General features: G+C 55.0%; 49 protein-coding genes, 1 tRNA gene and 1 other annotated feature (2 of these 51 only partly in view). Of the genes, 27 read left to right on the forward strand and 23 right to left on the reverse strand.

The features are described from left to right. A protein-coding gene (gene mscK, locus ABLV08_RS04660) for a mechanosensitive channel MscK (protein WP_020079450.1) crosses the window boundary here: on the forward strand, nucleotides 1-1,842 show its 3' portion. The gene continues 1,503 nt to the left of window position 1, outside the view; only the last 1,842 of its 3,345 coding nucleotides appear in the window; its start codon lies off the left edge, out of view; its stop codon occupies nucleotides 1,840-1,842. A 37-nt stretch (nucleotides 1,843-1,879) separates the two neighbouring features. On the opposite strand, the gene rsmS is transcribed toward mscK, so the two are convergent. Both rsmS and priC read right to left on the reverse strand, forming a co-directional pair. Further along, nucleotides 1,880-2,053 (reverse strand): pleiotropic regulatory protein RsmS, encoded by a 174-nt coding sequence (gene rsmS, locus ABLV08_RS04665; RefSeq protein ID WP_015704613.1) that lies wholly within the window; start codon nucleotides 2,051-2,053, stop codon nucleotides 1,880-1,882. A gap of 12 nt (nucleotides 2,054-2,065) precedes the next feature. After that, nucleotides 2,066-2,593, reverse strand: coding sequence for a primosomal replication protein N'' (priC, locus tag ABLV08_RS04670; protein ID WP_015367910.1), 528 nt, complete (start codon nucleotides 2,591-2,593; stop codon nucleotides 2,066-2,068). 69 nt (nucleotides 2,594-2,662) lie between these two features. Here priC and ABLV08_RS04675 point away from each other — a divergent pair, with 69 nt between their 5' ends. The 9 genes from ABLV08_RS04675 (at nucleotide 2,663) to ABLV08_RS04715 (ending at nucleotide 12,052) form a co-directional block, all read left to right on the forward strand. Continuing rightward, complete coding sequence (locus ABLV08_RS04675; protein WP_015704615.1) at nucleotides 2,663-3,040, forward strand: DUF454 family protein; 378 nt, start codon at nucleotides 2,663-2,665, stop codon at nucleotides 3,038-3,040. Between the two features lie 150 nt (nucleotides 3,041-3,190). Then, nucleotides 3,191-3,742 (forward strand): adenine phosphoribosyltransferase, encoded by a 552-nt coding sequence (apt, locus tag ABLV08_RS04680; protein WP_015367908.1) that lies wholly within the window; start codon nucleotides 3,191-3,193, stop codon nucleotides 3,740-3,742. Between the two features lie 92 nt (nucleotides 3,743-3,834). Further along, a complete protein-coding gene (gene dnaX / locus ABLV08_RS04685) occupies nucleotides 3,835-5,742 on the forward strand; it encodes a DNA polymerase III subunit gamma/tau (RefSeq protein WP_125991637.1) in 1,908 nt (635 codons plus the stop codon). Further along, nucleotides 5,075-5,139, forward strand: a sequence feature (DnaX frameshifting element). It overlaps the preceding gene by 65 nt. Nucleotides 5,743-5,798: 56 nt before the next feature. Next, a complete protein-coding gene (locus ABLV08_RS04690) occupies nucleotides 5,799-6,131 on the forward strand; it encodes a YbaB/EbfC family nucleoid-associated protein (RefSeq protein WP_008805448.1) in 333 nt (110 codons plus the stop codon). Further along, nucleotides 6,131-6,736 carry a recombination mediator RecR gene (gene recR / locus ABLV08_RS04695; protein WP_015367906.1) on the forward strand — a complete coding sequence of 202 codons (606 nt, stop codon included), beginning with the start codon at nucleotides 6,131-6,133 and terminating at the stop codon, nucleotides 6,734-6,736. Before ABLV08_RS04690 ends, recR begins: the two co-directional genes overlap by 1 nt. A 114-nt stretch (nucleotides 6,737-6,850) precedes the next feature. Then, on the forward strand, nucleotides 6,851-8,725 hold the full coding sequence (gene htpG / locus ABLV08_RS04700) for a molecular chaperone HtpG (protein ID WP_015367905.1): 1,875 nt from the start codon (nucleotides 6,851-6,853) through the stop codon (nucleotides 8,723-8,725). 223 nt (nucleotides 8,726-8,948) lie between these two features. Beyond that, nucleotides 8,949-9,593 carry an adenylate kinase gene (gene adk / locus ABLV08_RS04705; RefSeq protein ID WP_015367904.1) on the forward strand — a complete coding sequence of 215 codons (645 nt, stop codon included), beginning with the start codon at nucleotides 8,949-8,951 and terminating at the stop codon, nucleotides 9,591-9,593. 128 nt (nucleotides 9,594-9,721) lie between these two features. After that, the gene (hemH, locus tag ABLV08_RS04710; protein WP_015367903.1) at nucleotides 9,722-10,684 is read left to right on the forward strand and encodes a ferrochelatase; all 963 of its coding nucleotides are present in this window, start codon (nucleotides 9,722-9,724) and stop codon (nucleotides 10,682-10,684) included. Nucleotides 10,685-10,747: 63 nt separating this feature from the next. Continuing rightward, nucleotides 10,748-12,052 carry an inosine/guanosine kinase gene (locus ABLV08_RS04715; protein WP_015367902.1) on the forward strand — a complete coding sequence of 435 codons (1,305 nt, stop codon included), beginning with the start codon at nucleotides 10,748-10,750 and terminating at the stop codon, nucleotides 12,050-12,052. A gap of 40 nt (nucleotides 12,053-12,092) precedes the next feature. Here the strand turns inward: ABLV08_RS04715 and ybaL are convergent, their stop codons facing one another. Together ybaL and ABLV08_RS04725 are read right to left on the reverse strand one after the other, a co-directional pair. Then, on the reverse strand, nucleotides 12,093-13,769 hold the full coding sequence (ybaL, locus tag ABLV08_RS04720) for a YbaL family putative K(+) efflux transporter (RefSeq protein ID WP_015367901.1): 1,677 nt from the start codon (nucleotides 13,767-13,769) through the stop codon (nucleotides 12,093-12,095). Between the two features lie 235 nt (nucleotides 13,770-14,004). Continuing rightward, nucleotides 14,005-15,225 (reverse strand): MFS transporter, encoded by a 1,221-nt coding sequence (locus ABLV08_RS04725; RefSeq protein ID WP_015367899.1) that lies wholly within the window; start codon nucleotides 15,223-15,225, stop codon nucleotides 14,005-14,007. A 170-nt stretch (nucleotides 15,226-15,395) separates the two neighbouring features. Here ABLV08_RS04725 and ushA point away from each other — a divergent pair, with 170 nt between their 5' ends. After that, nucleotides 15,396-17,048 (forward strand): bifunctional UDP-sugar hydrolase/5'-nucleotidase UshA, encoded by a 1,653-nt coding sequence (gene ushA / locus ABLV08_RS04730; RefSeq protein WP_045388544.1) that lies wholly within the window; start codon nucleotides 15,396-15,398, stop codon nucleotides 17,046-17,048. Between the two features lie 58 nt (nucleotides 17,049-17,106). Here ushA and ybaK read toward each other — a convergent pair whose 3' ends face one another. From ybaK to copA, 3 genes are all read right to left on the reverse strand, one after another. Next, nucleotides 17,107-17,586 (reverse strand): Cys-tRNA(Pro)/Cys-tRNA(Cys) deacylase YbaK, encoded by a 480-nt coding sequence (gene ybaK / locus ABLV08_RS04735; protein ID WP_015367897.1) that lies wholly within the window; start codon nucleotides 17,584-17,586, stop codon nucleotides 17,107-17,109. A 201-nt stretch (nucleotides 17,587-17,787) separates the two neighbouring features. Further along, nucleotides 17,788-18,582: a TraB/GumN family protein gene (locus tag ABLV08_RS04740; RefSeq protein WP_015367896.1), complete on the reverse strand. Its 795-nt coding sequence runs from the start codon at nucleotides 18,580-18,582 to the stop codon at nucleotides 17,788-17,790. 129 nt (nucleotides 18,583-18,711) lie between these two features. Beyond that, entirely contained in the window at nucleotides 18,712-21,213 is a 2,502-nt protein-coding gene (gene copA, locus ABLV08_RS04745) for a copper-exporting P-type ATPase CopA (RefSeq protein WP_348855610.1), read from the reverse strand. A 105-nt stretch (nucleotides 21,214-21,318) separates the two neighbouring features. Between copA and cueR the strand changes: the two genes are divergently transcribed. After that, the gene (cueR, locus tag ABLV08_RS04750) at nucleotides 21,319-21,729 is read left to right on the forward strand and encodes a Cu(I)-responsive transcriptional regulator (protein ID WP_348855611.1); all 411 of its coding nucleotides are present in this window, start codon (nucleotides 21,319-21,321) and stop codon (nucleotides 21,727-21,729) included. Here cueR and ABLV08_RS04755 read toward each other — a convergent pair. Both ABLV08_RS04755 and ABLV08_RS04760 read right to left on the reverse strand, forming a co-directional pair. Continuing rightward, the gene (locus tag ABLV08_RS04755) at nucleotides 21,726-22,184 is read right to left on the reverse strand and encodes an NfeD family protein (protein ID WP_348855612.1); all 459 of its coding nucleotides are present in this window, start codon (nucleotides 22,182-22,184) and stop codon (nucleotides 21,726-21,728) included. The genes cueR and ABLV08_RS04755 overlap by 4 nt on opposite strands. Further along, nucleotides 22,181-23,098, reverse strand: coding sequence for an SPFH domain-containing protein (locus tag ABLV08_RS04760; protein ID WP_020079443.1), 918 nt, complete (start codon nucleotides 23,096-23,098; stop codon nucleotides 22,181-22,183). The genes ABLV08_RS04755 and ABLV08_RS04760 overlap by 4 nt, the downstream gene beginning before the upstream one ends. Nucleotides 23,099-23,237: 139 nt before the next feature. On the opposite strand from ABLV08_RS04760, the gene fetA reads away from it, so the two are divergent. Continuing rightward, nucleotides 23,238-23,915: an iron ABC transporter ATP-binding protein FetA gene (fetA, locus tag ABLV08_RS04765; RefSeq protein ID WP_348855613.1), complete on the forward strand. Its 678-nt coding sequence runs from the start codon at nucleotides 23,238-23,240 to the stop codon at nucleotides 23,913-23,915. Next, a complete protein-coding gene (fetB, locus tag ABLV08_RS04770) occupies nucleotides 23,902-24,684 on the forward strand; it encodes an iron export ABC transporter permease subunit FetB (RefSeq protein WP_015367890.1) in 783 nt (260 codons plus the stop codon). The genes fetA and fetB overlap by 14 nt, the downstream gene beginning before the upstream one ends. A 94-nt stretch (nucleotides 24,685-24,778) precedes the next feature. Here fetB and ABLV08_RS04775 read toward each other — a convergent pair whose 3' ends face one another. Genes ABLV08_RS04775 through tesA form a run of 3 tightly spaced genes read right to left on the reverse strand, consistent with a single transcriptional unit; the run spans nucleotide 24,779 to nucleotide 27,114 of the window. Beyond that, on the reverse strand, nucleotides 24,779-25,633 hold the full coding sequence (locus tag ABLV08_RS04775; protein WP_015367889.1) for a co-chaperone YbbN: 855 nt from the start codon (nucleotides 25,631-25,633) through the stop codon (nucleotides 24,779-24,781). Between the two features lie 58 nt (nucleotides 25,634-25,691). After that, a complete protein-coding gene (locus ABLV08_RS04780) occupies nucleotides 25,692-26,498 on the reverse strand; it encodes an SDR family oxidoreductase (protein ID WP_162182302.1) in 807 nt (268 codons plus the stop codon). After that, nucleotides 26,488-27,114, reverse strand: a complete 627-nt coding sequence (gene tesA / locus ABLV08_RS04785) for a multifunctional acyl-CoA thioesterase I/protease I/lysophospholipase L1 (protein ID WP_015704624.1) — start codon at nucleotides 27,112-27,114, stop codon at nucleotides 26,488-26,490. The genes ABLV08_RS04780 and tesA overlap by 11 nt, the downstream gene beginning before the upstream one ends. Here tesA and ybbA point away from each other — a divergent pair. From ybbA to ABLV08_RS04800, 3 genes are all read left to right on the forward strand, one after another. Continuing rightward, nucleotides 27,082-27,768 carry a putative ABC transporter ATP-binding protein YbbA gene (gene ybbA / locus ABLV08_RS04790; RefSeq protein WP_015367886.1) on the forward strand — a complete coding sequence of 229 codons (687 nt, stop codon included), beginning with the start codon at nucleotides 27,082-27,084 and terminating at the stop codon, nucleotides 27,766-27,768. The genes tesA and ybbA overlap by 33 nt on opposite strands. Then, nucleotides 27,765-30,179 carry a putative ABC transporter permease subunit YbbP gene (gene ybbP, locus ABLV08_RS04795; protein WP_348855614.1) on the forward strand — a complete coding sequence of 805 codons (2,415 nt, stop codon included), beginning with the start codon at nucleotides 27,765-27,767 and terminating at the stop codon, nucleotides 30,177-30,179. The genes ybbA and ybbP overlap by 4 nt, the downstream gene beginning before the upstream one ends. 181 nt (nucleotides 30,180-30,360) lie before the next feature. Then, entirely contained in the window at nucleotides 30,361-31,506 is a 1,146-nt protein-coding gene (locus ABLV08_RS04800; RefSeq protein WP_015367884.1) for a porin, read from the forward strand. A gap of 107 nt (nucleotides 31,507-31,613) precedes the next feature. Here the strand turns inward: ABLV08_RS04800 and mnmH are convergent, their stop codons facing one another. The 5 genes from mnmH to ppiB form a co-directional block, all read right to left on the reverse strand. Next, nucleotides 31,614-32,690 (reverse strand): tRNA 2-selenouridine(34) synthase MnmH, encoded by a 1,077-nt coding sequence (gene mnmH, locus ABLV08_RS04805; RefSeq protein WP_047054954.1) that lies wholly within the window; start codon nucleotides 32,688-32,690, stop codon nucleotides 31,614-31,616. A gap of 110 nt (nucleotides 32,691-32,800) precedes the next feature. Further along, the gene (purK, locus tag ABLV08_RS04810) at nucleotides 32,801-33,868 is read right to left on the reverse strand and encodes a 5-(carboxyamino)imidazole ribonucleotide synthase (protein WP_020079437.1); all 1,068 of its coding nucleotides are present in this window, start codon (nucleotides 33,866-33,868) and stop codon (nucleotides 32,801-32,803) included. After that, nucleotides 33,865-34,374 carry a 5-(carboxyamino)imidazole ribonucleotide mutase gene (gene purE / locus ABLV08_RS04815; RefSeq protein ID WP_015367880.1) on the reverse strand — a complete coding sequence of 170 codons (510 nt, stop codon included), beginning with the start codon at nucleotides 34,372-34,374 and terminating at the stop codon, nucleotides 33,865-33,867. The genes purK and purE overlap by 4 nt, the downstream gene beginning before the upstream one ends. Before the next feature lie 119 nt (nucleotides 34,375-34,493). Continuing rightward, nucleotides 34,494-35,216, reverse strand: coding sequence for a UDP-2,3-diacylglucosamine diphosphatase (gene lpxH, locus ABLV08_RS04820; RefSeq protein ID WP_015367879.1), 723 nt, complete (start codon nucleotides 35,214-35,216; stop codon nucleotides 34,494-34,496). A gap of 3 nt (nucleotides 35,217-35,219) precedes the next feature. Next, complete coding sequence (gene ppiB / locus ABLV08_RS04825; protein WP_348855615.1) at nucleotides 35,220-35,714, reverse strand: peptidylprolyl isomerase B; 495 nt, start codon at nucleotides 35,712-35,714, stop codon at nucleotides 35,220-35,222. Between the two features lie 173 nt (nucleotides 35,715-35,887). Between ppiB and cysS the strand changes: the two genes are divergently transcribed. Continuing rightward, complete coding sequence (gene cysS, locus ABLV08_RS04830; RefSeq protein ID WP_032707566.1) at nucleotides 35,888-37,273, forward strand: cysteine--tRNA ligase; 1,386 nt, start codon at nucleotides 35,888-35,890, stop codon at nucleotides 37,271-37,273. Nucleotides 37,274-37,309: 36 nt separating this feature from the next. Here the strand turns inward: cysS and ybcJ are convergent, their stop codons facing one another. Continuing rightward, nucleotides 37,310-37,522, reverse strand: a complete 213-nt coding sequence (ybcJ, locus tag ABLV08_RS04835) for a ribosome-associated protein YbcJ (RefSeq protein ID WP_015367876.1) — start codon at nucleotides 37,520-37,522, stop codon at nucleotides 37,310-37,312. Between the two features lies 1 nt (nucleotide 37,523). Continuing rightward, the gene (folD, locus tag ABLV08_RS04840; protein ID WP_348855616.1) at nucleotides 37,524-38,390 is read right to left on the reverse strand and encodes a bifunctional methylenetetrahydrofolate dehydrogenase/methenyltetrahydrofolate cyclohydrolase FolD; all 867 of its coding nucleotides are present in this window, start codon (nucleotides 38,388-38,390) and stop codon (nucleotides 37,524-37,526) included. Between the two features lie 319 nt (nucleotides 38,391-38,709). Between folD and ABLV08_RS04845 the strand changes: the two genes are divergently transcribed. From ABLV08_RS04845 to ABLV08_RS04865, 5 genes are all read left to right on the forward strand, one after another. Next, nucleotides 38,710-38,786: transfer RNA gene (locus tag ABLV08_RS04845), tRNA-Arg, on the forward strand. A gap of 445 nt (nucleotides 38,787-39,231) precedes the next feature. Beyond that, the gene (gene kdgT / locus ABLV08_RS04850; RefSeq protein WP_015704632.1) at nucleotides 39,232-40,230 is read left to right on the forward strand and encodes a 2-keto-3-deoxygluconate transporter; all 999 of its coding nucleotides are present in this window, start codon (nucleotides 39,232-39,234) and stop codon (nucleotides 40,228-40,230) included. 218 nt (nucleotides 40,231-40,448) lie between these two features. Beyond that, a complete protein-coding gene (kduI, locus tag ABLV08_RS04855; protein WP_015367870.1) occupies nucleotides 40,449-41,285 on the forward strand; it encodes a 5-dehydro-4-deoxy-D-glucuronate isomerase in 837 nt (278 codons plus the stop codon). Nucleotides 41,286-41,539: 254 nt separating this feature from the next. After that, nucleotides 41,540-42,847: an MFS transporter gene (locus ABLV08_RS04860; protein WP_348855617.1), complete on the forward strand. Its 1,308-nt coding sequence runs from the start codon at nucleotides 41,540-41,542 to the stop codon at nucleotides 42,845-42,847. A gap of 9 nt (nucleotides 42,848-42,856) precedes the next feature. Beyond that, the gene (locus ABLV08_RS04865) at nucleotides 42,857-43,657 is read left to right on the forward strand and encodes a substrate-binding domain-containing protein (protein WP_047053335.1); all 801 of its coding nucleotides are present in this window, start codon (nucleotides 42,857-42,859) and stop codon (nucleotides 43,655-43,657) included. Here ABLV08_RS04865 and ABLV08_RS04870 read toward each other — a convergent pair whose 3' ends face one another. Both ABLV08_RS04870 and ABLV08_RS04875 read right to left on the reverse strand, forming a co-directional pair. Continuing rightward, the gene (locus ABLV08_RS04870) at nucleotides 43,658-44,557 is read right to left on the reverse strand and encodes a LysR family transcriptional regulator (RefSeq protein WP_015704636.1); all 900 of its coding nucleotides are present in this window, start codon (nucleotides 44,555-44,557) and stop codon (nucleotides 43,658-43,660) included. 118 nt (nucleotides 44,558-44,675) lie between these two features. Continuing rightward, nucleotides 44,676-45,542: a GNAT family N-acetyltransferase gene (locus ABLV08_RS04875; RefSeq protein WP_020079430.1), complete on the reverse strand. Its 867-nt coding sequence runs from the start codon at nucleotides 45,540-45,542 to the stop codon at nucleotides 44,676-44,678. Between the two features lie 625 nt (nucleotides 45,543-46,167). Here ABLV08_RS04875 and ABLV08_RS04880 point away from each other — a divergent pair. Then, a complete protein-coding gene (locus ABLV08_RS04880; RefSeq protein WP_020079429.1) occupies nucleotides 46,168-47,004 on the forward strand; it encodes an alpha/beta fold hydrolase in 837 nt (278 codons plus the stop codon). Nucleotides 47,005-47,468: 464 nt separating this feature from the next. Here ABLV08_RS04880 and ABLV08_RS04885 read toward each other — a convergent pair whose 3' ends face one another. After that, nucleotides 47,469-48,350: a LysR family transcriptional regulator gene (locus ABLV08_RS04885; RefSeq protein ID WP_348855619.1), complete on the reverse strand. Its 882-nt coding sequence runs from the start codon at nucleotides 48,348-48,350 to the stop codon at nucleotides 47,469-47,471. Between the two features lie 404 nt (nucleotides 48,351-48,754). Further along, nucleotides 48,755-49,663 (reverse strand): LysR family transcriptional regulator, encoded by a 909-nt coding sequence (locus ABLV08_RS04890; RefSeq protein WP_015704641.1) that lies wholly within the window; start codon nucleotides 49,661-49,663, stop codon nucleotides 48,755-48,757. Between the two features lie 439 nt (nucleotides 49,664-50,102). On the opposite strand from ABLV08_RS04890, the gene ABLV08_RS04895 reads away from it, so the two are divergent. The 3 genes from ABLV08_RS04895 to ABLV08_RS04905 form a co-directional block, all read left to right on the forward strand. Next, nucleotides 50,103-56,873, forward strand: coding sequence for an autotransporter outer membrane beta-barrel domain-containing protein (locus tag ABLV08_RS04895; protein ID WP_348855620.1), 6,771 nt, complete (start codon nucleotides 50,103-50,105; stop codon nucleotides 56,871-56,873). A gap of 127 nt (nucleotides 56,874-57,000) precedes the next feature. Then, nucleotides 57,001-57,486 (forward strand): hypothetical protein, encoded by a 486-nt coding sequence (locus ABLV08_RS04900; RefSeq protein ID WP_047055696.1) that lies wholly within the window; start codon nucleotides 57,001-57,003, stop codon nucleotides 57,484-57,486. An 81-nt stretch (nucleotides 57,487-57,567) separates the two neighbouring features. Continuing rightward, nucleotides 57,568-57,671, forward strand: the 5' end (the start) of a protein-coding gene (locus ABLV08_RS04905; protein WP_032712782.1) for a hypothetical protein. It continues 340 nt past the right edge of the window; the window shows 104 of its 444 coding nt (coding positions 1-104); it begins with the start codon at nucleotides 57,568-57,570; its stop codon lies off the right edge, out of view.

Below are 57,671 nucleotides of genomic sequence, written 5' to 3' on the forward strand. Positions count from 1 at the left end.
CTCGCCGGGCTGCCGCTGCTATTGATTGCCGGGCTGATCCGCTGGCGCTTGCAGTGGCTGCGTGATTACCAGGCTAAGCTGGCCTCCCAGGTAGGCCAGTTACGCAATGATACTCAGCTAAACACACCAAAAGCGATCCTGATAGATTTAATCAGAGCGCTGCCGGTGGTGCTGCTCATCCTTGCTGCCGGGCTTATCCTGCTGACGATGCAGCTGAATGTCAGCAACCTGCTATGGGCCTACAGTAAAAAACTAGCGATGTTCTGGCTGGTGTTCGGCCTGTGCTGGAAGGTGCTGGAAAAAGACGGCGTGGCGGTGAAGCATTTCAATATGCCCGCGCAGCTCACCAGCCACTGGCGGCGGCAGATCGTCCGCGTCAGCCTGGCGCTGCTGCCGCTGAATTTCTGGTCGGTTGTTTCTGAGCTCTCTCCGCTTAATTTGATGGACGACGTGCTGGGGCAGTTTGTTATCTTCGTCAACCTGCTGCTCATTGCGGTGCTGGTGTGGCCGATGTGCCGCGAAAGCTGGCGTGACAAAGAGTCGCACAGCCTGCGCCTGCTGACGGTGACCGTGCTGTCGATTGTGCCCGTCGCGCTGATGGTCCTCACGGCGACCGGTTACTTCTACACGACGCTGCGTCTGGCTGGCCGCTGGATTGAGACCGTCTATCTGGTGATGATGTGGAACCTGCTATACCAGACCGTTCTCCGCGGCCTGAGTGTGGCGGCGCGACGTATTGCCTGGCGCCGGGCGCTGGCGCGTCGCCAGCATCTGGTGAAAGAAGGGGCGGAAGGCGCCGAACCGCAGGAAGAGCCGACGATCGCGCTCGAACAGGTTAACCAACAAACGCTGCGCATCACCATGCTGGTGATGGTGGCGTTGTTCGCGGTGCTGTTCTGGGCGATTTGGTCCGATCTGATAACCGTGTTCGCCTATCTCGACAGCATTACGCTCTGGCACTACAACGGCACCGAAGCCGGCGCCAGCGTGGTGAAAAGCGTGACGATGGGCAGCCTGCTGTTTGCGATTGTCGCCTCGATGGTCGCCTGGGCGCTGATCCGCAACTTGCCGGGCCTGCTGGAAGTGCTGGTGCTGTCGCGTCTTAATATGCGCCAGGGCGCCTCCTATGCCATCACGACGATCCTCAACTACGCGATTATCGCCATCGGCGCGATGACGGTCTTCGGCTCCTTAGGCGTGTCGTGGGATAAACTGCAGTGGCTGGCCGCGGCGCTGTCGGTTGGTTTAGGTTTCGGCTTACAGGAGATTTTCGGTAACTTCGTCTCCGGCCTGATCATTCTCTTCGAACGCCCGGTGCGTATCGGCGATACGGTCACTATCGGTACCTTCTCAGGCACCGTCAGTAAGATCCGTATCCGCGCGACGACCATTACCGATTTCGATCGCAAAGAGGTGATTATTCCAAACAAGGCCTTCGTGACTGAACGGCTGATCAACTGGTCGCTCTCCGATACCATCACCCGCGTGGTGATCCGCCTGGGCGTAGCTTACGGATCCGATCTCGATAAAGTGAAAGAGGTGCTGCTGCAGGCGGCGCATGAACATCCGAAAGTGATGCAGGAACCAGCGCCGTCGGTCTTCTTTACCACCTTCGGCGCCAGCACGCTGGATCATGAACTGCGCCTCTATGTGCGTGAACTGCGCGATCGCAGCTACGCGGTGGACGAACTTAACCGCTCGATCGATCGCCTGTGCCGCGAAAACAATATCGATATTGCCTTCAACCAGCTGGAAGTTCATCTGCGTAACGAGAAGGGAGATGAAGTGACGGAAGTGAAGCGCGATAATAAAGGGGATGATACGGTGCCAGGCGTCGCATAATCGCTAATCGGGGCGGCATATGCCGCCCCGAATCGTTTTATTCTTCTGACAGGGGCGCGTCAGGTTGGGCGTTTTTCAGTTTGTTTTCATAGTCACGCTTAATAATATCCAACGCTCCCAGCACCGTTTTTGCGCTGACCCGGTTTTCCTCCAGCAACATAATTAAATCGACGGCCAGTTTGACCTCGTCCGGTGCATTTTCCAGCGACATAGTCCTCTCCTGTTAGCGCGTTAAACGCGCCAGTACGTTTTCAATATTTTCCAGCGCATCGCGACAGCGGGCCAGGCGCCCGGCATAGGCCTCGACCTCTTTCGTTAGCCGTTGCTGTTCGGCAAGCGTCGTTGCCGACGCCAGCTGACGTTGGCGATCGTTGCGCATTGCCAGCAGGCGGCGCTCATACTCCTGGTGCTGCAGGCGGCGGCGTTGCCAGCGGTTTAGCGTCGGCGAGGCGCTGTCCCATTGGCGTAACGACCAGGTCGCCGTCTCACGACTAATGGCGGCAATCTGCGCCACCAGCCGCTCGGCGAGCCAGGCGACCTGGGGCAGATGCTGATGCTCAACGGCATGCTGGAGCTCGGCGAGATTATGCTGTGCTTCGTCGAGATACGCCTGCATCTGGGTGTCGCGGGTACGGAACAGCTGGCGGTCGAAACGCGGGCTCAACGTAGCGTGGCTGGACAGTGGCGCCACCTGAAGCGCCAGTTCAGCCAACTGATTTTTCAGCGTTTGTAAAAGCCGGGTTGTTTTCAAATAACTCCTCCATTCCCTACTCAGCAACTGTGCTACAGTAGCGACATCTGCTTGATAACGATTCGCATTATGCCACGTATTATTTTAATCATCATTGGCTGGCTGGCGGTAGTGCTGGGGACGCTGGGCGTCTTCTTACCGCTGTTACCGACAACGCCATTTATCCTGCTCGCCGCATGGTGTTTTGCCCGCTCGTCGCCGCGCTTTCACCACTGGCTGCTGTATCGCTCGTGGTTTGGCGGCTATCTTCGCCACTGGCAGCAGTACCGGGCGATGCCGCCGGGGGCCAAGCCGCGAGCCATTATCATGATTTTACTGACCTTTGCCATTTCTCTGTGGCTGGTTAAGCTTATGTGGGTGCGCATCCTGCTGCTGGCGATCCTCGCCTGCCTGCTGATATTTATGTGGCGCATTCCGGTGGTTGACGCAAAGCAACAAAAGCACTGATGCGCAATAATGCCTGTTGCAATTGTTGGCGACAGCCAGTAAATTCTGGCGTTTTCGAGCGCGGGTAAGCCTGGTCAAAGGTTAAACAAATGTTTCTTTGGCCCATTTTGCACGCCCGTGGGTAACACCGTTTCAATCAGGCATAAACTTATGACCGCAACTGCACAGCAGCTTGAATATCTGAAGAACAGCATCCAAAGCGTCCAGGATTATCCGAAACCGGGCATCCTTTTCCGCGATGTCACCAGCTTGCTGGAAGACCCTAAAGCCTATGCGCTTAGCATTGAACTGCTGACCGAGCGTTATAAAGACGCCGGCATCACCAAAGTGGTGGGGACCGAAGCGCGTGGTTTTCTGTTCGGCGCCCCGGTTGCGTTGGCGCTGGGCGTTGGCTTTGTTCCGGTTCGTAAGCCGCGCAAGTTGCCGCGCGAAACCATCGCCGAAAGCTATGAGCTTGAATATGGCACCGATCAGCTGGAAATCCACGTTGATGCCATTAAAGAAGGCGATAAGGTGCTGGTCGTTGATGACCTGCTGGCGACCGGCGGCACCATTGACGCCACCGTGAAGCTGATTCGTCGCCTGGGCGGCGAAGTTCACGATGCCGCTTTTATTATCAATCTGTTCGATCTGGGCGGTGAACAGCGCCTGGAAAAACTGGGCATCAATTGCTTTAGCCTGGTGCCTTTCCCGGGCCACTAAGCAAATCCCGACACATAGCCTCGCCGATCCGGCGGGGCTGTGATAGCATTACCCCCTCGTGAATTCACCTTCCAGCGTTTCAGAGCCAGCCCATGAGTTATCAGGTCTTAGCCCGTAAATGGCGCCCACAAACCTTTGCTGACGTCGTCGGCCAGGAACATGTGCTGACCGCACTGGCGAACGGCTTATCGTTAGGGCGCATCCATCACGCATATCTCTTTTCCGGTACCCGCGGAGTAGGGAAAACCTCCATCGCCCGTCTGTTGGCGAAGGGGTTAAACTGCGAAAGCGGTATTACCGCAACGCCGTGCGGCGTCTGCGATAACTGTCGCGAAATAGAACAAGGCCGCTTTGTCGATCTGATTGAGATCGATGCCGCCTCGCGCACCAAAGTGGAAGATACCCGCGATCTGCTGGACAACGTCCAGTACGCGCCGGCCCGCGGCCGCTTCAAGGTCTACCTGATCGATGAAGTGCATATGCTGTCGCGTCACAGCTTCAACGCGTTATTGAAAACGCTGGAGGAGCCGCCCGCGCACGTCAAATTCCTGCTGGCGACCACCGATCCGCAAAAGCTGCCGGTGACGATTTTGTCCCGCTGCCTGCAGTTCCACCTCAAGGCGCTGGATGTCGAACAGATCCGCCATCAGCTTGAACACATCCTTGGCGAAGAGCAGATCGCGTTTGAGCCGCGTGCGCTGCAGCTGCTGTCGCGCGCCGCGGATGGCAGCCTGCGCGATGCATTAAGCCTGACCGATCAGGCAATCGCCAGCGGCGATGGCCGCTTAACCGCGCAGTCCGTCAGCGAAATGCTCGGCACCCTCGACGACGATCAGGCGCTATCCTTGATAGAAGCGCTGGTGGCCGCCGACGGCGAGCGCGTGATGGCGGGCGTCAGCGACGCCGCCTCGCGCGGCGTTGAATGGGAAGCGCTGCTGGTGGAAATGCAAAGTCTGCTGCACCGTATCGCGATGGTTCAGCTCTCGCCATCGGCGCTGGGGGCGGATATGGCCGCCGTCGAGCTACGTATGCGCGAGCTGGCGCGTACCGTGCCGCCGGCCGACGTGCAGCTTTACTATCAGACGCTGCTGATTGGCCGCAAAGAGCTGCCTTATGCGCCAGACCGGCGTATGGGGGTTGAAATGACGCTGCTGCGCGCGCTGGCTTTCCATCCGCGCCAGCCGCTGCCGGAGCCGGAAGCGAAGCCCGTGCAGACCGCTGCGCCTGTGCCGCAGCAGCAAACAGCGCCGCCGGTCGCATCGGCTCCGCCGCCGCAGAATCTGCCGCAAAGCACCAGCCAGGTGCTGGCGGCGCGCAGTCGGCTGCAGCGAACCCCGGGAGCAACCACCCCAAAAAAGAGTGAACCGGCAGCCGCATCCCGCGCGCGGCCGGTGAATAACGCTGCGCTGGAACGACTGAGTTCGATTACCGAGCGCGTACAGGCTCGTCCGGCTGCGGCCGCGCTTGAGCAGGCCCCGGCGAAGAAAGAAGCCTATCGCTGGAAATCGACGGCCCCGATTGAAGAGACCCAGGTCGAGGTCGCCACGCCGAAAGCGCTGAAAAAAGCGCTGGAGCATGAAAAAACGCCGGAGCTGGCGGCGAAACTAGCCGTGGAAGCGGTTGAGCGCGATAGCTGGGCGGCGGAAGTGAGCCAGTTGGCGGTACCGAAACTGGTTGAACAGGTGGCGCTGAACGCGTGGAAAGAGCAGGACGGCAATCGCATATGTCTGCATTTACGCCCTAGTCAGCGGCATCTCAACTCCGCCGGCGCGCAGCAGAAACTTGCTGAAGCGCTGGGCGTGTTGTACGGTGCGCCGGTTGAATTGACCATCGTTGAAGATGATAATTCGGCGATGCGCACGCCGCTGGAGTGGCGACAGGCAATTTATGAAGAGAAGCTCGCGCAGGCGCGCGACGCGATTATTGCGGATAACAACATCCAGACCCTGCGACGATTCTTCGACGCCGATCTGGATGAAGAGAGTATCCGCCCCATTTGAACGCCAGTCTGACTGGCGTTCAGTACCTTAACGATGACTTACTGAGAGAGAAGCCTATGTTTGGTGGAAAAGGCGGTCTGGGTAACCTGATGAAACAGGCCCAGCAGATGCAAGACAAAATGCAGAAAATGCAGGAAGAGATCGCGCAGCTGGAAGTGACCGGTGAGTCCGGCGCGGGTCTGGTAAAAGTAACCATCAACGGCGCGCATAACTGCCGCCGTGTGGAAATCGACCCAAGCCTGCTGGAAGACGACAAAGAGATGCTGGAAGATCTGGTGGCTGCCGCATTCAATGACGCAGCGCGCCGTATTGAAGAGACCCAGAAAGAGAAAATGGCCTCTGTTTCTGCCGGCATGCAGCTGCCGCCAGGCTTCAAGATGCCGTTCTGATGCAAACCAGCCCGCTGTTAACTCAGCTTATGGAAGCGCTGCGCTGTCTGCCGGGCGTTGGCCCGAAGTCGGCGCAGCGCATGGCGTTTACGCTGCTGCAGCGCGATCGCAGCGGCGGTATGCGTCTGGCGCAGGCGCTAACGCGCGCGATGTCGGAAATCGGCCACTGCGCCGATTGCCGCACCTTCACCGAGCAGGAGGTGTGCAATATTTGCAGCAACCCGCGTCGCCAGGAAAACGGTCAGATCTGCGTGGTGGAGAGTCCAGCGGACATCTACGCCATTGAGCAGACCGGGCAGTATTCCGGCCGCTACTTCGTGCTGATGGGCCACCTGTCGCCGCTTGACGGTATCGGGCCGGATGACATCGGGCTTGACCGCCTCGAACAGCGCCTCGAAGCCGAGTCAATCAGCGAGTTGATCCTCGCCACCAACCCAACGGTTGAAGGCGAGGCGACGGCCAACTACATCGCTGAACTCTGCGCGCAGTATGGCGTTGATGCCAGCCGCATCGCCCACGGCGTACCGGTTGGCGGCGAGCTGGAAATGGTCGACGGCACCACGCTGTCGCACTCACTGGCCGGGCGCCACAAGATTATTTTCTGAACAAATGGAGGCGGCGTTCGCTGCCTCCGCTTGAAATTTCCCGCACCTATCCCCATCTCCTCCCCAACACGTTATTTCCATTAATAATAAATGGCATTGTTGAGGTCGACTTACATGAAAGGACAAGAAACCCGTGGTTTCCAGTCAGAAGTGAAACAGCTTCTGCACCTGATGATCCATTCTCTTTATTCCAACAAAGAAATCTTCCTGCGCGAGCTCATCTCCAACGCCTCGGATGCGGCGGATAAGCTGCGTTTCCGCGCGCTGTCCCAGCCGGATCTGTATGAAGGCGACGGCGAGCTGCGCGTACGCGTATCGTTTGATAAAGACAACCGCACGCTGACCATCGCTGATAACGGCATCGGGATGAACCGCGACGAGGTCATTGACCATCTCGGCACCATCGCCAAATCCGGCACCAAAGCGTTCCTCGAATCTATGGGTTCCGATCAGGCGAAAGATAGCCAGCTGATCGGCCAGTTCGGCGTCGGCTTCTATTCAGCCTTTATCGTTGCCGACAAAGTCACCGTGCGCACCCGCGCCGCGGGCGACAAGCCGGAAAACGGCGTGTTTTGGGAGTCCGCTGGCGAAGGCGAATATACTGTTGCCGATATCACTAAGGCCGATCGCGGAACCGAAATCACGTTGCATCTGCGTGAAGGCGAAGACGACTTCCTCAACGACTGGCGCGTGCGTTCGATCATTAGTAAATATTCTGACCATATCGCGCTGCCGGTTGAGATTGAAAAACGCGAAGAAGTGGACGGCGAAACCGTTATTTCGTGGGAAAAAATCAACAAGGCGCAGGCGCTGTGGACCCGCAGCAAATCTGAAGTCAGCGACGACGAATACAAAGAGTTCTATAAGCATATTGCCCATGATTTCAGCGATCCGCTGACCTGGAGCCACAACCGCGTCGAAGGTAAGCAGGAGTACACCAGCCTGCTGTATATTCCGTCACAGGCGCCGTGGGATATGTGGAACCGCGATCATAAACACGGCCTGAAGCTGTATGTGCAGCGCGTCTTCATCATGGATGACGCCGAGCAGTTTATGCCGAACTACCTGCGTTTCGTGCGCGGCCTGATAGATTCCAACGATTTGCCGCTGAACGTGTCGCGTGAAATCCTGCAGGATAGCAACGTCACCCGTAATCTGCGTACCGCGCTGACCAAACGCGTGCTGCAGATGCTGGAAAAGCTGGCGAAAGACGACGCCGAAAAATATCAGACCTTCTGGAAACAGTTTGGCCTGGTGCTGAAAGAAGGCCCGGCGGAAGATGCCTCCAACCAGCAAGCGATTGCTAAACTGCTGCGCTTCGCCACTACTCATACCGATTCTTCCGCGCAGACCGTGTCGCTGGAAGAGTACGTTTCGCGCATGAAAGAAGGGCAGGAGAAGATTTACTACATCACCGCCGACAGCTATGCGGCGGCGAAGAGCAGCCCGCACCTCGAGCTGCTGCGTAAAAAAGGTATCGAAGTTCTGCTGCTGTCCGATCGCATTGACGAGTGGATGATGAGCTACCTGACCGAGTTCGACGGCAAGGCGTTCCAGTCGGTTGCCAAAGCCGACGAGTCGCTGGAGAAACTGGCGGACGAAGTTGACGAATCCACCAAAGAAGCCGAAAAAGCGCTGGAGCCGTTCGTTGAGCGTGTGAAAGGCCTGCTGGGCGAGCGCGTGAAAGAGGTGCGTCTGACGCATCGTCTGACCGACACTCCGGCGATTGTCACCACTGATGCCGACGAAATGAGCACCCAGATGGCGAAGCTGTTCGCCGCTGCCGGTCAGGCGGCGCCGGAAGTGAAATACATCTTCGAGCTGAACCCGGCGCATCCGCTGGTGAAACGCGCCGCCGATACCCAGGACGACGCGCAGTTTGGCGAGTGGGTCGAACTGCTGCTGGATCAGGCGCTGCTGGCGGAACGCGGTACGCTGGAGGATCCTAACCAGTTCATCCGCCGTATGAATCAGCTGCTGGCATCCTGACGCGAACCTGAATGAGTAGCCCGGCCGAGCGACGCGACGCCGGGAACGGAATAAATGCCCCGTCTGAGTGATTTGCTCATACGGGGCATTTCACATTAGATTGCATAAAATATCTGACCATTAACCGTTTCAGCCGTACCGCCTTCCTTGAGCCATGGCCGTTCTGGTGGTATGGTTTAGCGTTTTTTGAAAAATTGAAACGACATTTGAGGGGATTTTCGTAATGCGTATTATTCTGCTTGGCGCTCCGGGCGCGGGTAAAGGAACTCAGGCTCAGTTCATCATGGAGAAATACGGTATTCCGCAAATCTCCACCGGCGACATGCTGCGCGCCGCGGTAAAATCCGGCTCCGAGCTCGGTAAACAAGCGAAAGACATTATGGACGCCGGCAAACTGGTTACCGATGAGCTGGTCATCGCGCTGGTGAAAGAGCGTATCGCCCAGGAAGATTGCCGTAACGGTTTCCTGCTGGACGGCTTCCCGCGCACTATCCCGCAGGCTGACGCTATGAAAGAAGCCGGCATCGCCGTTGACTACGTTCTGGAGTTCGCGGTACCGGACGAACTGATCGTCGATCGTATCGTGGGCCGCCGCGTACACGCCGCTTCCGGCCGCGTCTATCACATCAAATTCAACCCGCCGAAGGTTGAAGGTAAAGACGACGTGACCGGTGAAGAGCTGACCACCCGTAAAGACGATCAGGAAGAAACCGTACGCAAGCGCCTGGTGGAATACCATCAGATGACTGCGCCGCTGATCGGCTACTATCAGAAAGAAGCGCAGGCGGGTAACACCCAGTACGCGAAAGTCGACGGCACCAAAGCGGTGGCTGACGTGCGCGCCGATCTGGAAAAAATCCTCGGCTAATTAAGCCCTTTCTCATCCTGCTGCGGCAGGATGAGAACACCTCTCATTTCTACCTTTTGCTATGATTGGTTCCGTTTAACGCCATTTACGCTACAATTGTCAGCGATTCAAATGGTTAAGAGGCGGTAATGCATCAGACGAAAACAGGTATTTTGCTAGCCAATTTAGGCACTCCCGATGCGCCCACGCCCGATGCGGTGAAGCGCTATCTGCGACAATTTCTTAGCGACAAACGGGTAGTGGATACGCCTCGTCTGCTGTGGTGGCCGCTACTGCGCGGCATCATACTGCCGATTCGCGCTCCCCGCGTGGCGAAGCTCTATCAGTCTGTGTGGATGGCGGAAGGCTCGCCGTTGATGGTGTATAGCCGGCAACAGCAACAGGCGCTGGCGGCCAGGCTACCCGATGTTCCAGTAGCGCTGGGGATGAGCTATGGCTCGCCGTCGCTGGCAAGCGCGGTCGATGAGCTATTGGCCCAGGACGTTGACCATATCGTGGTATTGCCGCTGTATCCGCAATATTCGTGTTCTACCGTGGCGGCGGTATGGGATGAACTGGCGCGGATCCTCGCGAAAAAGCGCGCCATTCCGGGCGTTTCGTTTATCCGCGACTATGCCGACGACGCTGACTATATCCACGCGCTGGCGGCCAGCGTACGCGCTTCGTTCGCCGTTCACGGCGAACCGGATGTGCTGCTGCTCTCCTATCACGGTATTCCGCAACGCTACGCCCATGAGGGCGATGATTACCCGCAGCGCTGCCGGGTAACGACTCGCGAGCTGGTTTCAGTGCTCGGGCTGCCGCCGGAGCGGGTGATGATGACCTTCCAGTCGCGCTTTGGTCGCGAACCCTGGTTGACGCCATATACCGACGAAACGCTAAAAATGCTCGGCGAGAAGGGCACACAGCACGTACAGGTTATCTGTCCGGGCTTCTCCGCCGACTGTCTGGAAACGCTGGAAGAAATCGCGGTGCAGAACCGGGAAATTTTCCTTGAGGCCGGCGGTAAGCAATATGAGTATATTCCGGCGCTTAATGCCGATCCTGCACATATTGAGATGATGGTGAACCTGACCGCGTCGTATCGCTGATCGCGCGCGTGGCGGGGAATATGCTACTATTCCCCGCTTGTTCCCTGTCATTTAATCGCCACTATGAAATTTCCCGGTAAACGCAAATCTAAACACTATTTCCCCGTTAGCGCTCGCGATCCGCTGCTGCAACAAATTCAGCCAGAAAATGAGTCCAACGTCTCCTGGGTGGTTGGCATCGACCAGACGCTGGTGGATATCGAAGCGAAAGTGGATGAGGCGTTTATCGTACGCTACGGCCTGAGCGCCGGTCATTCGCTGGTAATTGAAGATGATGTCGCCGAAGCGTTGTATCAGGAACTGGTACGCGACGGCCTGATCACACATCAATTTGCCGGCGGCACCATTGGCAATACCATGCACAATTATTCGGTGCTGGCGGACGACCGCTCGGTGCTGCTCGGCGTGATGTGCAGCAACATTGAGATCGGCGGCTACGCTTATCGCTACTTGTGCAATACCTCCAGCCGTACTGACCTGAACTACCTGCAGGGCGTTGATGGCGCCATTGGCCGCTGTTTTACGCTGATTAGCGATAGCGGCGAACGTACCTTTGCCATCAGTCCTGGTCACATGAACAAGCTGCGTCCGGAAAGCATTCCGGAAGAGGTGATTGCCGGCGCTTCCGCGCTGGTGCTAACCTCCTACCTCGTGCGCTGTAAGCCGGGCGAGCCGATGCCGGACGCGACGATGAAAGCCATTGAGTATGCCAAAAAGCATGATGTGCCGGTGGTGCTGACGCTGGGAACGAAATACGTGATTGCTGACAACCCGCAATGGTGGCAGCAGTTCCTCAAGGAACACGTTTCGATTCTGGCGATGAATGAAGAAGAAGCGGAAGCGCTGACCGGTATCGCCGACCCTCTCACCGCGGCGGATAAAGCGCTGGACTGGGTCGACCTGGTGCTATGTACCGCAGGACCGGCGGGTCTCTATATGGCGAGCTTCACCGAAGAGGAAGCGAAGCGTAAAACGCAGCATCCGCTCCTGCCGGGGGCGATTGCCGAGTTCAACCAGTATGAATTCAGCCGCGCGATGCGCCATCAGGATTGCGTTAATCCGCTGCGTATCTATTCGCACATCGCGCCTTATATGGGCGGCCCGGAGAAGATCATGAACACCAACGGCGCAGGCGACGGCGCGCTGGCGGCGTTGTTGCATGATATCACCGCCAATAACTACCATCGTAATAACGTGCCGAATTCCAGCAAACATAAATGCAAATGGCTGACCTACTCATCGCTGGCGCAGGTGTGCAAATACGCCAACCGCGTCAGCTATCAGGTGCTGAATCAGCATTCGCCGCGTTTAACCCGCGGCCTGCCGGAGCGGGAAGATAGTCTGGAAGAGGCCTACTGGGACCGTTAATCCCGTGGATAAGAGTACGCCCCGCGAGCGGGGCGTCGGATCAACCGGTAACAATCTCGCCAGCCGGCGGCGTTTCCAGCAGACGTAACATCGCCCGCGCGATTTCGCGTTCCCCCATCACCACCTGATTGGCTCCGCGTTCGGTAATATAATCGACCTCATCGTCGTAATGGGCGCGGGCGATAATCTCAATGTTCGGGCATTTTTCCCGCGCTGAGGCGACAATTTCACCGGCTTCATAGCCGTTAGGGATGGTCAGCAGCAGCCAGCGGGCGCAGTCGAGATGCGCCAGATTCATGATCTCTTCGTTGGCGGCATTGCCCAACACGGCGCTGATGCCGCGCTCACGCAGCTCATCCACGCGGGTGCGGGAGGTTTCAATCACCACCAGCGGGATCCCCTGGGCCATCAGTTTCTCGCCAAGCAGGCTGCCGACGCGGCCAAAGCCGACCAGCAGCGCATGGTTGCAGATATCCACCGGCACCTGTTTTTCGTCTTCCAGCACCTCTTCCAGCGTCTGCTCGTCAAGGGTTTCGGTTTTATCGAGATATTTTTCCAGCAGGGTAAACAGCACCGGGTTAAGCATAATCGAAATTATCGCCCCAGCCAGCACCAGGTTCTGCCCGGCCTGCGGCAGCAGATCCAGCGCCATGCCGAGACCGGCAAGAATAAAAGCGAATTCCCCGATTTGCGCCAGGCTGGCGGCGATGGTCAGGGCGGTACGCGGCGAGTGACCGAACATACGTACCAGGAAGAAAGCGGCGGCGGATTTACCAAAGATGATAATCGCCAGCGTCGCCAGCACCGCCAGCGGCTGTTCGACCAGGATCATCGGGTCAAATAGCATCCCGACGGAGACAAAGAACAGCACCGCGAAGGCGTCGCGCAGCGGCAGCGTATCGTGAGCGGCGCGGTGGCTGAGTTCGGATTCGTTAAGCACCATCCCGGCGAAGAATGCGCCGAGGGCGAAGGAGACGTCGAACAGCTCAACGGCGCCGAAGGCGATGCCGAGCGCCAGCGCCAGTACCGACAGGGTAAATAGTTCGCGTGAGCCGGTTGCCGCGCTGCGCGACATGATCCACGGCACCAGACGGCGGCCCACCAGCATCATAATGGCGATAAAGGCGACGACTTTACCGATGGTAATGCCCATGTCGAGCGCCAGCGACGCCAGCCCAACATCGCCTTTTTCGACCATTCCGGCGATAGCGGGCAGCAGCACCAGCGTTAGTACCATCACTAAATCTTCAACGATCAGCCAGCCGATGGCGATTTGCCCACGCTGGCTATCAATAAGCTGCCGTTCCTCCAGCGCGCGCAGCAGCACCACGGTACTGGCGGTGGAAAGACACAGGCCAAAAACGATGCCGGTCATCAGCGACCAGCCGAGCAGGGAAGAGAGCGCCATCCCGAGCAGCGTCGCCACGGCTATCTGGGCGATGGCTCCGGGAATGGCTATCGACTTTACCGCCATGAGATCTTTCAGCGAAAAGTGCAGCCCGACGCCAAACATCAGCAAGATGACGCCAAGTTCGGCCAGTTCAGGCGCAAGCTTAGTATCCGCAACAAAACCAGGAGTAAATGGACCGGCCAGCACGCCCGCTAATAAATATCCTACCAGTGGTGAAATACGTAGCTTATTGGCAATCATGCCGAGGATAAAGGCGAGCACAAGGCCGCCGACAATGGTGGTGATTAGCGGTGTTGCGTGATGCATTCCGTCTCCTTGCGTGTGGTGAGCCGATCCATTTTCGCTACTTAAAGCAAAAAACCGATTAATAGTTTATGACACTTTTGCTCGTTTTGTTTATGAATAATTATTGAAATTTGCGAAAAATTGGAATTACGGCAGCAAAAAGCACAGACAGGAAAATGGCGACAGGTCATGGCGGCGTAATGCTGATGGGATAAGGGGTTGTGGCGGCCAAACTTTCACTTTGGCCGCCAGATACTCAGGCTTTTTGATGGTTATTAGGCAGGAATATCGTCAGAATGCCGAGAAGCGGCAGGAAAGCACAGATTTTATAAACCAGATCGATGCTGGTATGGTCGGCTAACAACCCCAACACCGCGGCGCCAAGGCCGCCCATGCCAAACGCGAAGCCGAAGAACAGGCCGGAAACCATACCGATTCTCCCCGGCAACAGCTCCTGGGCATAGACCAGGATAGCGGAAAAGGCTGATGCGAGGATAAAACCAATTATCACCGTCAGGATCCCGGTCCATTCCAGCGATGCGTACGGTAAAATAAGGGTAAATGGCGCCACGCCGAGGATAGAGCCCCAAATTACATATTTACGACCTATCTTATCGCCAACAGGCCCGCCAATCACCGTTCCTGCAGCCACTGCAAACAGGAAGGCGAACAAGTGAAGTTGGGCGTTTTGCACCGATAATCCGAATTTGTGTATCAGATAAAAGGTGTAATAGCTGCTAATGCTCGCCATGTAGAAGTATTTGGAGAAAATCAGCATTAACAGAATGCTGACGGCCAGGATGACCTTGTTACGCGGCAGCGGATTAACGATAACCGGCTTCGGTTTGCCTTTATTCATTCTGTGTTGCGCGGCATACCAGCGGCTGATTTGCGACAGCACGACGATCGCCAGCAGCGCGGCCAGCACGAACCAGGCGACGTTGCCTTTGCCGTAGGGGGCGATGATTACCGCCGCCAGTAGCGGCCCCAGCGAGCTGCCGAAGTTGCCGCCAACCTGGAACAGCGATTGCGCCAGGCCGTGACGGCCGCCGGAAGCCATCCGCGCCACGCGTGAGGACTCCGGATGGAAGACCGAAGAGCCGGTACCGACAAGCGCAGCGGCCAGCAGCACCATGCCGAAGCTGCCGGCCAGCGCTAACAGAATTAAGCCGCAGAGGGTGAAACACATCCCCACCGGTAATGACCACGGCATCGAGCGTTTATCGGTGATGTAACCAATCACCGGCTGGAATAGCGATGACGTCAGCTGGAAGGTGAGGGTGATCATGCCGATCTGCACGAAAGTTAACGAGAATTCCGCCTGCAGCAGCGGATAAATCGCCAGGATGAGCGACTGGATCATGTCGTTTAGCAGATGGGAAAGGCTGATTGCCCCCAGGATGCCAAATGAGGTGCGCGCTTTTTGCGGCGGCGCGCCGGTACCGGGTAAGGACTGAGCGGATTGGTTGGTTGTCATAGGTTCACTTCAGCGAGTTCTATTTGTTGTAGAGAATGCAGGTTGAATTATTATCCGACTAACATACCTGTCCCTAAGGTTTGAAGGAAGTCGCAATTCTGAAAACATATTTGTCAAAGCGGCTGACTCGCTATACTTTCGGCACTTGTTATTAAGTCAGGGAGTGAAACATGCATTATTTAAAACGCGGCGTAGCGCTGGCGTTATTCGCCGCCTTATCGCTGGGCAGCCTGTCAGCGCAGGCCTATGAGCAGGACAAAACCTATAAAATCACCATCCTGCACACTAACGACCACCACGGTCATTTCTGGCGCAACGACTATGGCGAATATGGCCTTGCGGCACAGAAGACGCTGGTGGACGGTATCCGCAAAGAGGTGGCGGCCGAAGGCGGTAGCATCCTGCTGCTGTCCGGCGGCGATATCAATACCGGGGTGCCGGAATCCGATTTACAGGATGCAGAACCTGATTTTCGCGGCATGAACCTGATTGGCTACGATGCCATGGCGGTTGGCAACCATGAGTTTGATAACCCGCTCAGCGTGCTGCGCCAGCAGGAGAAGTGGTCGAAGTTCCCTTTCCTGTCGGCCAATATCTATCAGAAAAGCACCGGCGAACGCCTGTTTAAACCCTGGGCGCTGTTTAAGCGCGGCGGGCTTAAAATTGCGGTGATTGGCTTAACGACCGACGATACGGCGAAAATCGGCAACCCGGAATATTTCACCGATATCGAATTCCGTAATCCGGCGGCAGAAGCCAAGCTGGTGATTCAGGAACTGCAGCAAAATGAAAAGCCGGACGTGATTCTGGCGACCACCCATATGGGCCACTATGACAACGGTAATCACGGCTCTAACGCGCCGGGCGACGTTGAAATGGCGCGGAGTTTACCAGCGGGATCGCTGGCGATGATCGTCGGCGGCCATTCGCAAGATCCGGTCTGCATGGCCTCGGAAAATAAAAAGCAGGTCGATTATATCCCCGGCACCCCGTGCGCGCCGGATCGCCAGAATGGCATCTGGATCGTGCAGGCTCACGAGTGGGGTAAATATGTCGGACGCGCCGATTTTGAATTCCGCAACGGGGAGATGAAGCTGGTGCACTATCAGCTGATCCCGGTCAACCTGAAGAAGAAAGTCACCTGGGATAACGGTCAGAGCGAGCGCGTATTGTATACGCCGCAAATTGCTGAAAACCCGCAGATGCTCTCGCTGTTAACGCCGTTCCAGAATAAAGGCAAGGCGCAGTTACAGGTGAAAATAGGCAGCGTCAACGGCCATCTTGAAGGCGATCGCAGCAAAGTTCGCTTCGTACAAACCAATATGGGGCGTCTGCTGCTGGCGGCGCAGATGGCGCGCAGCAATGCTGATTTCGCGGTGATGAGCGGCGGCGGTATTCGCGACTCTATCGAAGCGGGTGATATTACCTATAAAGACGTGATGAAAGTGCAGCCGTTCGGCAACGTGCTGACTTACGTCGATATGAGCGGTAAAGAGGTGACTGAGTACCTGACCGCCGTCGCGCAGATGAAGCCGGATTCCGGCGCTTATCCGCAGTTCGCCAACGTCAGTTTCGTTGCCAAAGATGGCAAGCTTAACGATCTGAAAATCAAAGGCGAACCGGTGGAACCGGCGAAAACTTACCGTATGGCGACGCTGAGCTTTAACGCCACCGGCGGTGACGGCTACCCGCACATCGATAATAAACCGGGATACGTCAATACCGGCTTTATCGATGCCGAGGTGCTGAAAGAGTACATCGAGAAGAACTCGCCGCTGGATGCGGCGGCTTACGAGCCGAAGGGCGAGGTCAGCTGGCAGTAAGCTATCGCTTAACGGATCCCGGATAAGGCGCGTGCGCCGCTATCCGGGATCCGGTCTCTCAATCGCGGCGGGCGATATCGGCGAACTTCGCGTCCAGAAGCTTCGCCAGATCGCTTGCCGCCAGTTCGATGTCGAGCCCGCGTTTGCCGCCGGAAATATAGATGGTGGCAAACTCCTGCGCCGGAGCATCAATCACCGTCGGCAGGCGCTTTTTCTGCCCCAGCGGGCTGATGCCGCCGACCAGGTATCCGGTGATCCGCTGTGCGACCATTGGGTCGGCCATATCTACCTTCTTGGCGCCCAGCGCTTTGGCCACTTTCTTCAAATCCAACTGTCCGGCAACCGGGGTGACGGCGACCGCCAGATGTTTCATATCGCCGTTAACGGCCACTAATAGCGTCTTGTAAACCTGATCCGCATTGAGCCCCAGCTTGCGAACCACTTCATCGCCAAAATTGGTCTCTTGAGGATCGTGTTCGTAGCTGTGGATCTGAAAGGTAATTTTGTTTTTTTCGAGTAATTTAACGGCGGGAGTCATAGTAATCCTTCTTACCAACCGACCTAACGTATGACCAGCATACGCGTGAGGGTTGTATAAAAAATAGTACCATCTTGCGCAATAGTATTGGCAGTGATGGTCACTTTGAGCGACAATCAGACGATCCGGGATGTATATCCCGGGATAATAATAATGATGAAATTCCTCTTTGACGGGCCAATAGCAATATTGGCCATTTTTTTACGTCAACATATCCGGCAGGTTCCCTTCGCCATACAGATGCAGCGCGCCGACGGCGACCACATAGCGCCCCGGCGGCAGAGCAAGCAGCGTGTCGCGCCAGGCTATGTTGCGCTGATGCATCAGTACATCATATAAAGACTGGCTGAAGGTCGTCGGCAGCGTTTCCGCGCCGCGCGACGGCGGTTGCTCCAGCCACCAGCCGATCATCACCTGCAGTAAACGGGCGTTGGTGCGCCAGTGGGTCAACGTATCTTCCAGCAGCGCCTTACCAGCGTCTGGTAGATTGCGCAGGAGCGCGATTTGGCTATCGGCGCCTTCCAGCTCCATCACCCTTATGTTGCTCTCGCGGGCAGCCATCAGCAACTGATAATCAATGCCGTAATCGGGCCGTAATCCCAGTTTTTGCGCCTGAGTGGCTTGTAGCACCATCGCCACCTGCCACAGCGGCTGGCTATCGAAAAGATCGACCGACAAACCCAGCTCGCCGGCGCGTGAGCGTAATTCTGCTAATTGCGTTTCGCTCAGACGTTCAGCCAGCGGGGGATAAGAGGGGAGATTACTGAAAGGCGTTTCATTACCGGTGATGTCCGCTTCGACGATTAAGGCGTCTGCCTGACGTATTTTTTTCAGTAGCTTAGCCGGCGGCGGCGCCATGTCGCGGGTGCCCATATGGATGCTGCCGACGAGGTGTAAATAACGTTCGCCGGGCAGGACGATATCCATTGCAGGCCAGGAATAAGACGAGCCGACGGCGGCTCGCCACAGCATTTTTATTCGGTTTAACAGGCCCATACGCGCTCCGAAGTGTGAGGCATTCATGCTAGCGCATCTGGTGGTGGCCGTCATCTTTCCCGCGGGTTTTTATTGTCGCCAGGAAAACGGGCGCTGAGTAACCTCAGCGCCCGTTTTCCTGTGATTACGCTAATCTTTCGGTTTAAAGCGCAGCAGGCGGTTAGCGTTACTCACCACGGTGATTGACGACAGCGCCATTGCCGCGCCGGCGACCACCGGGTTCAGCAGGGTACCGGTCAGCGGCCAGAGGATCCCGGCGGCAATCGGGATACCCAGCGAGTTATAAACAAACGCGCCCAGCAGGTTCTGTTTCATGTTGCGTAACGTCGCTTTCGAAATCGCTAAAGCATCGGCCACGCCGTTAAGGCTATGGCGCATCAGGGTGATCGCCGCAGTTTCAATAGCGACATCACTGCCACCGCCCATGGCGATACCGACATCCGCCTGCGCCAGCGCCGGGGCGTCGTTAATACCGTCGCCGACCATCGCCACTTTGTGCCCCTGGCTCTGCAGACGTTTAATGGCATCGGCTTTGCCGTCCGGCAGCACGCCGGCGATCACTTCATCAATGCCCGCTTCTTTGGCGATGGCATTGGCGGTAGTAGGGTTATCCCCGGTCAGCATCACCAGCCGGTAGCCCTGACGATGCAGGCGCGCCAGCGCGTCGATGCTATCTTCCCGTAACGGGTCGCGGATGGCGAACAGCGCAGCGGCCTGACCATCGATCGCCAGCAGCACCGGCGTGGCGCCGCGCGAGGCCTGTGCCGTCATCTCGCTTTCCAGTTCAGCGGTAGCGATATGCTGCTCGTTAAGCAGCGCCTGGTTGCCGAGCAGCAGTTGATGGCCTTCCGCTTCACCGCTGACGCCGAGCCCGCGCAGGGTACGGAAGCCGCTTACCTCCGGTAAAGTGCTGTCAGCGGCTTTATCGAGGATCGCCCGCGCCAGCGGATGGCTTGAACCCTGCTCGAGCGCGGCGGCAAGCCGCACGACAGTGGATTCATCAAAGCTGGCGAAGGTTTTCACGGCCACCACCTGCGGCTTGCCTTCGGTCAGGGTACCGGTTTTATCAAACACCAGGGTATCGAGCTCGCTGGCGCGCTGCAGAGCATCGGCGTCACGCACCAGCACGCCGTATTCTGCCGCCCGGCCGACGCCGGAAATAATCGACATCGGCGTCGCCAGGCCCAATGCGCATGGACAGGCGATAATCAGTACCGTGGTGGCAATGACCAGGGTATAGACGATTTGCGGCGCCGGGCCGAAGAAGTACCAGATAGCGGCGCTAATCAGCGCAATGGCTACCACTGCCGGAACAAATACCGCCGAGATTTTATCTGCCAGTTGGCCAATTTCCGGTTTGCTACTTTGCGCCTGGCGCACCATGCGAATAATCCGCGCCAGCGTGGTCTGGCTGCCGACGGCGCTGGCGGTAAACAGCACGCTGCCGTCCTGCACCACGGTACCGGCATGAATGGCGTCGCCATCGCCTTTTTGCTGCGGTACCGGTTCGCCGGTGAGCATGGCTTCATCAAACCAGGCTTCGCCCTGGCTTATCACGCCGTCAACCGGAACGCGATCGCCAGTGGTCAGGCGCAGGGTCATGCCGGCCTGGACTTCGGCGAGCGGCAGATCTTTCTCGCCTTCAGCCGTCACGACGCGTGCCGAAGGCGGCGTCAGGTCGAGCAGTTTTTCCAGCGCTTTCGAGGAGCGCTGGCGCGCGCGGGCCTCCAGCATATGGCCGAGGTTAATCAGACCGATAATCATCGCGCTGGCTTCGTAATACAGGTGGCGCGCTTCCATCGGAAACCACTGCGGCCACAGGTTGACGCTCATTGAATATAGCCAGGCGACGCCCGTTCCCAGGGCGACCAGCGTATCCATGGTGGCGGTACCGTTTTTCAGGCTTTTCCAGGCGCTGCGGTAGAAGTGACCGCCGGCGAAGACCATCACCGCGAGGGTGACAAGGCCGATGACCAGCCACAGCGATCGATTGTCGTCGCTGACCATCATGTTATCGCCGATCATGCCCCAGACCATAACCGGTACGCCGACCAGCAGGGCGACAATCGCCTGCCAGCGAAAACGTTTCATGGTGGCGATGGCGGTTTCCTGCTGCCGTTCGCGGCGTTCCAGATCGTCTTCGATCGCCTCCGCGCCGTAGCCGGCTTTTTCCACCGCCTGCACTAATTCTGCGGCGGACGCACTGCCCATCACCAGCGCCGTGCGTTCCGCCAGGTTTACCCGCGCCTGTGAGACTCCCGGCACCGCGGCAAGCGCGTTTTGTACCCGGGAAACGCAGCTGGCGCAGCTCATGCCGTTGATCAGCAGCTGTTGACTGTCATCCTCGTCATGGGCTGCCGGAAGCTCAGGAGTGGCCGCTGTCAGTGCTTCCGACGGGATTGATGATTCTGCCAGCGGTTTAGCCTTTGGGTGGCTGAGCTCCGCGCCGTATCCGGCTTGTTTTATGGTCTCAATCAGGGCTTCAGCGCTGGCGCTACCCGTGACGTGGGCTTCGGTAACGGTTACATCAGCCTGTTCAACGTCGGGACGTTGTTCGAGGCTCTCTTTCACGCGTTTAACGCAGTGGCCGCAGGAGAGGCCGTCAAGCGTCAGGTCGATAGTGTTAGACATAAAAAACTCCTGAATAATTTCCGGTTAATGATTGACCGAACACACTCTTTCATCGAGTATTAAGAAGGTTAAACCTTCCAGCAAGGGGAAGGTCAAGGGGGAAAAATGAATATTAGCGATGTGGCGAAAAAAACCGGTTTAACCAGCAAAGCGATTCGTTTTTACGAAGAGAAAGGGCTGGTGACGGCGCCGCTGCGCAGCGATAACGGCTACCGTACCTACACTCAGAAGCACCTTGATGAACTGACGCTGCTGCGTCAGGCGCGGCAGGTGGGATTTAACCTGGAAGAGTGCCGCGAGCTGGTGACGTTATTCAAAGATCCGTCGCGGCACAGCGCCGATGTGAAAAAACGAACGCTGGAGAAAGTCGCGGATATTGAGAACCATATCCGCGAGTTGCAAAACATGCGTGCGCATCTGCTGGCGCTGGCGGACGCCTGCCCCGGCGATGAGAGCGCGGATTGCCCGATTATTGATAATCTTTCCGGCTGTTGTCACCGCAAAGCGCAGGCTTAGCGGACGGCGGCTCTTATCCGCAAGGTAATCCCTTCGACGGCGACTACTTCAACCTTGCTGCCCGCCGCGAGGTCTTCATCGGCAAGCACCGGCCAGGAGCTGTCGCCGACGCGGACGTGGCCGCGGCCGTTTTCAAGCGCGCTGTCGAGAGTAAAACGGCGGCCAACCAGCTGCTGGCCGCGCTGGTTAAGCTGCGCGTCGGCGGGGCGCTGCTGCCTCATGCGTTTACGCAGCCATTTTGACCACAGCCACGCCGCCAGCAGGGTAAGGACGGCAAACAGCGTCCCTTGCCATTCCCAACTGAGCGGAATAGCCCATATTAGCAGGCCGGTGACGACGCCAGCTACGCCGCTCCACAGCAGGTAGCCGTTGCTGCCGAGCATCTCTGCCGCCAGCAACAGCCCGCCAAGGGTCAGCCAGAAAATATGCGGATGGGCGAGGATCAGGGCGATCATGATTTTTTCCGCTCGGCGCTACTCTCTTTCAGCAGTTCGCCGATCCCGGCTATCGAGCCCATCAGGCTGCTGGCATCCAGCGGCATCAACACCACTTTGCTGTTGTTGGCGGCGCCAATCTGCTGCAGCGCGTCGGTATATTTCTGCGCCACGAAGTAGTTAATCGCCTGAATGTCCCCTGAAGCAATCGCCGATGACACCATCTGGGTGGCGCGGGCTTCCGCTTCGGCGGAACGTTCGCGGGCTTCCGCCTGCAGGAAGGCAGACTGACGTTCGCCTTCGGCTTTGAGGATCTGCGACTGCTTTTCGCCTTCGGCCTTGAGAATTTCCGCCTGGCGCACCCCTTCAGCCTCAAGGATATAGGCGCGTTTGGTTCGCTCGGCTTTCATCTGGGCGTTCATCGAGGAGATAAGCTCCGCCGGCGGGCGAACGTCACGGATTTCGACGCGGGTGATTTTCACCCCCCACGGATTGGTGGCGTCGTCGACGATATGCAGCAGGCGGGTGTTAATGCTATCGCGCTGGGAGAGCATTTCATCCAGCTCCATTGAGCCGAGTACGGTACGAATATTGGTCATCGTCAGATTGACGATCGCCAGCTCAAGATTGCTGACTTCATAGGCGGCTTTTGGCGCATCGATCACCTGAATGAAGCAGACGGCGTCAATAGTGACGTTGGCGTTATCACGAGAGATGACTTCCTGCGAAGGGATATCCAGCACCTGCTCCATCATGTTCACTTTACGGCCGATGCGGTCCATAAACGGCACCACTAAACTTAAACCCGGCTGCAGCGTCTGCGTGTAGCGGCCAAAGCGTTCGACGGTCCATTGATATCCCTGCGGCACGATTTTTACTGCCGCCCCCACAATGACCAGTGCGACAAAAATAAGAACGGGGATAAAAATCAGCATCAAAAACCTCCTGTCTTGTTGCCTGATGGGCGCCGCAGCGAAATGGCGCATGTTTAAACAGAGTATAACTTTCTCCTTGTTCCGGTGAAAGAAAACTGGAGTAAACTGTCTGGGTTTTAGGAAATAAACTGGACATATAATGAAGGAAAATAACGCGATTTTGCGCCTCGAGGGCGTCGGTTTTAAAACCGACGACGCGGTCATCCTGAATAATATCGATCTCCGGATTGCGGCCGGGGAATTTAAGTTGATTACCGGGCCATCCGGATGCGGCAAAAGTACGCTGCTGAAAATTATCGCCTCGCTGCTGAGCCCGACCAGCGGAGAGATTTTTTTCAACGATAAAGATATCGCCACGCTGTCGCCGGAAAACTATCGCCAGCAGGTTTGTTATTGCGCGCAAACCCCGGCGCTATTTGGCGATTCGGTCTATGACAACCTGGTCTTCCCATGGCAGATCCGCAACAAACAGCCGGATCCTAAAGCGCTGGTTGCCGATCTCGAACGCTTCGGGCTGGCGGATAATACGCTGGAGAAATCCATTAATGAGCTTTCTGGCGGTGAAAAACAGCGGGTCTCGCTCATTCGTAATTTGCAGTTTCTACCGCAGGTTCTGCTGCTTGATGAAATTACCAGCGCGCTGGATGAAAGTAATAAGCGCAACGTTAACGAGATTATTCATCGCTACGCGACGGAAAAAGGGGTGGCCATTCTGTGGGTCACTCACGACCAGAACGAAATTGCCCATGCTGATGAAGTGATCACGCTACAGCCTGCCGGTGGGAAAATGCAGGAGGTAAAAAATGAACGGGCATAATATTACTAACGAATCGCTGGCGCTCTCGATGGTGCTGGTGCTGGTGGCAATCGTCGTCAGCTATCGGGAAAAATTGGCGCTGGAAAAAGATATCATCTGGAGTATTTGCCGGGCGATAGTGCAATTGATTATCGTCGGCTACGTGCTGAAATATATCTTTAACGTCAATCATGCGGTGTTGACGCTATTGATGGTGCTGTTTATCTGCTTTAACGCGGCGTGGAATGCGAAGAAGCGCAGTAAATATATCGATAAAGCTTTTGTTTCATCGTTTATCGCTATTACCACCGGCGCCGGACTAACCCTGGCGGTGCTGGTCTTCTCGGGGTCGATCGCCTTTGTGCCGATGCAGGTTATTCCGATTGCCGGCATGGTGGCCGGTAACGCCATGGTGGCGGTAGGGCTGTGCTACAACAATATGGGCCAGCGTTTTAACAGCGAGCAGCAGCAGATTCAGGAGAAGCTAAGTCTTGGCGCGACGCCGAAGATGGCCTCCGCGCGGCTGATCCGCGATAGCATACGCGCATCGTTGATTCCCACGGTAGATTCGGCGAAAACGGTCGGGCTGGTGAGTTTGCCGGGCATGATGTCGGGGTTGATTTTCGCCGGGATAGATCCGGTGAAGGCGATTAAGTATCAGATTATGGTCACGTTTATGTTGCTATCGACCGCCAGCCTGTCGACGATTATCGCCGGCTATCTGACCTACCGGAAGTTCTTCAATGCCCGCCATCAATTGGTTGTGACGCAGTTGAAAAAGCGCCCGTAAGTATTCCCGGGTAGCGGCTTACGCCTTACCCGGGCTACCACGGCGTAATCTGTAGCCCGGATAAGCGTAGCGCTATCCGGATCAGCGCCTCTGATTAATACAGCAATGAATACAGCTGGCGGCGGTATTTCGCCGCCAGGGCGTCGCCGGTGCCGAGCGCCGCGAGGATCTCCTGCAGCATTTTGCGCACCTGGCCATCGCCGGCGCCTAAATCTTTTTGCAGATGCGTGAACAGCAGCGCCAGCGCTTCTTCGTTGCGCCCAACCTGGTGCAGCTGCAACGCCAGCTGAGACGCCAGCGCCGCGTCGTCCGGGTTCTGCTCGACCTGCTGCTGCAGTTGCTGGATTTCCGGGGTATCAGCCGCTTGTTTAAGCAGTTCAATCTGCGCCACCAGCCCCTGATAACGGGTGTCCTGATCCTGCAGCGGCACGGTTTTCAGCACGCTTTCAGCTTCATCGGAACGCTGCAGGGCAATTAGCGTTTCCGCCAGCAGCAGGCCAATCTGGCTATCCTGGTTAGACAACTGCCAGGCGTCTTTCAGTAGCGGCAGCGCGTCGGCGTATTTTTCTTCCTGCATCAGCGCCAGCGCTTCCTGCGCTTTCAATTCTTCTTCGCGCGGCAGCACTTTATCCAGCAGGGCGCGGATGGCCTCTTCCGGCTGCGGGCCTTCAAAACCATCTACCGGCTGGCCGTTCTGGAAAAGATACACCGTTGGGATCGCGCGCAGACCAAACTGCGAAGCCAGCATTTGCTCCGCGTCGCAATCTACTTTCGCCAGCGTAAACTGACCGTGGTATTGGGCGGCCAGGCGCTCAAGCACCGGCGTCAGCTGTTCGCAGTGCTGGCTGCGGGCGGACCAGAAATAAAACAGCACCGGCGCGTTCATGGATTGCTGCAGCGTCTGCTGCAGGTTGGCTTCGGTAATATTGACAATATTCTGTTCGGACATGGGCGTATCTCGTTAGTCGATTTCTGTTTTAGATGGGGGCGACATTCAGCGCTTCAACTCAGCCCTGGATAATTTTGTCCATCGCACGGGCCGGTAGCAGGCGTTTTAACCAGCCTACCGCGTGGGTGACCAGCGTCACCGGATAGCGCAGTTTCGGCTTATCGCTGACGAAGGCGTGACGCACTTTTTCCACCACTGCCTCCGGGCCGAGCGTAAAGCGCGCGGCAATACCGGGGTTTTCTACCGTCTTGTCGCCGGTCTGGTTAACATTGTTGGTAAAGCGGGTGCGGATTGGTCCAGGCTCAATCAGGCTGACTTTTATGCCACTGTGGCGGAGTTCCATGCGCAGCGCATCGGACCACGCCTCCAGCGCGTATTTACTGGCGGCATAGGCGCCGCGGCCGGGGCTGGAAATCAGCCCCATCACCGAAGAGGTCATCACGATGCGGCCCTCGCCGTGCGGCTGCATAGCGGGCAGCAGCAGCATGGTGAGCTGGTGGGCGCCGAAAAAGTTGGCGGAAAACTGCTGTTCCATTTGCTGACGGCTGATGGTGGTGAGCGGGCCGTAGACGCCGTAGCCAGCATTATTGAACAGGCCATACAGGCGGTTCTCGGTCAGCGCGATGACCTCGGCGGCGGCATTTTCGACGCTTTGCGGATCATCGAGATCCAGCAAAATACCGGTCAGACCCAGTTCCTGCATACGAGCGACATCATCCCCCTTACGGCAGGCTGCCAGTACCCGGAAGCCCTGACGCTTTAAATCGAGCGCGCTTTCGAGGCCAATTCCGCTGGAACATCCTGTAACTAAAACCGATTTTTGCATAACTTTACCTGTGAATGACTCCCGGCGTTCAGGAGTCATGATTAACTAAGGGAGCCAACCGGGTTGCCATCCAGTCGGCAATAAACGGTTGCGCATCGCGATTAGGATGAATGCCGTCGTCCTGCATCCATTGTGGCTTGAGATAAACCTCCTCCATAAAAAAGGGCAGCAGAGGAATATCGAACTCTTTGGCCAGCTGCGGATAAATCGCGCTAAAGGCTTCATTATAACGGCGCCCATAGTTGGCAGGCAGGCGTATTTGCATCAGCAGCGGTTGGGCCTTCGCCGCTTTGATATCCTGAATAACGGTGCGTAGCGTCTGCTCCGTTTGTTGCGGCGGGAAACCGCGCAGCCCGTCGTTGCCGCCCAGTTCCACCAGCACCCAGCGCGGTTGGTGCTGCTTCAGTAGCGCCGGCAGGCGCGCCAGGCCCTGCTGCGATGTATCGCCGCTGATACTGGCGTTGACCACCGTCGTTTTGGCCTGCCACTTGTCGTTGAGCAGAGCAGGCCAGGCCGTATTGGCCGCCATTCGATAGCCGGCGCTCAGGCTATCGCCAAGCACTAACAGCGTATCCGCCGCCATCGCGCGGCAGGTAAACAGAACCATAAACAGGAAAGGCAAATGCCAGCGGAAAACATACTTGAAGTTCATCATCTTAAGAAATCCGTCGGTCAGGGAGAGCATCAGCTGTCCATCCTTACCGGAGTTGAGCTGGTTGTCAAACCGGCGCAAACCATCGCCCTGATTGGCGAGTCCGGTTCCGGGAAATCCACGCTGCTGGCGATTCTCGCCGGGCTCGACGATGGCAGCAGCGGCGAAGTGTCTCTTCTGGGGCAGCCGCTGCATCAAATGGATGAAGAGGCGCGCGCGAGGCTACGCGCAAAGCACGTAGGCTTTGTCTTTCAATCGTTTATGTTGATTCCGACGCTAAACGCCCTTGAGAATGTCGAGCTGCCGGCATTGCTGCGCGGCGCCAGCGATAGCCAGAGCCGTGGCGATGCGCGCGCGCTGCTTGAACAGCTGGGGCTTGGCAAACGGCTGCACCATTTGCCGGCACAACTTTCCGGCGGCGAGCAGCAGCGAGTGGCGCTGGCCCGCGCCTTTAACGGCCGTCCGGCGCTGCTGTTTGCCGATGAGCCGACCGGCAATCTCGACCGTCACACCGGCGATAAAATCGCCGATCTGCTGTTCTCGCTCAACCGCGAACACGGCACCACGCTGATTCTGGTGACCCACGATCCGCTACTGGCGGCGCGCTGCGATCGTCGCTTACGCCTGGTGGATGGCAAGCTGCAGGAGGAAGCATGATAGCCCGCTGGTTCTGGCGCGAATGGCGCTCGCCTTCGCTGCTCATCGTCTGGTTGGCATTAAGCATGGCGGTGGCCTGCGTGCTGGCGCTGGGCTCAATCAGCGACCGTATGGAAAAAGGGTTGAGCCAGCAAAGCCGCGAATTCATGGCCGGGGATCGCACCCTGCGCAGTTCACGCGAAGTGCCTGCCGAGTGGCTCGCCCAGGCGCGTACGCTAGGGTTAACCGTCGGCGAACAGCTGAGCTTCGCCACCATGACTTTCGCTGGCGATACCCCGCAGCTGGCGGATGTGAAGGCGGTTGATGATACTTATCCGCTGTACGGCACGCTGGAGACCGCACCGGCGGGATTAAAACCACAGCGCGGCAGCGTCCTGCTGGCGCCAAGGCTGATGGCATTACTGAACCTGAAAACCGGCGATAACATTGACGTTGGCGACGCCACCTTGCGCATCGCTGGCGAGGTCATTCAAGAGCCGGACGCCGGATTCACCCCCTTCCAGATGGCGCCGCGGCTAATGATGAATATCGCCGACGTGGCGAAAACCGGCGCGGTACAGCCCGGCAGCCGCGTCTCCTGGCGCTATAAATTCGCCGGTAGCGCACAGCAGCTGGCGGCTTACGAGCGGTGGCTGCTGCCGAAGCTTGGCGCGGAACATCGCTGGATTGGCCTGGAGCAGGATGATAGCGCGTTGGGTAAATCGCTGGAGCGCTCGCAGCAATTTTTACTGCTGTCCGCGTTACTAACGTTGCTGCTGGCGGTCGCCGCGGTAGCGGTAGCGATGGGCCATTACTGCCGCAGCCGCTACGATCTGGTCGCCATCCTTAAGACGCTGGGCGCCGGGCGGGCGCAGCTGCGTAAACTTATCGTCGGTCAGTGGCTAATGTTGCTGGTGCTGGCCGTGGTGGCGGGGGGCGCGATGGGGCTGCTGCTGGAAAAAGCCCTGCTGCTGATGCTTAAACCGGTGCTGCCCGCCGCGCTGCCGCCCGCCAGCGGCTGGCCGTGGTTGTGGGCTATCGGCGCGATGGTGGTGATTTCGCTGCTGGTCGGCTGGCGGCCGTACCGGCTGCTGCTGGCGACTCTGCCGCTGCGGGTATTGCGGCAAGATGTGGTGGCTAACGTCTGGCCGCTAAAACACTATATTCCGGTGGTTTGCGCGGTGGTTGTCGGCGGACTGGCATGGCTGATGGGCGGTAGCCCGCTGCTGTGGTCGGTGTTGGTCGGGGCGCTGGTACTGGCGCTGTTGTGCGGGCTGGTAGGCTGGGCCTTACTGTGGTTGCTCAAGCGCTTAACGCTGAAAGCGTTACCGTTGCGCCTGGCGGTGAATCGCCTGTTGCGTCAACCGTGGTCTACGCTGAGCCAACTGGCGGCGTTTTCGCTGTCGTTTATGCTGCTGGCGCTTCTGCTGGTGCTGCGCGGCGATCTGCTCGAGCGTTGGCAACAGCAACTCCCCCCGGAAAGCCCGAACTACTTCCTGATTAATATCGCTCCCGAACAGGTGGTGCCGGTGAAGACATTCCTTGCCGAACACCAGACCCGGGCGGCGGAGTTTTACCCCATCGTGCGCGCGCGGCTGACGCAGATTAACGGTCAAACCACCGAGGGCAATAAAGACGAAGCGCTAAACCGCGAGCTTAATCTCACCTGGAGCGAGCAGCGCCCGGATCATAATCCGCTGGTGGCCGGCAGTTGGCCGCCGAAGGCGGGCGAGGTGTCGATTGAAGAGGGGCTGGCGCAGCGGTTGGGCGTCAGGATCGGTGATAGCGTCACCTTTACCGGCGACACTCAGCAATTTAACGCTAAGGTGACCAGCGTGCGCAAAGTTGACTGGGAGAGCTTGCGGCCAAACTTCTTCTTTATTTTCCCGCCAGGGGCGCTGGATGGGCAGCCGCAAAGCTGGCTCACCAGCTTCCGCTGGGATAATGGCAACGCGATGCTGACCCAGCTTAATCGCGAGTTCCCCACCGTTAGCCTGCTGGATATCGGCGCCATCCTGCGCCAGGTAGGCCAGGTGTTGACGCAGGTAAGTCGCGCGCTGGAGGTCATGGTGGTGCTGGTCACCGCCTGCGGCGTGCTATTGCTGCTGGCTCAGGTACAGGTCGGGATGCGTCAGCGGCATCAGGAGCTGGTCGTCTGGCGGACGCTGGGGGCCGGTAAAACCTTGCTACGTACCACGCTGTGGGCGGAGTTCGCCCTGCTTGGCGTGGTGTCGGGGCTGGTGGCGGCCATTGGCGCCGAGGTGGCGCTGGCGATGCTGCAAACCAAGGTGTTTGATTTCCCATGGGCGCCGGACTGGCGGCTGTGGGTTATGCTGCCATTATCCGGCGCTATATTATTATCGTTGTGCGGCGGATGGTTGGGATTACGCTTATTAAAAGGAAAAGCGTTATTCCGACAATTTAACCAGTAAATAGATTTCATTTTTATGAAGCGCCGCGCAATATCGCGGCGCTTTTATTTTAACGGCACAAAATGATAATTCCTTGATTTTTAAGCGCACAAAACATTAAAAACCCAACAACACGTCGTGCTAATTCGCAGTTAATATTCAACTGGCAAATATAAGGTTGCTTATTACTCAAGGAAAAAGCATGGCACATAAAATAAAAGCGCTGGCGATCTCGATCGGCGCAGCATTAGCGTTAACCTCTTTTGCATCCCAGGCTGAGATTACGCTGCTGAAACAAGATCCGCAGGCGGGCGATCCGTTAAGCCGCCTTAACTTTACCGTCGGCGGCAGTATTCGTCCGCAGTTCAACATGATGACCGGCGATGGCGATAAAGGTTCCTACAAGCGTAACGGTTTCGACGGCGGCACCCGTTTCCGCTTCGCCGCTGATTACTATCTGTTTGATGATATTAGCTGGATCAGCTACTACGAATTGGGCGTGAATATTCCGGCGCTGTTCGATTGGGACAATCACTACGCGGAAGGGGCGAACAATACCACTCGTCGTATGCTTTATACCGGTCTGAAGAGCGATACCTGGGGGACATTAACCTACGGTCAGCAGAACAGTATTTACTATGATGTCGTCGGCGTGAAAACCGATATCTGGGACTACGATATGATCGGTCAGGCTCCGGGTAACGGTATTAACGGCGACTACGATGGTTCTTATCGTTCACGCAATATGTTGAAATATAAGAAAACCGTCGGTGATGTCGATCTGTACGGATCCTATCTGTTTGAAGATAGCGAGTATCTGCCGGGCGATGGTCTGCGCTACAAACGTAAAGGCGGCGGGTCTATCGGCGTGGATTACCACATCATGAAGGACCTGACCTGGGGTACCGCGTGGAACTACACCCGCGCCGAAATGCGCGACCCGTCAAGCTCCGATAGCAAAACCTACGACCAGAATATTGTCGGTACCGCGCTGAGCTGGACTCCGGATAACTGGACCTTCTCCTTCGGCGGCGGCTGGTATCAGAACTTCCTGACTACCAAGAAAACCAATGTGCATGATTACTTCGCCGGCGATGCCTGGGGTATTGAATACTTTGCCGGATATAAATTCCCGATCAATCAATACGCTGTTAAATCTATTCAGCCGTACTTTATGGGCGACCGTCTGGAGTACGTGAATGGCCGCAACTACCAGCGTATTGATAACGGTTTGGGTGTTAGCTTCCAGCTGGATTACGGTTTCCGTGTTGATTACGAGCACGTGTTTACCTCCAGCACCGATGATCTGGGCGATATGAACCTGGTGCGTCTGCGCTACGACTTCTGACGATGAGCCGTCGCAAGCCGGTAATTTCCCCGGCTTGCGCTGCGCTAAGCGGGAATAGCCCGGGTAAGGCGCCAGCCGCTACCCGGGAAACCGTCTGGTTGGGAGAGCTACTTCGCCAGCCAGGCGGCGACCTCCTGCCAGTTGCCGCGAAAAATAATTTTCCCGGCTTTTTTCCCCAACTGATAGCGATACATTGGGTCGTAGTATTCATTTAACAGCGGGACCAGCCAGGCGAAGTGAGCTTCGGTACTGGCGGTACGCTGTTGCTGCAACAATGCCGCGTCGAGTAGTTCGGTTAACTGAGCAAAGCGCTGTAGCCCCAGCCGACGCCGGATGGCAAACAGCCCGTGATGCAGATACTCGCTATATTCCTGCCAGCCTTTCTCTTCGCCATAGGCGGCAATAAAGTCGCGGTGCATACGATCGAAGTACTCTTCACGCAACCGCTCCAGACGAACGTCAAACGGATCTTCCACCACCGCCAGCGGCGATTGCGCCATGCGGATACGCAGACACTCCGGCAGGTGGTTCGCGCCAATCATATGGCCTTCATCTTCCAGCACCCAACGTGTTTGTTGTTCAGCCTTTTTAAGCAGGGAGACCGCCAGATGGTTTTCGAACGTCGCCTGCGGGTGTTGCTGCTGCAACGTACGGCCAAATGACGAACCGCGGTGGTGGGCGTGACCTTCAAGATCGATACCGTCCGGGCGCGAGCAAACCAACTGGGTTTTGCCATTGCCGGTGCAGCCGCCAATCAGCACGATAGGGCGCTGTACCAGCTCCTCGGTAGCCTGTATTGCCGCCTGGCGTAGCGCTTTGTAGCCGCCGACAATCAGCGGATAATCGACGCCTGCTTCACGCAGCCACTGCTGCACGATATGCGAGCGCTGGCCGCCGCGGGCGCAGCACAGATAGCCCTGTGGATAGCGGGCGCAGGCCGACAGCCACGCCTTGAGGCGGCTGGCGCGCAGGTCGCCATCGACCAGTTTATGTCCGAGGGCTAATGCCGCTTCCGGCCCCTGGCGCTTGTAACAGGTGCCGACGGCGGCGCGTTCATCATCGTTCATCAGCGGCAGGTTAATCGCCGCGGGCATCGCGCTTTGCTGAAATTCCACCGGCGCGCGGACGTCGATAAGCGGCGTATCCGCGCTGAGGATGGCGCGATAGTGTGTCCCATTTTCCATGGGTCGTCCTTTTGAGTTAAAACCGGGATGTGCTTACTGCGAGGTGGGGATTCTACGCGCCGAAGGGCATGCCGGGGAAGGGGATAGATCAAATCCCCGGCACGAATGGCTTAATTAAGCTGCGACTGCGCCCAGAAAACGCCGCTGGCGTATTCGGCTGGCAGGAGCGGTTTCAGCGCTTCCAGCGTGGCGCTCAGGCGATCGGTATCGCTGTCGGTCAGATTCAGGTGCCCGACTTTACGCCCCGGACGAACTTCTTTGTCGTACCAGTGCAGATGTACCAGCGGCAGTTTCAGCCAGTCGTAGTTCAGATCGCTGCCGATCAGGTTGATCATCACCGATGGGCTGTTGACCACCGGCGGCGGCAGCGGCAAATCGGTAATGGCGCGCAGATGCAGTTCAAACTGGCTAATGGAAGCGCCGTTCTGCGTCCAGTGGCCGCTGTTGTGCACGCGCGGCGCCAGTTCGTTGATCAGCAGTCCCTCGGCGGTGACGAAGCACTCCATGGCCATCACTCCCACGTAGTTGAGCTCGTTCATGATCGCCGTCAGCATGCTTTCGGCCTGCGCCTGCTGGCGCGCATTGGCCTGCGGGAAGGCGACGCTGGCGCGCAGAATGCCGTCCTGGTGCAGGTTGCGGGTCAGCGGATAAAACACCGTGCTGCCGTCGCGGCCGCGGGCACCAACCAGCGACACTTCGCCGGAGAAATTAATCCCCTGCTCGACGATACACTCGCCGTAATTATCATCCGGCAGTTGTGCGGTTTCGTTCTCGCGTAGACGCCACTGCCCGCGGCCATCGTAGCCGCCGACGCGGCGCTTGACGATAGCCAGTTCGCCCAGACGGGCAAACACGGCGGGCCACTCGCTTTTATCCGCCAGTAGCTGCCACGGCGCGGTGGCGAGGCCAAGTTTGTCGAACAACTGTTTCTGGGTCAGGCGGTCGGCGATGATCGGAAAAACGTCGCGGTTGACGAAAGCCGGATGGCGCGCCAGTTCGCGGGTCAGGGCGGTTTCCGGCCAGCGCTCGATTTCAGCGGTGATGACGCTTTGCTGGAATGGCACCGCTTCCGGGTCGGCTTCCAGGCCGACCGGCCAGACGGCGATGCCCAGCGGTTCACCGGCCTGACGCAGCATGCGGCCTAACTGTCCGTTACCGAGGACGCAAACCTGTTTCATGCCGCACCTCGCGGGTCCGGGTTATCCAGCACCTCATCGGTTTGCGCCTGACGCCAGGCGCTCAGACGCTGGTGCAGTTCGGCATCATGCTGGGCGAGAATTTGCGCGGCGAGCAGGGCGGCGTTAGCGGCGCCGGCTTTGCCGATGGCCAGCGTGCCGACCGGGATTCCGCGGGGCATTTGAACGATAGAGTAGAGGCTGTCAACGCCGCTTAATGCCGCGCTCTGAACCGGCACGCCAAGCACCGGCACCAGAGTTTTCGCTGCAATCATGCCCGGCAAATGCGCCGCGCCACCCGCACCGGCGATGATCACCTGATAACCGTTGCTTTCGGCGCTTTCGGCGAAGCTAAACAATTTATCGGGCGTACGGTGGGCGGAAACCACTTCAACATGGTGCGGAACGTTCAGGGTATCAAGGATTTCTGCGGCGAACTGCATGGTAGCCCAGTCGCTTTTGGACCCCATCACGATGGCGATACGCGCCGGATTATTGCGGGAAGACATGCGTCTGAAAACTCCTGTGGGTGTGCTTCACACTGCTTTAGAGGCCACAGAGAATAGCACGATATCCCGGCAAGGAAAACGGTTGCGTCGGCGGAAATACAGGGAAATCGTTGGCGAAATTAAAACGGGAAATAGATGAGTTCGACGCCGTCGGCGCTGACTTTCACCATTGACCCTTCGCTGTGCCACGCGCCGAGGACCACGCGCCACGCGGGCTGCCCGTTGGCCAGCAGTTCATGGACAGCCGGGCGATGGGTATGTCCGTGAATCAGCCACTGCACCTGATGCCGCTCCATCGCGTCAACGACCGCCTGCGGATTCACATCCATAATTTCCATCGATTTGCTGCTGTTGGCGGCTTTGCTATCGGCGCGCATTTTAGCGGCGATGCGGCGGCGGATAAACAGCGGCAGGGCGAGAAACAGACGTTGGATCCACGGGGTATGGACTTTAGCGCGAAACGCCAGGTAACCGGGGTCGTCGGTACATAAAGTGTCGCCATGCATAATCAACACTTCACGGCCATAGAGATCCAGCCGCTCTTCTTCAGTGAGCAGGATCATGCCGCTCTGGCGGGCGAAGCGCTGGCCGACGAGAAAATCGCGGTTGCCGTGGATGAAGTAGCAGGGTACGCCGGCGTCGACGACGGCTTTGATGGCCGAAGCGATTTGCTGATGCAGCGGGTTCGGATCGTCATCGCCGATCCACGCCTCGAACAGATCGCCAAGGATATACAGGGCGTCAGCCTGACGGGCTTCCCCCTGTAAAAAACGCAGAAAACCGGCGGTGATCGCCGGTTCTTCTGTTTGCAGATGCAGGTCTGCAATAAAAAGTGTCGCCACGAATTATTCGCTGACGGTGACGCTGTTGATGACAACGTCTTCTTTCGGCACATCCTGGTGCATGCCGCTGCGGCCGGTGGCAACCGCTTTGATTTTGTCGACCACGTCCATACCTTCAACCACTTCGGCAAAGACGCAGTAGCCCCAACCCTGCAGGCTTTCGCCAGAGAAGTTCAGGAAGTCGTTGTCGACCACGTTGATGAAGAACTGCGCGGTGGCGGAGTGCGGGGCCTGAGTGCGGGCCATCGCCAGCGTACCACGGGTGTTTTTCAGACCGTTGTTAGCTTCGTTCTGAATCGGAGATTTGGTCGCTTTCTGATTCATGCCCGGCTCAAAGCCGCCGCCCTGAATCATGAAGCCGTTGATAACACGGTGGAAAATGGTGTTGTCGTAGAAACCTTCGCGGCAGTAGTCCAGGAAGTTTTTAACTGTTTCCGGCGCTTTGTCGTCAAACGTTTTGATTACGATATCGCCATGATTGGTGTGGAAAGTAACCATTTTTGCATCCTGTTCCGATGATTGTAGTGCTGAACCCAAGGTTGGGTATGACATAGGTGGCTGTTATAGCATAACCGCGGGGGTCGATGCACCTTGCAATGTGTGCTGCTTCCGGTTTGAATTAGGGTTAGAATAAGCGACTTATATCCACACACGTCTACACGGAATCTTCGATGTTAAAAATTTTTAATACACTGACGCGCCAAAAAGAAGAATTTAAACCTATTCATGCCGGGGAAGTTGGCATGTACGTGTGTGGAATTACCGTTTACGATCTCTGTCATATCGGCCATGGCCGCACCTTCGTCTCCTTCGACGTTGTCGCTCGCTATCTGCGCTTCCTTGGTTACAAGCTGAAGTACGTGCGCAACATTACCGATATCGACGATAAAATCATTAAGCGCGCTAATGAAAACGGCGAAAGCTTTGTCGCGCTGGTCGATCGCATGATCGCCGAAATGCATAAAGATTTTGACGCTCTGAACATTCTGCGCCCGGACAACGAGCCGCGCGCCACCCACCATATCGCTGAAATTATCGAAATCACCGAGCAGCTGATCGCCCGCGGTCACGCTTATGTGGCGGATAACGGCGACGTGATGTTCGACGTGCCGACAGACCCTAACTACGGTCTGCTATCGCGCCAGGATCTCGACCAGCTGCAGGCGGGAGCTCGTGTCGACGTGGTTGACGTCAAGCGTAACCCAATGGACTTCGTCCTGTGGAAGATGTCAAAAGAGGGCGAGCCGAGCTGGCCGTCACCGTGGGGTGAAGGGCGTCCAGGCTGGCACATTGAATGCTCGGCGATGAACTGCAAACAGCTGGGTAATCACTTTGATATTCACGGCGGCGGTTCGGATCTGATGTTCCCGCATCACGAAAACGAAATCGCGCAATCGACCTGCGCCCACGACGGCGAATACGTCAACTACTGGATGCACTCCGGAATGGTGATGGTCGATCGCGAGAAAATGTCGAAATCGCTGGGCAACTTCTTTACCGTTCGCGACGTGCTGAAGTACTACGATGCCGAAACCATCCGCTACTTCCTGATGTCCGGCCACTATCGCAGCCAGCTGAACTACAGCGAAGAGAACCTCAAGCAGGCGCGTTCGGCGCTGGAGCGTCTGTACACCGCGCTGCGCGGGACCGACAAATCCGCGCAGCCTGCCGGCGGCGAAGCCTTCGAAGCGCGCTTTATTGAAGCGATGGATGACGACTTCAATACCCCGGAAGCCTACTCGGTGCTGTTCGATATGGCGCGTGAAGTGAACCGCCTGAAAACGGAAGACGCGGCGGCCGCGAACGCGCTGGCGGCCCATATGCGTAAGCTCTCTTCGGTGCTGGGGCTGCTTGAGCAGGAGCCGGACGCTTTCCTGCAGAGCGGCGCGCAGGCCGATGATGGCGAAGTGGCTGAAATCGAAAGGCTTATTCAACAGCGTCTGGATGCGCGTAAAGCGAAGGACTGGGCGGCGGCGGATGCGGCGCGCGATCGTCTTAACGAGATGGGGATTGTGTTAGAAGACGGCCCGCAGGGCACTACCTGGCGCCGTAAGTAAACCATAAAAAACGCCCGGTTAGCCGGGCGTTTTTGTTCATGCGATCACAGTAATGCTTTGACCGTCAAAGGTCACCGTTTGCCCGGCGACGATTTTACAGCGTTTGCGGGTTTCCACCGCGCCGTCGACTTTCACCAGCCCTTCGGCGATAAAGATTTTGGCCTGCGCGCCGCTCTCGCTCCAGCCTTCCAGCTTCAGCAGGTCACACAGTTCAACATGCGGGTGTTTGCCCAGAGAAAAATTCGCCATCTTAGGCCTCCTGAATGTCGTGATACTCTTCGCATGCCTGCAGCGTATTCTGAATGAGGGTCGCTACGGTCATCGGGCCGACGCCGCCAGGCACTGGCGTAATGTAGGACGCGCGTTCCGCCGCGTCTTCAAACACCACGTCGCCGACCACTTTGCCGCTTTCCAGACGGTTAATGCCGACGTCCACCACGATGGTGCCTTCTTTAATCCACTCGCCCGGGATAAAGCCCGGTTTACCGACTGCGACAATCAGCAGATCGGCATTTTCAACGTGGTGGCGCAGGTTTTTGGTGAAACGGTGGGTGACGGTGGTGGTACAGCCCGCCAGCAGCAGCTCCATGCTCATCGGACGACCGACGATGTTAGAAGCGCCAATCACCACCGCGTTGAGGCCATAGGTATCGATATTGTAGCGCTCAAGCAGGGTAACGATACCGCGCGGCGTACATGGACGCAGACGCGGCGCGCGTTGACACAGACGACCAACGTTATACGGATGGAAGCCGTCGACGTCTTTGTCCGGCGCAATGCGCTCGAGGACTTTAACGTTGTCGATACCGGCAGGCAGCGGCAGCTGTACCAGGATGCCGTCGATAGTATTATCGGCATTCAGCGTGTCGATAAGTTCCAGCAGCTCGGCTTCGCTGGTGGTTTCCGGGAGATCGTAAGAGCGGGAGACGAAACCCACCTCTTCACATGCCTTGCGTTTGCTGCCGACATAAATCTGCGACGCAGGGTTGCTGCCGACCAGCACAACGGCGAGCCCGGGGGCGCGTTTTCCGGCCGCTACGCGCGCCTTCACTTTTTCCGCGACCTCAGAGCGCACCTGCTGCGCAATCGTTTTACCGTCAATAATTTTTGCTGCCATCAGAGAGAGGATTCCATCTGTCACTTTACGAAAGGGGGATGTGGATATTTTGTCAGAAGCCAGCCTCGCTGTCAGTTATCGTTTGCGTTTTTATCGGTTTTCCGCCGCGAGAAGGGCGAAACAGGCTATTTATCTGCGCCGTTGCGGCGTAGAGGGCCAGTCGCGAACGGAAAGGGCGAACAATCCTTAACCAGACATCGCGTTAATAATCGACAAGCTCGCTATGCTGCTGTCTTTTCCGGGCAAAATGCATTGACTCACCGGAGGTTGACCGTATAATTTCACGCGATTGCACCTCCCGAAGCTCCCGCTTCTCAGTGCGCCCTTAGCTCAGCTGGATAGAGCAACGGCCTTCTAAGCCGTAGGTCACAGGTTCGAATCCTGTAGGGCGTGCCATTTAAAATCAACCACTTATCAATTCCCTCCCAATCGCTGATTTTTCTTTGTGGGTCATATTTGGGACAGCTTCCTCAAAAATCGAGTCAATTTGCCGTGCTGGTTCCGTTACTCGAGCTGGCGTGGTTGTTCATCCGCTTTCATCCTGTTTCCGATCGCCGCAACATCGCATCTACTCCTCCGCTAACGTTTCAATAAATACCCATCGTTCGATTTCTTTTTGATATGTGATGACGGTAACTAAAACGCTGTTTTGTTTTCATTGAATCATTATTTCACATGATCAATGATAACGGCATGGTATCAGTGTGGTGCGCACAACCCTGAGACTCCTGACTTTTCTCATCTGTTCGTAATGCAATGAACAGTAAGAATTTTTTCAAACGCTATTGAAAGAATAAGTCACATCCTTGCCGTTCAGGTGGGGTGGAGATGAGGATAAAAAATGAAGATCAAAGCAACCATTGAACGTATCCCTGGCGGCATGATGCTGGTTCCATTGCTGCTTGGCGCGGTGCTTAATACCCTGGCGCCGGATACCGGTAATTACTTTGGTTCATTCACCAAAGGCATGATTGGCGGCACGGTACCGATCCTGGCGGTGTGGTTTTTCTGTATCGGCGCATCGATCGATTTGCGCGCCACCGGTACCGTATTACGTAAATCCGGCACGTTAGTGATCACCAAAATTGCCGTCGCCTGGATCGTCGCTTTTATCGCCGCGATGGTCATTCCGGAAAACGGCGTCCAGACCGGTTTCTTTGCCGGACTGTCGGTGTTGGCAATTGTCTCGGCAATGGATATGACCAACGGTGGCCTGTACGCCAGCCTGATGAATCAGTACGGCAGTAAAGAAGAGTCCGGCGCGTTTGTATTGATGTCGCTGGAGTCCGGGCCGCTGATGACGATGGTTATCCTTGGCTCCGCCGGTCTGGCTTCCTTCGAGCCTCACCATTTTATCGGCGCGGTGCTGCCATTCCTGGTGGGCTTTGCCTTAGGTAACCTCGACCACGACTTCCGCGCTTTCTTTAGCAAAGCCACCCCGGTGCTGATTCCGTTCTTTGGCTTTGCGCTGGGCAACACCATCAATCTGAGCGTGATTCTGGATACCGGACTGCTGGGGATTGTGCTTGGCGTGGCGGTCATCATCATTACCGGCATTCCGTTGATTATTGCTGACCGGGTTATCGGCGGCGGTAACGGGACAGCTGGCGTCGCGGCTTCTTCCGCAGCGGGCGCGGCGGTTGCGAACCCGGTGATCATCGCGCAGATTAATCCGGCCTTTGAACCGGTGGCCGCTTCGGCGACGGCGCTGGTCGCGGCAAGCGTCATCGTCACTGCGATTTTAGTACCGATTATTACCGCCTTGTATGCCAAACGCTTTGGCAACGCGCAGGTGGTGAAAGCGCCTGGCGCCAGCGTGGCGCCATCGGCAAATCACTAATCTATTTTCGCCCTCCGCAGGAGGGCTCAGACTGCTGACAAAGAAGGAAAAAGCGTGGTTTTTCCTTCTTTGTGGTCATCAGCCGAAAATCAATAAATTGATTTTCCTTGTTATTTGTCTGGTGCAATTTGCAAGCTCAATGTTTGCATGAGGTTTGTCATTAATCTCTGCCCTCCGCAGGAGGGCTTTGTCATTCAAGAATCTGCCTGGAGGCTAACGTGGACGTAAGACAAAGTATCCACAGCGCGCATGCGAAAACTCTGGATACCCAGGGGCTGCGTAATGAGTTTTTAGTTGAACGAGTGTTTGTGGCTGATGAATACACCATGGTGTACAGCCATATTGACCGCATTATTGTTGGCGGCGTTATGCCGGTGCAGCGCGGGGTGTCGGTGGGTGGCGAAGTCGGTAAACAGCTTGGGGTAAGCTATTTCCTCGAACGCCGTGAGTTAGGGGTGATTAATATCGGCGGCCCGGGTTGTATTACCGTTGATGGCCAATGCTATGAAATCGGCCACCGTGAGGCGCTGTACGTCGGTAAGGGGGCGAAAGAGGTGGTGTTTACCAGCGTCGACCATGCAAAACCGGCGAAGTTTTACTACAACTGCGCCCCGGCGCATACCACTTATCCAACGAAGAAAGTCACTCCTGCCGATGTAGCGCCGGTGACGCTGGGTGACAACCTGACCAGCAACCGCCGCACCATCAATAAATATTTCGTGCCGGATGTACTGGAAACCTGTCAGCTCAGCATGGGCCTGACCGAACTGGCGCCGGGTAACCTGTGGAACACCATGCCTTGCCATACCCATGAGCGGCGGATGGAGGTCTATTTCTATTTCAACATGGATGAGGATGCCTGCGTGTTCCACATGATGGGACAGCCGCAGGAGACCCGTCATATTGTGATGCATAACGAGCAGGCGGTGATTTCGCCAAGCTGGTCGATTCACTCAGGGGTGGGTACCCGCGCTTATACCTTCATCTGGGGGATGGTTGGCGAGAACCAGGTCTTTGACGACATGGATCACGTTGCCGTGCGCGATATACGTTAAAACGCCCGCTCAAGCCCGGATTGCCGGGATGGAAATGCAGCGGAGTTCACACTATCAGTGTTTAGAGGCGGGGCGGAAGGGGGAACCCATCGCCCCGTCATTGTTGACGTCGCTTCACTCGCAGGCTTTATTAATGTGTCAGACGCATCAATAGATGCGCAAAATGCGCTTATTCCTGGCTACAACTTCCCGCACTCTTACGGTTACCTAAATGTTAATGAGAGTTAACTATTCAGTTAATCAGGGAGAGTGTGATGTCCGCAACTGCCGCTACTTCAGTGTTTCGCGCCAGGGCCAAAGTGATCCTGCAGGTGACCTCAGGGAATTTTCTTGAGCAGTTTGACTTCTTTTTATTTGGTTTTTACGCCACCTATATTGCCCATACTTTTTTTCCTTCCGAAAATGAATTCGCTTCCTTAATGATGACCTTCGCCGTTTTCGGCGCCGGGTTCTTGATGCGGCCCGTTGGCGCCGTGGTGTTAGGCGCCTGGATTGACAAGGTCGGCAGACGTAAAGGTTTAATCGGCACGTTGTCGATTATGGCGATGGGAACCATCCTGATCGTGCTGGTGCCAGGTTATGAGACTATCGGTTTGTGGGCGCCGGCGCTGGTGCTGTGCGGCCGACTGTTGCAGGGCTTTTCTGCTGGTGCGGAACTGGGCGGCGTCTCGGTTTACCTCGCAGAAATGGCGACACCTGGACGTAAAGGGTTCTATACCAGTTGGCAATCTGCCAGTCAGCAGGTCTCGATTATGGTGGCCGCTTCATTGGGCTATCTGCTCAATATGCTGCTCAGTGAGTCGAGTCTGCATCAGTGGGGATGGCGAATCCCGTTCGCGATTGGCTGCCTGATCGTGCCTTTTATCTTCTTTTTACGCCGCAACCTGAATGAAACCGCGGAGTATACGGAGCGTAAGGAACATCCGACCTTAGGACAATCGCTGACTATTCTGCTGGCAAACTGGCGGGTGGTGATTGCGGGGATGTTAATGGTGGCCATGACCACTACCGCGTTCTATTTGATCACGGTCTACGCGCCAACCTTTGGCAAAAACGTGTTGTTATTAAGCGCCTCGGATAGCCTGCTGGTCACGCTATTGGTGGCTATCTCCAATTTCATCTGGCTGCCTATCGGCGGCATGCTTTCCGATAAGTTTGGTCGTAAACCCGTGCTGGTCAGCATGACGCTGCTGGCTATTTTCACCAGTTGGCCTGCGTTATCGCTGCTGGCCCGCATGCCGGACTTCGCCATGATGTTGTCCGTGCTGCTGTGGCTCTCCTTTATTTACGGCATCTACAACGGCGCGATGATCCCCGCGCTGACGGAAATTATGCCCAGGTCGGTCAGGGTCGCTGGTTTTTCCCTGGCTTACAGCCTGGCTACCGCTCTGTTTGGCGGTTTTACGCCGGCGATGTCCACTGCGTTAATTAAAATCACCGGGGATAAGGCGGCGCCCGGCTACTGGATGAGTTTTGCGGCAATCTGCGCGCTACTGGCGACGCTGTATCTCTATCAACGCGTTTCCCGACAGGCATTGAAAACGCAAAATTCTTTAGGTTAAGAGGTGAATATGCAACGTAAATCATGGGTTTTCTCGTTAGTGGTATTCACCTGCGGCTATGCGCATGTTGCCGTCGCGCAGGAGATCACGGTGATGATTTCCGGCGGCTTCTCCGCGGCGTTGGATAAACTGGCGCCCGACTATCAGCAAAAAAGCGGCAATACCTTACATATCATTCATGGTCCCTCGATGGGGAAATCCGCGGAGGCGATACCGAACCGCCTGGCGGCAGGGCAAAAGGCGGATGTGGTGATTATGGTGGGATACGCCCTGGATGATTTGCAAAAGCAGGGCAAAGTGATGCCGGGGTCGCGTATTGAACTGGCGGATTCACGTATTGGCGCCGTCGTGCCAAAAGGGGCCCCGGTACCGGATATCAGCAGCGTCGCCGCGTTGAAACAAACATTGCTGCAGGCGAAATCCATCGCCTATTCGGATAGCGCCAGTGGGCGCTATGTTGAAAAGGAGCTGTTCAGCAAACTGGATATTGCCGCGCAGGCGAGCCCCAAAGCAAAAATGATCGAAAAAATCCCCGTTGCTTCGCTGGTGGCAAAAGGGGACTACGCGATAGGGTTTCAGCAGGTTAGCGAACTGTTGCCGGTCAGCGGCGTGACGTTCGTTGGCCGTTTGCCGGATGAAGTGCAATACGTTACCCGCTTCGCGGGCGCCGTAGTTGCCGATTCATCCGCGCAGTCGCAGGCGAAGCAGTTGCTGTGCTATCTGGCTTCAGTCCCGGCGCAGGCGGAAATCCGTCGCACAGGCATGGATCCTTTACCCGCCAACGCCTGCGAATTACCGGAAGAGGGCTAATTATGCGGTGGGATGGTAAAAATCGGTAATGGCTTTTTCGAGTTCGGCGGCCAGAGGAGGTAATGCTCTGCCCGCTTTTTTTATCAGCCCCACCTGCCTTTTCACCTCTGGTTCCACTAGCGGAATACTGGCTAACGCGTGGTGTGCATAGGCCGGCAGCGCCATCGCCGGGATGGCCGCAATACCGAGGCCGGCATCAACCATACCCAGCATGGTCGTCACGTGGCGGGTTTCACAAACTGCAGTGCGTCGTGGCCCTACGTCGCTCAGGGCGCCGTCCAGCAGGTGGCGATTGCCGGAGATCTTATCAAGCCAGATGTAATCGTGGTTAAAAAATTCTTGCCAGCTGAGGCTGTTACGCTGCGCCAGCGGATCGTCTCGTCGGCAAACCGCCAGGTAGCGTTCATGGACCAGCGGCGTAAATACCACCTCGGACGCGATTTCGGAGAGAAAACTCAGGCCGAAATCCGCCTGGTGATTCTGCACGGCGCTATAAACATTTCCGGCGCTGGTATCAATGACCTTGATCCGCGCTTTGGGAAAACGCAGACGGAATTGACTGATAACCTGCGGCATAAAATAGTTGGCGGCTGAGGGGACACAGGCAACCGTCACCAGCCCGTTGCCGAAGGCGGCGCGGTCGCTAATACCGTCCAGGGCATCTTCGAATTCGGAAAGCAGATGCTGCGCCTTTGGGGCGAAAGCTCTGCCGGTTTGCGTGAGGGTTACCCGGCGAGTGGTTCTTTCAAACAATCTCACCCCTAAAGCGGTTTCCAGCTTTTCAATTCGCCTGCTTAACGCCGATTGCGAAATGCAAATCGCCTCGGCGGCATAGCGAAAGCTGCCGTGCTCGCTGAGGGCTAAAAAGGCGTAGAGATCCTGCAGGTCAAAAAGGGGCAAGTGGCGCTTCTCCTGGATTTAACAAAAAAACAACAATCAATTGTACTGTTTATTTGGTTTTCCAGGAAGAAACAACACCGACCAGCCGCAGGTTAAATAGATGACCTGCGGCCCGGCATCAGGCGTGCGCCAGCAGCGGGAACATCAATTTGTTGTCGTGGAAGATGTTCTCTTTAGTCGAATAGATAAACAACATATCGTCGCCGTCTATTTTTTCGTACTCGCCCAGGCGCGCTTCCTTCGGCGTAAAACCTAGCACCGCCTGTTGCGATTGCGGCTGGGCGAGTTCATTGATAATGGTCGCCATGGATTGTCCGGCATCGCAAAAAATATCAAAGCAGATAAGCTCATGGGCGCTTTGCATCGCAATGGCGACGGCCTGGTTTTTCTCCGAGTAGTAGACAAAATGCTTCATAAACGCCGAACAGTAAAACATCAGCAGGCCGAAGTTATTCTCCACTCGTAGCTGTGAAAAGGGGTTGGACTTCTGGTAGTAGTGCTTAAGCAGGGCAATATCCTGTGCGCTATCCATATCCAGTTTACGGAAGTCGCCGGGAGTAGGCGAAACGGGTGCCACATATTGATATTCGTCGGTCCGCGTAAAGCCAAATTTGGGATAGAAGTCGACGGTAGTAGAGTTGGCGAACAGGAAAAAAGCATCCGCTTTGTCACGCCAGTCATCAAGGATATGTTGTATCAACTGTCCGGCAAGCCCTTTATTACGGTAATCAATATTGGTCATTACCGTACCTATTTGAATATAGCGTCGGGGTTGGCCTTGCCAGACCAGATCAATAATATTCGCGGAGGCGTTGGCGATAACTTTATTCTTATCAACGAAAGCGTAAGGGATATAGGATTCGCTCCAGTACCCTTGCTGATACCAGGCGTCAAAGGATAGATCGAACGTTTTGATGGCTAAATCAATAAAGCTTTTTCTTAATGTATTATCATCTTTGAGTTGCTTAACCAATTTGTAGTGCATCGCAGTCATTCCTTTCTTATTCGTTTTGCTATCCGGGATTGCTACAGGCAAATTTTACCCCTTGAAAATCACAGGTTTTGTGCCTGAGTATGGCGGTTTTCTGCGGTTTGTACAGCATTGGAGGAAGGGCATTGCTCAGGACGTTGCCTGGCTCACAATTAACCGCAAACATTCTACGTGGATAAGGTAAGTAAGGCGTAAACGCAGTGGTTTAAAAATGAGCGCGCGGGGCATTTGGTTTATTCTTTTTTCTCAGGGAATAATCTGAAGAAATGTATTTGAGAGGAATTTATAGTAAAGCCTGAGTATAAGGAATAAATATTTTAATTATTCCTTCTGGCCATAACTGTTTGATATTTATCTATAAAATCAAAGGTATCGAAAAGTTGTATTTTATCAATAGGTAATATGCACTAACGCTAAACGGTACAAAGCGTATTTTAGTTTCTGCGATGATATTAAATTGCTGAGGGATGAGCTAAATGAGCCATCATCTTCTACACTTTGTGGCGCCGTTGCCATTGAGGTTTTTCGCAAGTAAGGGAAAAACATCATATCAGCGCTGAATGTAACCAATTGAATGTTAATGAGAAGTTGTCATATTTTCAATAGAGGAGTTCGTGATATGGCATTCGTAACAACTAAAGATGGCGTTAATATTTATTTTAAAGACTGGGGGCCGAGAGAAGCTCAGCCAATCGTGTTCCACCATGGCTGGCCGTTAAGCGCTGATGACTGGGATAACCAGATGCTGTTTTTCCTCGCACAGGGTTTTCGCGTCATCGCCATCGATCGCCGCGGGCATGGGCGCTCCGATCAGGTAAGTGAAGGTCACGATATGGACCACTATGCGGCCGATGCTTCCGCGGTAGTGGAAAGTCTGGATTTACATAACGCTGTTCATGTTGGTCATTCAACCGGCGGCGGCCAGGTCGCGCGCTATGTGGCTAAATATGGTCAACCGCAGGGTCGGGTAGCCAAAGCAGTATTAATTAGTTCCGTACCGCCGTTAATGGTGAAAACCGACAATAACCCCGGCGGTACGCCCATCGAAGTATTTGACGGTTTCCGCAAGGCGCTTGCTGCTAATCGCTCACAGTTCTATCTCGATGTTGCCAGTGGCCCGTTCTATGGTTTTAACCGAGATGGCGCAGAGGTTTCGCAAGGTACCATTCAAAACTGGTGGCGTCAGGGGATGACCGGTAGCGCGAAAGCCCATTATGAAGGGATTAAAGCCTTCTCTGAAACCGATCAGACCGACGATCTAAAAGCGATTACGGTGCCGGTGCTGGTGATGCAGGGCGACGACGACCAGGTTGTTCCTTATAAGAATGCCGCCATTTTGCAGGATAAACTCTTAGCGAATAGCGAGCTGAAAATTTATCCGGGCTTACCGCATGGTATGCACACGTCACATGCGGATGTGATTAACGCCGATCTGCTGGCTTTCATTCGTTCATAACCTCTTTGCCCCCTGAGAACATTCACAGGGGGCGATTGCTTTTCTAAAGCGTGTTTTCAATAACATTTTTTGGCGACGATAAAGTATGAAGAAAATGTGTTTTTAATTTAAAAGTACTCTTTAAAAAAACAATGTTGAATCATTCTTAAAATATAATAGAATTATAAAGGATAAGCGTTGTTGCTTATCTTTTAGTTGCTTAAAAGAAAAGTAGTTAAAAGCACCGCCAGGAAGGTAGTGCTTTTTTACGTTCATGGTGTTGCAATAACGTTTGTTTTTTGAAAACCTGATTTTGTATTTTTTATTGCAGTCTTAACGGTTTTAAGTACAATTAACTTTGTAGGCCAATATATGTTTTTCAGCAAGCTGATTGGCATTCTTCCCTTGTTTCGATATGTCTTATGATATCATGGTGCCATATCTTTTTTCCTTTTTAACCACCAGGTTACTGGTGGTTTTTTCTTTTAAAAAATAGCGCAAAGTGATTGCAACATATCTGAAATGATTTTTTCTTCCGCATATGATTTGTGATAATGGATGAAACACTCATAAATCATTTGTAACTCCGGCGGTGGGGTGAAAAGTTTAATTGGAATTTTGCCAAGCAGTTGGTTAGCGATCACTTCAGACATTAGTACAACATGTTGGCTATATGCTGCCATCAGTATCATATTGATCGAGTTACTGGCTTTGCAGACAATATTTCTTAAATTCATGTGTTTATGGAACAGATTCACGTGTTCAAAATCATCATGAAAAAGATGCATGCCTCGACCCCATATGATATGGGTTGCTTTTTCCCAATCGCTAAGACTAAATTGGTCATTTGACAGAGGATATTGCTTGTTTGCAACTATTTTAACCCCGCAAGAAAATAGTCTTGATTGAATGATATTATTATCAGGCGTAAGTCGGGTGCCAATATCAATGTCAACCTCTTTATTTCTCAGCCTTTGCAGGCGCTCGGAGTCATCGGTAGGCAAAGGGGTAAAATTAATTTTTCTGGTTTCAGAGCGATGATTAAAGGAGATACCTATTAACAATTCAAGGATTGCGTAAGAGCTGAGTGTGATGTCTCTACTGGAGAGATTAATCGCTTTACTGCTAAAAGAGCTATTATTAACGATACTTAAATATCGTTTTGAAAGTTCCCTGGCTATATTATCTGGCATCATCCCATTCTTTGTTTTAAAGAACAGTGCAGTGTTGGTCGATTTTCTGGCTTTGTTTATGTAATAGCTAATTGCACCGGGGGTGACATTAAGTAACTCTGCAGAACGCGTAACGCTACCGCAATTAACCAGTGTATGTATCACTCTCAATGATTTAATATCTAAATTATGCATGGAGATTATCGATTTAAAATAATCTCGCATTTTATCAAAAATAGTATAATAGTGTGGTTTAACTACACTAAAAATAAATTTTCTATTGTAATTTTATGTTTTATATAGATTTAGTTGCGTTCATGGATTTGGCTGCTAAGGGATATTGTTTATCATAGTTGATACTGAACGGTGTACTTTGGCGGGGTCAAGACCGGATGAATGTTTGGTACGTTTAATATGTGCCAGGCAGTAGTTTCTCCGTCTTCTTACCCAATCCTGTTCTTCTGCGGTGTGACAATGGTCCATAATCGATAGCCAGCAAGTAGCGGCTCTACGCCATAACCCTTTTTTCTCAAGGTTTTCAGCTGTACGATTTTTTACCATAATGATATCCCTTCTATATAATAAGTTTGATAAGAATGTTATGGAGTGACGTTTTCAACCGTTGTAATTTGATGCAGTTTATCCAAAATCATCTGAAGTGCATTATCACCTGATAACGAGCGATGATAATGAAGAAAACACTCAAAATTCATTTGCAACTCTGGAGGTGGGATAATGGACTTCAGCGGTAGATAATTCTCCAGGTTTCTCGACAGCACTTCAGGCATTAACATAATGTGATCTGTAAAGGCACACAGCATTACCATATTTAATGAGTCGCTTGAAATCATTGAGATATTCCGCTCCTCCATCAACTCGTGGAACCGGTTAGCATGTTTATAGTCATTGCAGGTAAAATTCATTCTCCTTGACCATCTAACGTGATGGCTTTCCTGCCAGTCTTTTAGGGTGAAGTTGCTATTGGCTTTTTTATTATCCCTCCTCATAAGAATGTTCAACTTACATTTAAATAATGAAACTTGCACTATGCTTCGGTCTTGCTGTAAGCCAGTGCCGATATCAATATCTACCTCTTTACTTCTTAAGCGGCGAAGGCGTGTTTCGCAATCCATTTCTGGGGGAGAGAAATGAAACATACCCGGGAAGTTTTGCTTATCGGAGATTCTCATGGAAATCATAAATTCGAATAACGAATAGGTACTAATGGTGACCATTCGGTTTTCAAGCTTTTTCGTACCAGAGATCTCGGAGAGTTCTCGTTTGATGTTTTGATAGCGAAGGCTAAGTTCCCTGGCAACATTGTCAGGCACCATCCCATTGCCCGATCTGGAAAACAGTGCTGAACCGGTAAAATGTCGCGCTTTATTGAGCATATAGCTCACGGCTCCAGGGGAGACATTTAACAACTCAGCTGTTCTGGTCACACTCCCGTTAGTCACCAGAAAATGAATAACTCGCAATACTTTCAAATCCAGTGATTCGTTCACGATATTTTCCTTTTAGTCTAATTATTTAATAAACATATCGTTTTTTTATTTCCCACTGATGGATGGAGAAATAGTAATCAACATCAACGACAAAGCAATTAAAAGCGCTTTTTAAGAACATTAAAAACCATGTGTGTTTTGTGGTCTGAAGGCAATAGGAATGATGCCAAATGGTCATGTATCCCATTGTTTTTGTATGGTTACTGATTTTTTGGAAATCTATTTCTTTTCAGCCTAATTGAAAGTTATTCAGCTTTTTTAAAAGGTGTTTTTAGTGGATGTGGGGTGGATTGAACAATAAAGTTTCACCACTAAAGTAATGGTAACAGATCCTTATGACGCTAAGGCATTGAAGGTTAGTTTATTTTTAACTGTTTATTAGAAGAGGGCTACAACTCTTTATTTCATAAATACCGCGTGAAAACAGGATAAATAACAGATGAATAAATCGTATAAAATTATTTGGAACGAATCATTGCAGGACTGGGTCGTTGCAGGAGAATTTGCCGCTGGAAAGAAGAAAACCAAAACGTCCCGCCTGATTCGCGCCTGGGCGGCAGGCCTGCTTGGTAGTGCTTCGCTGATATCTTCCTCAGCCTTTGCCGCAGATAGGGAGGTTACGCCTTTTACCCCCACCTCTGACACCATTGTTATTTCCGGCAACGATAATCTGATCCAGGGAAGCGGAAAAGGGTTTGCTGAGCTGCTGGGGAATGATATCGGATTTCGAAATATCTCCGTTAAAGACGCCTTTGAACAAGGAATTTTGACCAAAGGTACTGAATTTGTGAATGCGTTTAATGTCCAGCAGGGTGGGCTAAGCGATACTACAACAGTTATCGACCCTGTTACGGGTAATAAACGAACGATTAACGTGTTCGATAATGATGACATGTTTACAACTTCTCTTGCCGATTTTACTTTTGCTAACCACTATGATGTTGGCCCAGAGGGTCAGTATGTCGATAAATTTATTTACGATATTTCCTCTGATTCGACGCTAAATGTCGATGTCGGAGACAAATCTTCAGAGTGGGTCAATAATCCGGCTAACTTTGTCAATATCATCATGAAGAGCAGCGGTACCGAGTCAAAATTTACCTCGGCGGTTTATAAAGTTGAAGATGGCGGGACGTTAAATTACAACGGGAAAACGATTGTCTCGCTGGGAAATATCGCCAGCATAGGTAGTACCACTCCACGTTCCGTGGCCGGTTTTCAGGTCCCTGTAGGGGGAACCATTGACTCTAAAATTGGCTCATTCACCATTAATAATCTGGATGACATTAAGGCCTATAACACTGCGCTGATTAAAGCGCTGCAGGAAAATCGTCTCTCACCAGCGGATTATGAATCCGAGTTTTACAAGGCGCTAACTCCAGGGTCTATTGAAGCGATTGACAGCGTGAGTGCAGGTGACCCGGTTGTTCAGACAATTAATAAAAATCGGGTTGCCTATATTTATGCCACTGGCCCGGGTGCTAAGGTCAATATCGCCGATGGCGCCAATATTCAGACGTTCCGCTCTGATGCTAGTTTGGTCCGGGTTGAGAATGGGGCACAGCTGACCAACTCTGGGGACATTGGGGCTTTCTACAGCAATATCACCAGCGGCGGGTATGTTATTTCGGCGGACAACAGTTCCGTCCATAACATGGCCACCGGCGTGATTGATGCGGGCACTAACCAGGAAGTGGGCGCCTTTAATTACAATGGCCAGAATATGGCTAATTTAGTACAAGTTGGCCGGATTACCGCCATTACAGCAAGGGATAGTGACATCATTAACGACGGGGTGATCAACGTCACCTCCCCACAGAGTTATGCTCAACAACTTGGCATTCAAGCTCTGGGCGATAGCACCGTTACTAACAATGGCGCAATCAACGTCGCATCGAACACGCAGACCTCCAGCGTGCTGGGAAATGGCGTTGCTAATATCGGGGTCAGTCTGGCTGGGCGGGGGTCTGATGACCGCAGCGTCTCGATGGTGAATAACGGCACCATTTCTATTGGTCGATCAGCGCAGCGCAACCTGACGGATGTCAGTGAAGATGTGGCGGTGGACTGGGTCGGGGTGACGGGCGTGGCGGTCACGAACGCTAACTTTACTAACAACGGCGATATTACCACCGGCGCGCTGACGCACGGCGTTACCGCCATCAAATCCGTAGGCGGCACCGTCAACCAGGCAGGGACGATCACTATTAACAGCGCTTATTCTCCTGAAGGCAAGGTGCCTGCGCAGTCCATTGCCATGGATGTCTGGGTATTCTCTCAGGCGGAAAACAGCGGGACCATTACGCTGAACGGCGTTAACGGCGTGGGGATGAACGTGCGTGAGAGGGCCGAAGCGACCAACTCCGGTACCATCGTGGTCGCTCAAGGGATCGACGGTCAGAGCAAGACGCCCAACTACGGTATTGTGTCACAAGGGAAGGGGGCGAAAGCCACGCTCACCGGGAACGTTGATCTGACCGGAGATGGCGCGATTGGCGTGTATGTGAAAGAGGGCGGTGTGGCTGCCGTTGATGGCGGTAACGTTAATTTCGTCAGCGGGGTTAACCAGACGGGTTATGTCATCCATGGCGCCGATTCGTCTATTACTAACAGCCACAGCGTGCAGAGCGTCAGCACGGATGGCTCCACGCTCTATCGCATTTCCGGCGGGGCCGCCTATGCCGCGGCTGGCGGCGATCTGACGGCGTCCGGCGCCGGCAGCACCATTCTGCTGGCGACCGGCAGAAATGACGAGAATACGGTGGCCAGCAACATCAATACGGCCGGTATGACGCTGCGTGTGAATGGCCAGGATGCGACGGCGCTGCGCGTGGAAGGCGGCGCGGAAGCGACAATTGACGCCAGTACCAATATTAGCCTTGCGCAGAACGGCGCGACGGCAGGGATCGTCCGTGGCGGCTCGACGACGATCACCGGCGAAGAAGGTGCTACCGGCGCATCCGTTCTGAACAGCGCGGCGGTACTGAACGGGGATAACGTCGCTGTCGGGGCCCTGGGCTACAAGGTACTGACCGGCGGTACGCTGAACCACAGCGGGACTATCGATCTGGCGGCGGCGGACAGCACGGGTGTACTGATCAACGGCGGGACGCTGAATAATACCTCTTCTATCAGCGTGAATGGTACCGCCGTCGATATTATCGGCGCGAATTCGACGGTCAACAACACCGGGGTGATTACCGCAACCGATGGTCGGGCCGCATTCAGACTGTCTGATGGCGCGTCGCTCAATCTGACCGGTAGCGGCGTTACCCATGCTACCGGGTCGGCGCACGGTATCCTGCTGGATGACGGCGCTACAGGACTTACGGTCAAAGATGCCACCATCAACATGGATCCGATTAGTACCGGCAACGGCATTGAAAACAAGGCTGAAATTGCCGGTATCCATCTCGATAACACGACGATCAACGCCCATAACGGCGCGGGTGTCCGTACTTCGGCTTCGCTGGCGCAGAGCAACAGCGGCGTGATAAACGTCATCGGCAGCGGTACCGGTCTGTTGTTCCAGAATGCCGACGGCTCGATGACCGACAACGCCTACGATATGTCGCAGTCCCAGGCCCTGGTTGTGAACGTCAACAGCGCCGAAGGGCGCGGGATGACCACCAATACCTCCGGGGATATTAAAACCGGCGTCAGCGTCAATGTGAATGATGCCAGCGGCGGCCCTGCGCTGGTCATCGGCGGGCAGACGGCGCACGTTGAACAGTCGGGTCTGCTGGCATCGGCATCCGCCACCCAGCTGGTGGATATCAACAATGGCCACACCACGGACTTTGTGAACAGCGGCACCATTGCCTCAACGGCCGCTGATGCGCTGGTGATGAATGTGGATAAGCAGGCGGTGCACTTTACCAACCAGGCTAACGGTAACCTGACCGGCGCCGTCAATCTGCTGAGCGGCAATAACACGGTAACCCTGGAGCACGGCAGCCAGGCTAAAACCGCGTTCACCACCGGAGCGGGCGATGACCTGTTCGAACTGACGAATATCACCGCAGAGGAAAACCCGGTGTTGTTCACCACCCTGGATGGCGGCGCGGGCCACAACATGCTGGCTCTCAACAATTCGGTTTATACCCTGAAGGATGCCGACAAAATCCAGCACATGTCCGATGTGGAGCTGAAGAATAACTCCACCTTCACGCTCGATCATACCCAGCTTGATTTAACGGCTGCGGATGCCCTCTGGAACATCGACAGCACCAGTACGCTGGCGATGCAGGACAGTACGGACCTCGATTTCGCCAGCCACCTGCAGGGCGATGGCCTGGTGACCGTCGATCTCGGGGGGCAGGACCATACCTTTGCCTTTACCGATAACAACAAGGCCGACGGCTTCGCCGGGACGGTGGAACTGACCAACAGCCACTTCGTGCTGGATGGCGCAACGACCGCCAATAACCAGGCATTGTCAGACGCCACCCTGAAGCTGGGAGAAGGCAGTATCACTGACGTAGCAAAAGGTACCCAACAGATTGGCGGCCTGGCGTTCAACGGCGGTACGGCGGTATTTGATACTGACACGGTCGGTAAGTCGGTATCGGATGCCTATATCACCACCACCGGCAACCTGGATATCAGCGGTACCGGCAACGTGCAGGTGAACACCGACAGCCCGGTATTCAACGGCCCGGTGATGCCTGATAACGCGGTCAATTTGCTGGCGCAGGATGACGGCGATATCTCCCTGAAGCTGGCCGGCTCCACCGGCAGCGTATCGGCTTACGGCGGCAACCTGACCCTGCTGGACCGCAACGGCAATGCGGTCACGGATGCGGTGAGCAGCGCCGTGATGCAGAACGGGGAAACGGTGGCCAACGCCACCTACGATTACCGTCTGACCTCCGGCGACAACAGCGATGGTCTGTACATCAACTATGGTCTGACGAAAGTCGAGCTGCTGACCAGCGGTGATAATGCGCTGACGCTGAATGCGCAGGGCGCCACCGGCGCGGCGGCAGATCTCAGCGCACTGGTCACCGGCGCAGGCGATCTGGCGATTGATGGCGGCGCGGGCAATACCGTCTCGCTGTCGAATCTGGCGAACGACTATACCGGGAAAACCGACGTTCGCAGCGGTACGCTACTGGCGAACAATGACAACGTACTGGGGCAAACATCGGAACTGCATCAGGCGGCGGATACCACCGTCGACCTGAATGGCCATAGCCAGAGCGTTGGCCTGCTGAATACCGATGCCGGGGCGAATACCGACTTTAATGGCGGCAGTCTGACCACTGCCAATGGCGGTACCGTGAACGGCGGGCTGACCGGGAACGGGGCGCTGGCGGTTAACGGCGGTACCCTGACGATTAATGGCGCGAATGCGCAGATGAACGCGGCAACGACCATCGCCAACGGCGCCACGGTGGAACTGAACGACATTGCCGGTTTGGGCTCTGCGGCAATCGTGGATAACGGTCTGCTGGCGCTGAACGAAGGCGTACAGGGCCTGCTGAGCAATAGCCTTACCGGCAGCGGCGATGTGGACAAAAACGGTTCCGGTCTGGTCACGATGACCGCCGACGCCGCGCAGTACACCGGTACCACCAACCTGAATGCCGGCGGCCTGCAGTTGGGCAGCGACGGTAATGACGTCATGCTGGCCTCCTCCACCGTGAATGTGGCGGAAGGTACGCAGTTTGGCGGCTTTGGCGGCACGGCCGGCGATGTGAACAACCGCGGTACGCTGACCATTGGCGCGCTTGATACCAGCGCGAGCGCAGGCCATACCTTTACCATCGGTCAAAACCTGAGTAACAGCGGGGTGATCAACGTCAGCGCGCCGGGCGCAACGACGGCAGGTAACACGTTGCATGTTGCCGGGGATTATGCCGGTAACGGCGGTACGCTGAACCTCAACACCCAACTCGGCGGTGATAACTCGCTCACCGACAAACTGGTGGTGGAGGGCAATACCAGCGGCACCACCCAGGTGGCGGTGACCAATGCCGGCGGCAGCGGTGCGAAAACCCTCAATGGGATTGAGGTGGTCTCCGTCGGCGGTAATTCTGCCGGTGAGTTCACTCAGAAAGGACGTATTGTCGCCGGCGCCTACGACTACACCCTGGCACGCGGGCAGGGCGGCAATGCCGGTAACTGGTACCTGACGAACAACGGGGAAACGCCGGTAGATCCGGTCAATCCTGTCAATCCGGATAATGGCGGAGACACACCTGATAATGGCGGTGGCGATAAACCGCATACCCCGGATATTCGCCCGGAAGGTAAGGCGTATGCCAGCAACATGCAGGCGGCGAACACCCTGTTCAACATGACGCTGCACGATCGCCTCGGTGAGACCCACTATGTCGATGCCCTGGGCCAGGAGCAGACCACCAGTCTGTGGCTGCGCCAGGTCGGTGGCCATACTCGTTCTAATGATGGCAGCGGCCAGAACAAAACCCAGGCGAATCGCTATGTTGCGCAACTGGGGGGCGATATCGCCCAGTGGAGCAGCGACGGGGCCGATCGATTCCATCTTGGTATCATGGCGGGGTATGCGAATCAGCACAGCAACACGCGCAACCACCGTAATGGTTACTCTGCGGACGGCAGCGTCAACGGCTACAGCACCGGTCTTTACGGTACCTGGTTCCAGGATAACGAAGAGAAAACCGGCGCCTATGTCGATACCTGGATGCTGTACAACTGGTTTGATAACAGCGTGTCATCGAAAGGAGCTTCTTCAGAAAGCTATAAATCGAAAGGTCTGACCGCATCGGTGGAGACGGGGTATACCTGGAAAGTGGGTGAGCGTAACGACCACGAAAGTTATTACGTGCAGCCACAGGCCCAGGTGACCTGGATGGGTGTCAAAGCGGACGATCATAAAGAGCAGAACGGTACGGTCGTACAATTCGGTGGCGATGATAACGTTCAGACCCGTCTGGGCGCCCGGTTCTTTATCAAAGGACACAATGCCAAGCTGGATAATGGTAAGGACCGGACGTTTGAGCCGTTTATCGAGGCGAACTGGATCCACAATACCAAGGACTTCACCGCAGGCCTGGATGGCGTGCCGGTAAAAGTCGCGGGAACACGCAATATTGGTGAACTGAAAACCGGTGTTGAAGCGAAGCTGAATAAAAACGTGAACCTGTGGGGCAATATCGCCCAGCAAATTGGGGACAAAGGTTACAGCGATACTCAGGCGATGGTCGGGTTTAAAGTTAATTTCTGAAATCATGCCCCCTCCGGGGGGCTGTTGAAGGTTTATTATGCGTTTAAAGTATTTTAATGTTGTACGCAATATATTTATTACTGGCCTGATACTGTCAACATTATCAGGTTGCGACCAGGGAGATAAAATGCAGCAAAAAATTGCTTACCTTGATCCAGGGAAGGTATTAACAGAGTCGGTTATTGGCAAGCAGGAACAGGCCCGACAGCAAAAAGTGCATGATATTTTGTTGCAGGCAGGTAAGGATGCAGAAGCGCGTTATGCGGAGATGACGCAGGAACAGAAACAAAAAAGTGCGCTGGCAGATCAAACGATACTTAATAACCAGTGGCAGGCAGAGCAGCGTCACGCCAGGGAAATCAGCATGAAGACGATCGCTGCCGCCGTTGAGGCGTACCGGGTCAATCATAAAATAGATGTGGTACTGAGCCAGAATCAAGTGATTGCAATAGATTCGAGAAGTAATATCACGAAAGATATTATTGATGAGCTTAAAAAAGTTCACGTTGATTATGGTTCTTTACCTGTGATAACAATAAAGCAAGAAGAGAGTAAAGATGCAGGGGCGAATAAGAAGGTAGAAAAGCCAACACCACAGGGAAGTGATAAATAGTTGCAAAGCCAGGCCCTGGTGGCCTGGCTTCTTATTATAAAAATGACAGTATGATTTTTAAACTACACAGGAGCTAATAAAATGGATGAGTCTCTCAGAGGATATTGGGATTATTGTGGGTTGAATTTACTTTTTGTGTCCAGATTACTAGAGGAGCGTCTTGAAAGTAGATTGGCCACTTATGG

This window comes from Klebsiella sp. CN_Kp088 (genome assembly GCF_040064335.1).
Classification (GTDB): domain Bacteria; phylum Pseudomonadota; class Gammaproteobacteria; order Enterobacterales; family Enterobacteriaceae; genus Klebsiella; species Klebsiella aerogenes.

What these genes read in the sequence shown, in the direction of transcription:
- rsmS (WP_015704613.1), bottom strand. Translation starts at nt 2,053, where the DNA reads ATGTCGCTGGAAAATGCACCGGACGAGGTCAAACTGGCCGTCGATTTA.
- ABLV08_RS04675 (WP_015704615.1), top strand. Translation starts at nt 2,663, where the DNA reads ATGCCACGTATTATTTTAATCATCATTGGCTGGCTGGCGGTAGTGCTG.
- apt (WP_015367908.1), top strand. Translation starts at nt 3,191, where the DNA reads ATGACCGCAACTGCACAGCAGCTTGAATATCTGAAGAACAGCATCCAA.
- dnaX (WP_125991637.1), top strand. Translation starts at nt 3,835, where the DNA reads ATGAGTTATCAGGTCTTAGCCCGTAAATGGCGCCCACAAACCTTTGCT.
- ABLV08_RS04690 (WP_008805448.1), top strand. Translation starts at nt 5,799, where the DNA reads ATGTTTGGTGGAAAAGGCGGTCTGGGTAACCTGATGAAACAGGCCCAG.
- recR (WP_015367906.1), top strand. Translation starts at nt 6,131, where the DNA reads ATGCAAACCAGCCCGCTGTTAACTCAGCTTATGGAAGCGCTGCGCTGT.
- htpG (WP_015367905.1), top strand. Translation starts at nt 6,851, where the DNA reads ATGAAAGGACAAGAAACCCGTGGTTTCCAGTCAGAAGTGAAACAGCTT.
- adk (WP_015367904.1), top strand. Translation starts at nt 8,949, where the DNA reads ATGCGTATTATTCTGCTTGGCGCTCCGGGCGCGGGTAAAGGAACTCAG.
- hemH (WP_015367903.1), top strand. Translation starts at nt 9,722, where the DNA reads ATGCATCAGACGAAAACAGGTATTTTGCTAGCCAATTTAGGCACTCCC.
- ABLV08_RS04715 (WP_015367902.1), top strand. Translation starts at nt 10,748, where the DNA reads ATGAAATTTCCCGGTAAACGCAAATCTAAACACTATTTCCCCGTTAGC.
- ybaL (WP_015367901.1), bottom strand. Translation starts at nt 13,769, where the DNA reads ATGCATCACGCAACACCGCTAATCACCACCATTGTCGGCGGCCTTGTG.
- ABLV08_RS04725 (WP_015367899.1), bottom strand. Translation starts at nt 15,225, where the DNA reads ATGACAACCAACCAATCCGCTCAGTCCTTACCCGGTACCGGCGCGCCG.
- ushA (WP_045388544.1), top strand. Translation starts at nt 15,396, where the DNA reads ATGCATTATTTAAAACGCGGCGTAGCGCTGGCGTTATTCGCCGCCTTA.
- ybaK (WP_015367897.1), bottom strand. Translation starts at nt 17,586, where the DNA reads ATGACTCCCGCCGTTAAATTACTCGAAAAAAACAAAATTACCTTTCAG.
- ABLV08_RS04740 (WP_015367896.1), bottom strand. Translation starts at nt 18,582, where the DNA reads ATGGGCCTGTTAAACCGAATAAAAATGCTGTGGCGAGCCGCCGTCGGC.
- copA (WP_348855610.1), bottom strand. Translation starts at nt 21,213, where the DNA reads ATGTCTAACACTATCGACCTGACGCTTGACGGCCTCTCCTGCGGCCAC.
- cueR (WP_348855611.1), top strand. Translation starts at nt 21,319, where the DNA reads ATGAATATTAGCGATGTGGCGAAAAAAACCGGTTTAACCAGCAAAGCG.
- ABLV08_RS04755 (WP_348855612.1), bottom strand. Translation starts at nt 22,184, where the DNA reads ATGATCGCCCTGATCCTCGCCCATCCGCATATTTTCTGGCTGACCCTT.
- ABLV08_RS04760 (WP_020079443.1), bottom strand. Translation starts at nt 23,098, where the DNA reads ATGCTGATTTTTATCCCCGTTCTTATTTTTGTCGCACTGGTCATTGTG.
- fetA (WP_348855613.1), top strand. Translation starts at nt 23,238, where the DNA reads ATGAAGGAAAATAACGCGATTTTGCGCCTCGAGGGCGTCGGTTTTAAA.
- fetB (WP_015367890.1), top strand. Translation starts at nt 23,902, where the DNA reads ATGAACGGGCATAATATTACTAACGAATCGCTGGCGCTCTCGATGGTG.
- ABLV08_RS04775 (WP_015367889.1), bottom strand. Translation starts at nt 25,633, where the DNA reads ATGTCCGAACAGAATATTGTCAATATTACCGAAGCCAACCTGCAGCAG.
- ABLV08_RS04780 (WP_162182302.1), bottom strand. Translation starts at nt 26,498, where the DNA reads ATGACTCCTGAACGCCGGGAGTCATTCACAGGTAAAGTTATGCAAAAA.
- ybbA (WP_015367886.1), top strand. Translation starts at nt 27,082, where the DNA reads ATGCCAGCGGAAAACATACTTGAAGTTCATCATCTTAAGAAATCCGTC.
- tesA (WP_015704624.1), bottom strand. Translation starts at nt 27,114, where the DNA reads ATGATGAACTTCAAGTATGTTTTCCGCTGGCATTTGCCTTTCCTGTTT.
- ybbP (WP_348855614.1), top strand. Translation starts at nt 27,765, where the DNA reads ATGATAGCCCGCTGGTTCTGGCGCGAATGGCGCTCGCCTTCGCTGCTC.
- ABLV08_RS04800 (WP_015367884.1), top strand. Translation starts at nt 30,361, where the DNA reads ATGGCACATAAAATAAAAGCGCTGGCGATCTCGATCGGCGCAGCATTA.
- mnmH (WP_047054954.1), bottom strand. Translation starts at nt 32,690, where the DNA reads ATGGAAAATGGGACACACTATCGCGCCATCCTCAGCGCGGATACGCCG.
- purK (WP_020079437.1), bottom strand. Translation starts at nt 33,868, where the DNA reads ATGAAACAGGTTTGCGTCCTCGGTAACGGACAGTTAGGCCGCATGCTG.
- purE (WP_015367880.1), bottom strand. Translation starts at nt 34,374, where the DNA reads ATGTCTTCCCGCAATAATCCGGCGCGTATCGCCATCGTGATGGGGTCC.
- ppiB (WP_348855615.1), bottom strand. Translation starts at nt 35,714, where the DNA reads ATGGTTACTTTCCACACCAATCATGGCGATATCGTAATCAAAACGTTT.
- cysS (WP_032707566.1), top strand. Translation starts at nt 35,888, where the DNA reads ATGTTAAAAATTTTTAATACACTGACGCGCCAAAAAGAAGAATTTAAA.
- ybcJ (WP_015367876.1), bottom strand. Translation starts at nt 37,522, where the DNA reads ATGGCGAATTTTTCTCTGGGCAAACACCCGCATGTTGAACTGTGTGAC.
- folD (WP_348855616.1), bottom strand. Translation starts at nt 38,390, where the DNA reads ATGGCAGCAAAAATTATTGACGGTAAAACGATTGCGCAGCAGGTGCGC.
- kdgT (WP_015704632.1), top strand. Translation starts at nt 39,232, where the DNA reads ATGAAGATCAAAGCAACCATTGAACGTATCCCTGGCGGCATGATGCTG.
- ABLV08_RS04860 (WP_348855617.1), top strand. Translation starts at nt 41,540, where the DNA reads ATGTCCGCAACTGCCGCTACTTCAGTGTTTCGCGCCAGGGCCAAAGTG.
- ABLV08_RS04865 (WP_047053335.1), top strand. Translation starts at nt 42,857, where the DNA reads ATGCAACGTAAATCATGGGTTTTCTCGTTAGTGGTATTCACCTGCGGC.
- ABLV08_RS04875 (WP_020079430.1), bottom strand. Translation starts at nt 45,542, where the DNA reads ATGCACTACAAATTGGTTAAGCAACTCAAAGATGATAATACATTAAGA.
- ABLV08_RS04880 (WP_020079429.1), top strand. Translation starts at nt 46,168, where the DNA reads ATGGCATTCGTAACAACTAAAGATGGCGTTAATATTTATTTTAAAGAC.
- ABLV08_RS04885 (WP_348855619.1), bottom strand. Translation starts at nt 48,350, where the DNA reads ATGCATAATTTAGATATTAAATCATTGAGAGTGATACATACACTGGTT.
- ABLV08_RS04895 (WP_348855620.1), top strand. Translation starts at nt 50,103, where the DNA reads ATGAATAAATCGTATAAAATTATTTGGAACGAATCATTGCAGGACTGG.
- ABLV08_RS04900 (WP_047055696.1), top strand. Translation starts at nt 57,001, where the DNA reads ATGCAGCAAAAAATTGCTTACCTTGATCCAGGGAAGGTATTAACAGAG.